58 protein-coding genes and 1 pseudogene (2 of these 59 only partly in view) are annotated in these 55,561 nt (G+C 67.3%); 32 read left to right on the top strand and 27 right to left on the bottom strand.

Features of this window, described 5'->3' with window-relative positions:
* On the bottom strand, positions 1-595 hold the 5' portion of the coding sequence (gene lexA / locus ACRY_RS16925; RefSeq protein WP_007424091.1) for a transcriptional repressor LexA. 101 nt of this gene lie to the left of the window's left edge; 595 of the gene's 696 nt are visible here — the first part of the coding sequence; the start codon lies at positions 593-595; the stop codon falls past the left edge of the window.
* Positions 596-744: 149 nt separating this feature from the next.
* Entirely contained in the window at positions 745-1,827 is a 1,083-nt protein-coding gene (locus ACRY_RS16920) for an NADH:flavin oxidoreductase/NADH oxidase (RefSeq protein WP_012040384.1), read from the bottom strand.
* Positions 1,828-1,890: 63 nt separating this feature from the next.
* On the opposite strand from ACRY_RS16920, the gene pdxY reads away from it, so the two are divergent.
* A complete protein-coding gene (gene pdxY / locus ACRY_RS16915) occupies positions 1,891-2,787 on the top strand; it encodes a pyridoxal kinase (RefSeq protein ID WP_012040383.1) in 897 nt (298 codons plus the stop codon).
* Positions 2,788-2,889: 102 nt separating this feature from the next.
* Positions 2,890-3,327: a CBS domain-containing protein gene (locus tag ACRY_RS16910; protein WP_012040382.1), complete on the top strand. Its 438-nt coding sequence runs from the start codon at positions 2,890-2,892 to the stop codon at positions 3,325-3,327.
* Positions 3,328-3,345: 18 nt separating this feature from the next.
* On the opposite strand, the gene ACRY_RS16905 is transcribed toward ACRY_RS16910, so the two are convergent.
* Positions 3,346-3,792 (bottom strand): hypothetical protein, encoded by a 447-nt coding sequence (locus ACRY_RS16905; protein WP_012040381.1) that lies wholly within the window; start codon positions 3,790-3,792, stop codon positions 3,346-3,348.
* A 308-nt stretch (positions 3,793-4,100) separates the two neighbouring features.
* Here ACRY_RS16905 and ACRY_RS16900 point away from each other — a divergent pair, with 308 nt between their 5' ends.
* The 3 genes from ACRY_RS16900 (at position 4,101) to ACRY_RS16890 (ending at position 6,893) form a co-directional block, all read left to right on the top strand.
* A complete protein-coding gene (locus ACRY_RS16900) occupies positions 4,101-5,420 on the top strand; it encodes an ammonium transporter (protein ID WP_007424096.1) in 1,320 nt (439 codons plus the stop codon).
* A gap of 128 nt (positions 5,421-5,548) precedes the next feature.
* Positions 5,549-6,451: a ribokinase gene (locus tag ACRY_RS16895; protein ID WP_012040380.1), complete on the top strand. Its 903-nt coding sequence runs from the start codon at positions 5,549-5,551 to the stop codon at positions 6,449-6,451.
* 10 nt (positions 6,452-6,461) lie between these two features.
* Entirely contained in the window at positions 6,462-6,893 is a 432-nt protein-coding gene (locus ACRY_RS16890) for an RbsD/FucU family protein (RefSeq protein ID WP_007424098.1), read from the top strand.
* Here ACRY_RS16890 and ACRY_RS16885 read toward each other — a convergent pair.
* A complete protein-coding gene (locus tag ACRY_RS16885; protein WP_007424099.1) occupies positions 6,883-7,326 on the bottom strand; it encodes a DUF1810 domain-containing protein in 444 nt (147 codons plus the stop codon). The two genes, ACRY_RS16890 and ACRY_RS16885, sit on opposite strands and share 11 nt — an antisense overlap.
* A gap of 80 nt (positions 7,327-7,406) precedes the next feature.
* Positions 7,407-8,009 carry a hypothetical protein gene (locus tag ACRY_RS16880; RefSeq protein WP_013641085.1) on the bottom strand — a complete coding sequence of 201 codons (603 nt, stop codon included), beginning with the start codon at positions 8,007-8,009 and terminating at the stop codon, positions 7,407-7,409.
* 493 nt (positions 8,010-8,502) lie between these two features.
* On the opposite strand from ACRY_RS16880, the gene ACRY_RS16875 reads away from it, so the two are divergent.
* Genes ACRY_RS16875 through ACRY_RS16855 form a run of 5 tightly spaced genes read left to right on the top strand, consistent with a single transcriptional unit; the run spans position 8,503 to position 13,469 of the window.
* Positions 8,503-9,987 carry a replicative DNA helicase gene (locus tag ACRY_RS16875; RefSeq protein WP_007424101.1) on the top strand — a complete coding sequence of 495 codons (1,485 nt, stop codon included), beginning with the start codon at positions 8,503-8,505 and terminating at the stop codon, positions 9,985-9,987.
* 29 nt (positions 9,988-10,016) lie between these two features.
* A complete protein-coding gene (locus tag ACRY_RS16870; protein WP_007424102.1) occupies positions 10,017-10,826 on the top strand; it encodes an EcsC family protein in 810 nt (269 codons plus the stop codon).
* Positions 10,823-11,896, top strand: coding sequence for an alanine racemase (gene alr / locus ACRY_RS16865; protein WP_012040378.1), 1,074 nt, complete (start codon positions 10,823-10,825; stop codon positions 11,894-11,896). The genes ACRY_RS16870 and alr overlap by 4 nt, the downstream gene beginning before the upstream one ends.
* 8 nt (positions 11,897-11,904) lie before the next feature.
* Positions 11,905-12,687, top strand: coding sequence for an MlaE family ABC transporter permease (locus ACRY_RS16860; RefSeq protein ID WP_007424104.1), 783 nt, complete (start codon positions 11,905-11,907; stop codon positions 12,685-12,687).
* On the top strand, positions 12,684-13,469 hold the full coding sequence (locus ACRY_RS16855) for an ABC transporter ATP-binding protein (protein ID WP_012040377.1): 786 nt from the start codon (positions 12,684-12,686) through the stop codon (positions 13,467-13,469). Before ACRY_RS16860 ends, ACRY_RS16855 begins: the two co-directional genes overlap by 4 nt.
* 142 nt (positions 13,470-13,611) lie before the next feature.
* On the opposite strand, the gene ACRY_RS16850 is transcribed toward ACRY_RS16855, so the two are convergent.
* Both ACRY_RS16850 and ACRY_RS16845 read right to left on the bottom strand, forming a co-directional pair.
* On the bottom strand, positions 13,612-14,856 hold the full coding sequence (locus ACRY_RS16850; RefSeq protein ID WP_231295302.1) for a hypothetical protein: 1,245 nt from the start codon (positions 14,854-14,856) through the stop codon (positions 13,612-13,614).
* A 318-nt stretch (positions 14,857-15,174) separates the two neighbouring features.
* A complete protein-coding gene (locus ACRY_RS16845; RefSeq protein ID WP_012040375.1) occupies positions 15,175-16,176 on the bottom strand; it encodes an NAD(P)H-quinone oxidoreductase in 1,002 nt (333 codons plus the stop codon).
* A 126-nt stretch (positions 16,177-16,302) separates the two neighbouring features.
* Here ACRY_RS16845 and ACRY_RS16840 point away from each other — a divergent pair, with 126 nt between their 5' ends.
* The gene (locus tag ACRY_RS16840; protein ID WP_231295301.1) at positions 16,303-17,505 is read left to right on the top strand and encodes an ABC transporter substrate-binding protein; all 1,203 of its coding nucleotides are present in this window, start codon (positions 16,303-16,305) and stop codon (positions 17,503-17,505) included.
* Positions 17,506-17,526: 21 nt separating this feature from the next.
* Here the strand turns inward: ACRY_RS16840 and ACRY_RS16835 are convergent, their stop codons facing one another.
* From ACRY_RS16835 to ACRY_RS16825, 3 genes are read right to left on the bottom strand one after another with little or no spacing between them, the layout of a single operon-like run.
* On the bottom strand, positions 17,527-18,153 hold the full coding sequence (locus ACRY_RS16835) for a c-type cytochrome (protein WP_231295300.1): 627 nt from the start codon (positions 18,151-18,153) through the stop codon (positions 17,527-17,529).
* A gap of 36 nt (positions 18,154-18,189) precedes the next feature.
* Positions 18,190-18,687: a hypothetical protein gene (locus ACRY_RS16830; protein ID WP_043509257.1), complete on the bottom strand. Its 498-nt coding sequence runs from the start codon at positions 18,685-18,687 to the stop codon at positions 18,190-18,192.
* The gene (locus ACRY_RS16825) at positions 18,684-20,711 is read right to left on the bottom strand and encodes a protein-disulfide reductase DsbD family protein (RefSeq protein ID WP_012040372.1); all 2,028 of its coding nucleotides are present in this window, start codon (positions 20,709-20,711) and stop codon (positions 18,684-18,686) included. The genes ACRY_RS16830 and ACRY_RS16825 overlap by 4 nt, the downstream gene beginning before the upstream one ends.
* Before the next feature lie 47 nt (positions 20,712-20,758).
* Between ACRY_RS16825 and hrpB the strand changes: the two genes are divergently transcribed.
* The 5 genes from hrpB to ACRY_RS16800 all read left to right on the top strand — a co-directional run bounded on the left by hrpB (position 20,759) and on the right by ACRY_RS16800 (position 28,531).
* On the top strand, positions 20,759-23,188 hold the full coding sequence (hrpB, locus tag ACRY_RS16820) for an ATP-dependent helicase HrpB (RefSeq protein WP_012040371.1): 2,430 nt from the start codon (positions 20,759-20,761) through the stop codon (positions 23,186-23,188).
* A gap of 115 nt (positions 23,189-23,303) precedes the next feature.
* Positions 23,304-23,915: an OmpA family protein gene (locus ACRY_RS16815; RefSeq protein WP_012040370.1), complete on the top strand. Its 612-nt coding sequence runs from the start codon at positions 23,304-23,306 to the stop codon at positions 23,913-23,915.
* 28 nt (positions 23,916-23,943) lie between these two features.
* Positions 23,944-24,927, top strand: coding sequence for a hypothetical protein (locus ACRY_RS16810; protein WP_012040369.1), 984 nt, complete (start codon positions 23,944-23,946; stop codon positions 24,925-24,927).
* 81 nt (positions 24,928-25,008) lie between these two features.
* Entirely contained in the window at positions 25,009-26,535 is a 1,527-nt protein-coding gene (locus tag ACRY_RS16805) for an acetolactate synthase large subunit (protein ID WP_012040368.1), read from the top strand.
* Between the two features lie 265 nt (positions 26,536-26,800).
* Positions 26,801-28,531 (top strand): chloride channel protein, encoded by a 1,731-nt coding sequence (locus tag ACRY_RS16800; RefSeq protein WP_231295299.1) that lies wholly within the window; start codon positions 26,801-26,803, stop codon positions 28,529-28,531.
* 35 nt (positions 28,532-28,566) lie between these two features.
* Here the strand turns inward: ACRY_RS16800 and ACRY_RS19270 are convergent, their stop codons facing one another.
* The 8 genes from ACRY_RS19270 to ACRY_RS16770 are packed head-to-tail and all read right to left on the bottom strand — an operon-like array spanning position 28,567 to position 34,059.
* Entirely contained in the window at positions 28,567-28,743 is a 177-nt protein-coding gene (locus ACRY_RS19270; protein ID WP_012040367.1) for a DUF1674 domain-containing protein, read from the bottom strand.
* Positions 28,740-29,501 carry a c-type cytochrome biogenesis protein CcmI gene (ccmI, locus tag ACRY_RS16795; protein ID WP_231295298.1) on the bottom strand — a complete coding sequence of 254 codons (762 nt, stop codon included), beginning with the start codon at positions 29,499-29,501 and terminating at the stop codon, positions 28,740-28,742. The genes ACRY_RS19270 and ccmI overlap by 4 nt, the downstream gene beginning before the upstream one ends.
* A gap of 11 nt (positions 29,502-29,512) precedes the next feature.
* Positions 29,513-30,004, bottom strand: a complete 492-nt coding sequence (locus tag ACRY_RS16790) for a cytochrome c-type biogenesis protein (RefSeq protein WP_007422088.1) — start codon at positions 30,002-30,004, stop codon at positions 29,513-29,515.
* A complete protein-coding gene (locus ACRY_RS16785) occupies positions 30,001-30,555 on the bottom strand; it encodes a DsbE family thiol:disulfide interchange protein (protein ID WP_007422087.1) in 555 nt (184 codons plus the stop codon). Before ACRY_RS16785 ends, ACRY_RS16790 begins: the two co-directional genes overlap by 4 nt.
* Before the next feature lie 9 nt (positions 30,556-30,564).
* Positions 30,565-32,538 (bottom strand): heme lyase CcmF/NrfE family subunit, encoded by a 1,974-nt coding sequence (locus ACRY_RS16780; RefSeq protein WP_007422086.1) that lies wholly within the window; start codon positions 32,536-32,538, stop codon positions 30,565-30,567.
* 21 nt (positions 32,539-32,559) lie between these two features.
* Entirely contained in the window at positions 32,560-33,081 is a 522-nt protein-coding gene (ccmE, locus tag ACRY_RS16775; RefSeq protein ID WP_007422085.1) for a cytochrome c maturation protein CcmE, read from the bottom strand.
* The gene (gene ccmD / locus ACRY_RS19265; protein ID WP_013641075.1) at positions 33,081-33,242 is read right to left on the bottom strand and encodes a heme exporter protein CcmD; all 162 of its coding nucleotides are present in this window, start codon (positions 33,240-33,242) and stop codon (positions 33,081-33,083) included. The genes ccmE and ccmD overlap by 1 nt, the downstream gene beginning before the upstream one ends.
* Before the next feature lie 4 nt (positions 33,243-33,246).
* Complete coding sequence (locus ACRY_RS16770; RefSeq protein WP_012040365.1) at positions 33,247-34,059, bottom strand: heme ABC transporter permease; 813 nt, start codon at positions 34,057-34,059, stop codon at positions 33,247-33,249.
* 139 nt (positions 34,060-34,198) lie between these two features.
* On the opposite strand from ACRY_RS16770, the gene ACRY_RS16765 reads away from it, so the two are divergent.
* Positions 34,199-34,492 carry a YciI family protein gene (locus ACRY_RS16765; RefSeq protein WP_012040364.1) on the top strand — a complete coding sequence of 98 codons (294 nt, stop codon included), beginning with the start codon at positions 34,199-34,201 and terminating at the stop codon, positions 34,490-34,492.
* Complete coding sequence (locus tag ACRY_RS16760) at positions 34,489-34,902, top strand: EVE domain-containing protein (RefSeq protein ID WP_012040363.1); 414 nt, start codon at positions 34,489-34,491, stop codon at positions 34,900-34,902. Before ACRY_RS16765 ends, ACRY_RS16760 begins: the two co-directional genes overlap by 4 nt.
* 12 nt (positions 34,903-34,914) lie before the next feature.
* Here ACRY_RS16760 and ACRY_RS16755 read toward each other — a convergent pair whose 3' ends face one another.
* A complete protein-coding gene (locus ACRY_RS16755) occupies positions 34,915-35,679 on the bottom strand; it encodes an alpha/beta fold hydrolase (protein WP_012040362.1) in 765 nt (254 codons plus the stop codon).
* Between the two features lie 40 nt (positions 35,680-35,719).
* Here ACRY_RS16755 and ACRY_RS16750 point away from each other — a divergent pair, with 40 nt between their 5' ends.
* The 6 genes from ACRY_RS16750 to ACRY_RS16725 all read left to right on the top strand — a co-directional run bounded on the left by ACRY_RS16750 (position 35,720) and on the right by ACRY_RS16725 (position 41,549).
* Positions 35,720-36,295: a class I SAM-dependent methyltransferase gene (locus ACRY_RS16750; RefSeq protein WP_012040361.1), complete on the top strand. Its 576-nt coding sequence runs from the start codon at positions 35,720-35,722 to the stop codon at positions 36,293-36,295.
* Positions 36,292-37,617 (top strand): O-antigen ligase family protein, encoded by a 1,326-nt coding sequence (locus tag ACRY_RS16745; RefSeq protein WP_013641071.1) that lies wholly within the window; start codon positions 36,292-36,294, stop codon positions 37,615-37,617. Before ACRY_RS16750 ends, ACRY_RS16745 begins: the two co-directional genes overlap by 4 nt.
* Positions 37,614-38,615 carry a beta-propeller fold lactonase family protein gene (locus ACRY_RS16740; protein ID WP_012040359.1) on the top strand — a complete coding sequence of 334 codons (1,002 nt, stop codon included), beginning with the start codon at positions 37,614-37,616 and terminating at the stop codon, positions 38,613-38,615. The genes ACRY_RS16745 and ACRY_RS16740 overlap by 4 nt, the downstream gene beginning before the upstream one ends.
* 2 nt (positions 38,616-38,617) lie before the next feature.
* Positions 38,618-39,544, top strand: a complete 927-nt coding sequence (locus tag ACRY_RS16735) for a sterol desaturase family protein (RefSeq protein ID WP_007422077.1) — start codon at positions 38,618-38,620, stop codon at positions 39,542-39,544.
* A gap of 51 nt (positions 39,545-39,595) precedes the next feature.
* Positions 39,596-40,831 (top strand): DNA polymerase IV, encoded by a 1,236-nt coding sequence (locus ACRY_RS16730; protein ID WP_012040358.1) that lies wholly within the window; start codon positions 39,596-39,598, stop codon positions 40,829-40,831.
* Positions 40,832-40,904: 73 nt separating this feature from the next.
* Entirely contained in the window at positions 40,905-41,549 is a 645-nt protein-coding gene (locus ACRY_RS16725) for a head GIN domain-containing protein (protein WP_012040357.1), read from the top strand.
* 58 nt (positions 41,550-41,607) lie between these two features.
* Here the strand turns inward: ACRY_RS16725 and ACRY_RS16720 are convergent, their stop codons facing one another.
* From ACRY_RS16720 to ACRY_RS16705, 4 genes are all read right to left on the bottom strand, one after another.
* Positions 41,608-41,814 carry a cold-shock protein gene (locus ACRY_RS16720; protein ID WP_007422074.1) on the bottom strand — a complete coding sequence of 69 codons (207 nt, stop codon included), beginning with the start codon at positions 41,812-41,814 and terminating at the stop codon, positions 41,608-41,610.
* A 163-nt stretch (positions 41,815-41,977) separates the two neighbouring features.
* Positions 41,978-42,445: a GNAT family N-acetyltransferase gene (locus ACRY_RS16715; RefSeq protein WP_043509382.1), complete on the bottom strand. Its 468-nt coding sequence runs from the start codon at positions 42,443-42,445 to the stop codon at positions 41,978-41,980.
* Positions 42,446-42,474: 29 nt separating this feature from the next.
* A complete protein-coding gene (gene clpS / locus ACRY_RS16710; protein ID WP_043509381.1) occupies positions 42,475-42,795 on the bottom strand; it encodes an ATP-dependent Clp protease adapter ClpS in 321 nt (106 codons plus the stop codon).
* A 156-nt stretch (positions 42,796-42,951) separates the two neighbouring features.
* Entirely contained in the window at positions 42,952-43,536 is a 585-nt protein-coding gene (locus ACRY_RS16705) for a phasin family protein (protein ID WP_231295297.1), read from the bottom strand.
* 310 nt (positions 43,537-43,846) lie between these two features.
* Here ACRY_RS16705 and ACRY_RS16700 point away from each other — a divergent pair, with 310 nt between their 5' ends.
* The gene (locus tag ACRY_RS16700) at positions 43,847-45,208 is read left to right on the top strand and encodes a D-alanyl-D-alanine carboxypeptidase family protein (protein WP_012040353.1); all 1,362 of its coding nucleotides are present in this window, start codon (positions 43,847-43,849) and stop codon (positions 45,206-45,208) included.
* A 14-nt stretch (positions 45,209-45,222) separates the two neighbouring features.
* On the opposite strand, the gene ACRY_RS16695 is transcribed toward ACRY_RS16700, so the two are convergent.
* Entirely contained in the window at positions 45,223-46,812 is a 1,590-nt protein-coding gene (locus ACRY_RS16695; protein WP_012040352.1) for a glycoside hydrolase, read from the bottom strand.
* A 47-nt stretch (positions 46,813-46,859) separates the two neighbouring features.
* Between ACRY_RS16695 and ACRY_RS16690 the strand changes: the two genes are divergently transcribed.
* Entirely contained in the window at positions 46,860-47,285 is a 426-nt protein-coding gene (locus tag ACRY_RS16690) for a CoA-binding protein (protein WP_013641063.1), read from the top strand.
* Here ACRY_RS16690 and serB read toward each other — a convergent pair.
* On the bottom strand, positions 47,275-48,147 hold the full coding sequence (serB, locus tag ACRY_RS16685; RefSeq protein ID WP_007422067.1) for a phosphoserine phosphatase SerB: 873 nt from the start codon (positions 48,145-48,147) through the stop codon (positions 47,275-47,277). The genes ACRY_RS16690 and serB overlap by 11 nt on opposite strands.
* On the opposite strand from serB, the gene miaA reads away from it, so the two are divergent.
* From miaA to ilvN, 3 genes are read left to right on the top strand one after another with little or no spacing between them, the layout of a single operon-like run.
* Entirely contained in the window at positions 48,146-49,123 is a 978-nt protein-coding gene (miaA, locus tag ACRY_RS16680; protein ID WP_043509255.1) for a tRNA (adenosine(37)-N6)-dimethylallyltransferase MiaA, read from the top strand. The genes serB and miaA overlap by 2 nt on opposite strands.
* A gap of 53 nt (positions 49,124-49,176) precedes the next feature.
* The gene (locus tag ACRY_RS16675; RefSeq protein WP_012040348.1) at positions 49,177-50,958 is read left to right on the top strand and encodes an acetolactate synthase 3 large subunit; all 1,782 of its coding nucleotides are present in this window, start codon (positions 49,177-49,179) and stop codon (positions 50,956-50,958) included.
* 50 nt (positions 50,959-51,008) lie between these two features.
* A complete protein-coding gene (gene ilvN / locus ACRY_RS16670) occupies positions 51,009-51,527 on the top strand; it encodes an acetolactate synthase small subunit (RefSeq protein WP_007423953.1) in 519 nt (172 codons plus the stop codon).
* A 125-nt stretch (positions 51,528-51,652) separates the two neighbouring features.
* On the opposite strand, the pseudogene ACRY_RS20295 reads toward ilvN, so the two are convergent.
* Together ACRY_RS20295 and ACRY_RS16665 are read right to left on the bottom strand one after the other, a co-directional pair.
* Positions 51,653-51,825: pseudogene (locus tag ACRY_RS20295) on the bottom strand (IS5/IS1182 family transposase); the annotation flags it as partial.
* 35 nt (positions 51,826-51,860) lie between these two features.
* Positions 51,861-52,772 carry a LysR substrate-binding domain-containing protein gene (locus tag ACRY_RS16665; protein ID WP_012040345.1) on the bottom strand — a complete coding sequence of 304 codons (912 nt, stop codon included), beginning with the start codon at positions 52,770-52,772 and terminating at the stop codon, positions 51,861-51,863.
* A 104-nt stretch (positions 52,773-52,876) separates the two neighbouring features.
* Here ACRY_RS16665 and ACRY_RS16660 point away from each other — a divergent pair, with 104 nt between their 5' ends.
* The 3 genes from ACRY_RS16660 to ACRY_RS16650 form a co-directional block, all read left to right on the top strand.
* Positions 52,877-53,902, top strand: coding sequence for an aldo/keto reductase (locus tag ACRY_RS16660; RefSeq protein ID WP_012040344.1), 1,026 nt, complete (start codon positions 52,877-52,879; stop codon positions 53,900-53,902).
* 7 nt (positions 53,903-53,909) lie between these two features.
* On the top strand, positions 53,910-54,494 hold the full coding sequence (locus ACRY_RS16655) for an NADPH-dependent FMN reductase (protein ID WP_012040343.1): 585 nt from the start codon (positions 53,910-53,912) through the stop codon (positions 54,492-54,494).
* A gap of 205 nt (positions 54,495-54,699) precedes the next feature.
* Positions 54,700-55,561, top strand: partial view of a cytochrome-c peroxidase gene (locus ACRY_RS16650; protein WP_043509254.1) — the 5' portion only. It continues 230 nt past the right edge of the window; the window shows 862 of its 1,092 coding nt (coding positions 1-862); it begins with the start codon at positions 54,700-54,702; its stop codon lies beyond the right edge, outside the window.

Here is a 55,561-nt window from a genome sequence, read left to right as displayed (position 1 = left end):
TCGAGTTGCCGCGCCGGCGCAGCCGCTTGAGCGTCACCTCGACATCGTCGATCAGCGCCACGACGATCTGCCCCGTCTCGGCGGTCTCGCCCCGGCGGATGATGGCGGTGTCGCCATCGAGGATCCCGGCATCAACCATCGAATCGCCGGCCACCTCGAGCGCGTAGTGCTCGCCCGGACCCACGAGCGAGGCGGGAATCTCGATTTCGGCCTGGTGCTCGCGCAGCGCCTCGATCGGCTGGCCGGCGGCGATCCGCCCGTAGAGCGGCAGGGTGATGGCCGCCGCCGGATCGGCCGCGCGCGCGCCCTGCAGGCGGGCGGTGAAATCGCCCCGGATCACATTGGGCGCGAAGCCCGTATCCGGCCGGTCCGCCGCGGCATCCGAGGGCAGGCGCAGCACTTCCAGCGCCCGCGCGCGGTGTTTGTGCCGGCGCAGGAACCCGCGTTCCTCCAGCGCGCCGATCAGCCGGTGAATGCCCGATTTCGACTTGAGGTCGAGCGCCTCCTTCATCTCCTCGAAACTCGGGGAGCAGCCCGTCCGGCGCAGATGCTGATCGATATAGACCAGCAGTTCGTGTTGCTTGCGGGTGAGCATCGGGCATTCTCCGGCTTCTTGCCCCGAATGCGCCGCAATGGCCGGGGCCGACAGGACGCTTTTGGGAACAAAACGCTAACATCTGTTCTTAAAGGGCCGATTCGCGCCGCGTCAAGACCTTCGTGACGCTGGCGCGACCCGGCCGAAGGTCAGACGAGAGCCCGCTGATATTGCGGCACGAGATCAACCGGCAGGCCGAAATGCTGCGCCGCGCGGATCGGCCATGCCGGGTCGGCCAGCAGGGCACGGGCGAGGAAGACGAGATCCGCCCGCTCGTTGGCGACGATCTCGGCCGCAAGCTCGGGCTCGCGGATCATGCCGACCGCGCCGGTCGCGATCCCGGCCTCGCGGCGGATGCGCTCGGCGAACGGCACCTGGTAGCCGGGGTGGATCGAGGGAATCCTCTGCTGCGGCGAAATTCCGCCGGTCGAACTGTCGATCAGGTCGACATCGCCGCGGGCGGCGAGCCAGCGGCACAGCGTCACCGCCTGGTCGGCGTCGAAACCGCCCTCGATCCAGTCGGTGCAGGACAGGCGCACGAAGAAGGGCAGGTCGTCCGGCCATTCCGCCCGCATCGCGTCGATCGCCTCCATCACGATCCGCGCGCGGTTGGCGAGATCGCCGCCATAGGCGTCGGTGCGATGGTTGCTGACCGGCGAGAGGAACTGGTGCAGCAGATAGCCATGCGCCGCGTGAAGCTCGACGATGCGGAACCCGGCGCGGCGGGCGCGGGCCGTGGTCGCGGCGAAATCGCCCACGATGGCGGCGATCTCGCCGGCGGTGAGTTCGTGCGGAGCGGGGCGATCAGGCGCGAAGGGCAGCGGACTCGGCGCCACCGGCAGCCAGCCATCCGCCGCATCGGGCGCCACGAACCCGTCGCCCTTCCAGGGCTGGGTCTGGCTTGCCTTGCGGCCGGCATGGGCGATCTGGATCGCCGGCACCGCGCCGCCGTATTCGATCAGCGCGACGAGGCGCTTCATGAAAGCCTCGTGCCCGTCATTCCAGAGGCCGAGGCAATGGGCGGTGATCCGCGCCGCGGGCGAGACATGCGTCGCCTCGGTGAAGACGATGCCGGCGCCGCCCATCGCCTTGGCGCCGAGATTCTGGATGTGCCAGTCCTGCCCGAGGCCGTCGATCGCGCTGTACTGGCACATCGGCGAGACAACGATGCGGTTGCGCGCCTCGACGCTGCGGAAGCTGACCGGCTGAAAAAGCTTGGGAATGCGCGCCACGGCAAGACCTTTCGACAATGAATGAAGACGTTTGCCCGGTGAGATGGCGCAGGGAAGGCGGGCATGCAACCGCCGGCCCTTGCCAGGCCGCGCGCCCTGCCGCCAAACCGGGCCATGGCGATTCTCTCGATCCAGTCACAGGTGCTCAACGGCGCGGTCGGCAATGCCGGCGCGGCCTTCATCCTGGCGCGGCATGGCCACGAGGTCTGGCCGCTGCCGACGGTCCTGCTGTCGCATCATCCCGGCCATGGCGGCGCCGAGGGTGGCCCGGTGAAGCCGGCGCGGCTTGCCGCCCTGCTGGATGGGCTCGCCGCGCGCGGCGCCTTCGCGCGGTGCGAGGCGGTGCTGTCCGGATATCTCGGCGCCGCGGCCGCGGTTCCCGTGGTGGGCGAGGCCGTCAGCCGGGCGCGGGCGGCGAATCCGGCGGCGCTCTATGTCTGCGATCCGGTCATCGGCGATGACGGGCGCGCCTACGTGCCGCCGCCGCTGATCGCCGCGATCCGCGAAACCCTGGTGCCGCGCGCCGATATCGCGCTGCCGAACGCCTTCGAGCTCGGCATTCTTGCCGGCACCACCCCCACGGACCGGTCCAGCGCCTTCGCCGCCATGGAGGCGCTTGGCACGAGGCTGGTCGTCCTGACCGGTTTCGCCGGCGCGGATACGGCGCCCGGCATGCTCGACATCCTCGCCATCGACCCGGATGGGCGCCGGCAGATCTCCGTGCCCCGCCTCGCCGGGCGGTTCTCCGGCGCGGGCGATGCCTTCGCCGCCCTGTTCATGGCCCATTACCTGCCGTCGCGTCGGCTTGACGCGGCCCTGACCGCCGCTGCGGCAGCAACGACGGAACTGCTCCGCATCACCGCCGCCCTCGGAACGGACGAACTCGCCATCGTCGCGGCTCAGGAGGCGTGGGTTGCGGCCGGACGCGCCGCACGGGATGATGAAAATCCGGCGAGATGAACCATTTGTGTTGATCTGGGCGAAACCGCCGACATAGTCTGGTCTGGAATGAGCCTGTCCGCCGCGCCGTCGTGCGGCGAGGGCGTCCTCGGGAGGTTTGCGATGACAACGATGGCTGCGATACTGAAACGGAAACCCACCGCGCTGATCTCGGTGCCGCCTGAGGCGCGTATCCGCGAGGTGGTCGTCGTGCTGGCGGAGAAGCGCATCGGCGCTGTGGTCGTGCAGTCGCCGAACAGCGACCTGCTCGGGATTCTCTCGGAGCGCGACGTGGTCAGAAGCCTGGCGGCGAACGGCGCCGCGACGCTGGAGATGGAGGCGAGCCAGCTGATGACCCGCGCCCCCACCACGGCGACGCCGTCGACCACGGTTTTCGAGGCGGAAAACCTGATGACCGACGGGCGTTTCCGCCATCTGCCCATCGTCGACGGGGGCAAGCTGGTCGGTGTCGTCAGTATCGGCGACGTGGTGAAGTCGCTGATCGAGACGCAGACGCACGAAGTGCGCAGCCTGCGGGAATACGTCAACGGCAGCGCCTGACCGCGCTGCCGCGCGAGGTCAGCCCGGCGGGGCGAGCGGCTGCGCCTGAACGCTGCTGTTCCCGCCATAGCCGGTATCGCTTCCCGTACCGCTCGTGTAGCCACGAGAGGAAGACATCGGCGCCGGCGCCAGTTGCTGCGGTGCCGCATTGGCCGGCCCTGGCCCGGCTTCGTTCGTGGCCGGCGCCGCCGCGCCGCCGGCCCAGGGCGGATTGCCGAGATTCACCTGCTTCGGCGTCGTGTTCGCGGCGGTGAGAGCGCCAATGCCGCCTCCAACGGCACCGCCGACGAGAACGCCGATCGGCCCGCCGATCAGGCCGAAGGTCGCGCCCGTGGCGGCCCCGCCGGCAGCCCCGCCGCTCATGCGATTGCCGGCATCCGCGCCGCACCCGGCCAGCGTCACCGTCATTGCCGCAATCAGCCCCAGCGTGGTCGCTTGCCGCCGCCTGCGCTTCCAATCCGTCATTGAATGCTCCTTCCCGCGCCGGAGCGTTTCCGGCTGTCGGACCCTACAGCGCGGAATCGTGGCGAAACAAGGTTCGGGCCGAGTCCGGACGATGATTTCGGCGTAATCCAGGACAGGCTGCAACGAGGTCACGAAGGGCGATCGCCACCGGCCATGTGCCGGAATGACGTGCTTATGGAAGTTCATCCCCGATCCTGCCTGACGGCCCGGCCAGCGCCCGAGGTTTTGGCACAATTCCTGCTAACTGCCCGATGTCACACGGATCAGCCGCATCGGATAACGGGCGGAACAAGAAGGAGCGGGTCGCCATGACGCGACGTTTATGGACGGTGGGAGCCCTCTCGCTCCCGCTTGCCGGCATCTGTTTGCCTGCAAAAGCGGCAGAATCGGGTTTGAGCGCGGGCGATACTGCCTGGATGTTGGTCAGTTCGGTCCTGGTGCTGCTGATGACCATTCCCGGCCTCGTTCTGTTCTACGGCGGCATGGTCCGCAAGAAGAACGTGCTTTCGATCATGATGCAGAGCGTCGTCATCTGCGCGGTCGTTTCCGTCCTGTGGCTCGTGGTCGGCTACAGCCTGGCCTTTTCCAACGGCAACGGCTTCGTCGGCGGGCTGGGCGATGTCCTGCTGGAAAACCTGGCGCGCGACTGGAACCTGCCCTTCACCCTCGGCACGGGGCTGCCCGACGCGGTGCATCTGCGGGTGCCGGAGAGCGTGTTCGTCATGTTCCAGCTCACCTTCGCGATCATCACCCCGGCCGTGATCACCGGCAGCTTCGCCGAGCGGATGAAGTTTTCCGCCCTGCTGATCGTGATGGCCGCATGGTCGCTGCTGGTTTACGCGCCAATCGCCCACTGGGTCTGGAGTCCCGCAGGCTGGCTCTACCGGCTCGGCATCGCCGACTACGCGGGCGGCACGGTCGTCGAGGTGAATTCCGGCATTGCCGGCCTCGTCTGCGCGCTCTATCTCGGCCGCCGCCTCGGTTTCGGACAGGACAACATGATGCCCTGGAACCTGTCCTATGCGGTGATGGGCGCCTCGCTGTTGTGGGTCGGCTGGCTGGGCTTCAATTCCGGCGGCGCCGGCGGCGCCAATCCGAATGCCGGCATGGCAGTGCTGGTCACCCAGATGGCCGCGGCGGGAGCGACCCTGTCCTGGACCGCGGTCGAATGGGCGCATCTCGGCCGTCCCACGGTGCTGGGCGCGATTTCCGGTGCCGTGGCCGGCCTTGTGGCCATCACCCCGGCGGCGGGCTTCCTGCTTCCCGGCCCGGCATTGCTGCTCGGGCTTGCGGCTGGCGTGGTCTGTTTCTGGGCCGTCACCGTCGTGAAAATCCGCCTTCGCTACGATGATTCGCTCGATGCTTTCGGTGTGCATGGTGTCGCGGGCATTCTCGGCACGCTGGCCACTGGCGTGCTCGCCTTCGGCCCGCTTTCGGGCGGCGCGGTCGAACCCGGACTGCACCAGCTGGCGATCCAGGCGCTCGGCGTGGCGGCGACGATGATCTATTGCGGCGTCGTCACCGCCGGCATCCTGTTCGCCACGCAGCGCCTGGTCGGCCTGCGTGTGACCCGTGACGAGGAACGGCAGGGCCTGGATGAGGTGCTGCACGGAGAATCGATCGCCTGACACCCCGCCCGCCGGGAAGGCGGCGCCGCGCCGGCATCCGGCATTTTGACTTGCGGCGCCGAAGCCCGCAGAAGTCGGGTCGAACCCGCCGCCGCGGGATTCCGGTGCGATACGGAGGAACGGAGCCCATGCTCGTCGTCGGCAGCGCGAATATGGATCTCGTGGTGCGGACACGGCGCGCCCCGGATGCGGGCGAAACCGTCATGGGCCTCGATTACGCGACTTATCCGGGCGGCAAGGGGGCGAACCAGGCAGTCGCCGCGCGGCGGGCGGGCGCAACGGTCGCCTTCGCCACCTGCCTCGGCCGCGACGCCCATGGCGATGCCCTCCACGCGACGCTCGCCGCGGAAGGCATCGATCTCTCCCTTCTGCGCCGCGTCGACGCGGCGAGCGGGGTCGCGCTCATCACCGTGGAGCACGGCGGGCAGAACCGCATCGTCGTCGTTCCGGGCGCGAACCAGGATCTGCGGCCGGAGCGCCTGCCCGATCCGGTGCCGGCAGGGCTGCTGCTGGCCCAGCTGGAGGTGCCCGTGGAAACCGTTCTGGCGGCGGCGCGACGAATGAGGGCCGCTGGCGGGCGGACGGTGCTCAACGCCTCGCCGGTGGACCGGCTCGATCCGGCCACGCGGGCCGATCTCCTGGCTGAAACCGACATTCTCGTGGTCAACGAAACCGAAGCGGCCGCCCTCCTGGGCGCCGATTCTCCGGATGCCGCACCGGCCGAGATGGCCCACCGCCTTGCCGCCGGACGGCAGGCGGCCATTGTCACCCTCGGCGCCGCTGGCGTGGTATGGCACGCGGGCAAGGCGGGTAGCCGGGTTGAGCCGCATCGGGTTCCGGTGGTCGATACCACCGCCTGCGGCGACGCCTTCGCCGGCGCGCTGGCTGCCTCGCTCGAGGCGGGCGGCTCGATCGAGGAGGCTGTCCGTTTCGGCAATGCGGCCGGCGCGCTGGCCGCGACACGGACCGGCGCGCAGCCCTCCCTGCCGACCCGCCAGGCCATTCTCGACCTGCTGACCCGCGACACATGAAGGAGCGCCCATGCTGCACGGTATCGATCCCATCCTCACCGCCGATCTTCTGCATGCGTTGCGGGCGATGGGCCATGGCGACACGATCGCCATCGTCGACGCGAATTTTCCCGCCGCCACCTGTGCGAGGCGCCTGGTCGCCATGCCGGGCCTCGAGGCCGGGACGGTGTTCCGGGCGGTGCTGAGCGTCCTGCCGGTCGATGATTTCATCCCCTTGCCGCTGCTGACCATGCAGGTCGTCGGCGACGCGGCGGCCGTGCCTCCGGCGGTGGCGGAGTTCCGGCAGATCGCGGCCGGGGCCGGGGTGGGCGCCGAACGCATGGGCACACTGGATCGCCATGGCTTCTACGCCGCCGCGCGGGACAGTTTCGTGATCGTCCAGACCGGCGACCGGCGGCTCTATGCCAACGTGATTGCGACCAAGGGCGTGATCAGGACCTGAACGGCGCCGCTCCAAGCCGCCGAACCGTCTCGGGATCGGGCTGTCCGTCGTACCAGCGGTCGAGATTCGCCTGGCAGATTTCGTCGCCGCACGCCAGCGCGAACAGGCTCATCGAAGAGCGGAACTTCAGCGCATCGATCGGGCCGAAGATCGCCTCCGGCGAATCGGCTTTGGCCGCCAGCACGAGCGCGGCGGCCTCGCGCAGGCGGGCGCCAAGCAGCGGATGCGCCATGTAGGCGCGGGCTTCCGCCATCGAGCCGATGCCGTAATGCGCCGCCGCCAGCGAGCGGCCGAGCCCGCGCAACTGGGGAAAGACGAACCACATCCAGTGCGTTCGTTTCCGCCCGGCCGCGAGTTCGGCGAAAACCTGCCCGATCACCGGTGCCTGGGCATCGACGAAGCGGGCGAGATCATGGGGATCGTCACCGGGCATCGAGCCGACCCTGCCGCAGGACGGACGGCTCGCGCCCGGCCGAAATCCGGCGCCGCAGCCGCGCGCGGCGCCCGCGGGTATCAGGCATTGCCGCCGCCGAGCTCCGCGCCTTCGCCGTGGGACAGCCCCGGAAGTGCGTGAACATGCGCGTCTCGGGCGCCATGCCGGGTCAGAATGTCCAGGGCGCGGCGCTCTTGCTCGGGCGTCCATGTCCGGACCCAGAGCAGAAGGCCGCCTTGTTCCAGCTGGTCCTGCAGCCGCCTGGCTCGGCTGTCGCCGACGAATTTGGCGAGCACACCGCCGATCAGCCCGCCGGTTCCGCCACCGATCGCGGAGGCGATGACCGCCGCTGCCAGCTCGCCGCCCGCGGCAACGATCGGCACCGCGGCAACGACCGCGCCGACATAGAGCAGCCCGCCGATCAGCGCGCCTTCCGCATCTCCGACGGATTCCGGCGAGACGTAGTCTCCGCGCGGTGTTTTGGGATCATCCTCCAGACCGGCAATATTCCGCCGTTCGGTCCGGGGTGTTTCGAATACCGAGGCCTCGGAGGCCAGAAGGCTGATATCGGCTCGGTCGAAGCCTGCCATCAGCAGATCGTCCACGGCGGCCTGGAACGCATCTCGTTCAGTGAAGACGCCAACCGCTTCGCGGATCGTGATGGCCGGCTCAATGGCAGACATGGTCTTTCCTTTCTGAACGATCGATGGACAAACTGGCCCGCCCCGCCGACCGTCGCTGCCGGTTCGCCCCCGACATGCGCCGCCGGGTTGCCTCAAGATCGACTTCGCGACCAGGGACGTTCATCTGTCCTCTGAAATGCTGCGGGTTTCGGTAAGAGGAGACTAGGTCAGCAGAACGGGGAACGGCCAGCCCCCTTGGAGGTGATGGCCAATCGGGTCATGTGTGGACCGTCATCTCGCCCGGCGATGGCGAACTCGGTTCGCATGCGGACGGACCGGGGACGTACATGCCTTGTCGCTGCATTGAACCAGCCGCTGCCAGGCTCGTGGTGGTGACGCCGCCGGGCTGATTTCCAGCCAGGCCCACGTCCACCGGCGATACGGCCTCACGCCGTGCATGCCCGCGACTTATCCACCTTATCCACCTTATCCACAGCCCCGTCGCGCGGCGGGCGCGCTGTCCTGCATCCATCGGCCGCGCTAGTAGCGTGTCATGGATATGACCGAGTCCGCGCTTCTCACCGTCTCCCCAAGACTGCCGCCCGCCAATCTCGAGGCCGAACAGGCCCTGCTCGGCGCCCTGCTGGCCAACAACAAGGCCTATGAGCGGGTTTCGGAGTTCCTCGCCCCCGAGCATTTCGCCGATGCGGTGCATGGGCGGATCTACGAGGCGATTGCCCGGCGGATCGAGGCCGGGCAGGTCGCCGACCCAGTCACGCTGCGCGCGACCTTCGAACATTCCGGCCTGCTCGACGATGTCGGCGGCGCGGCCTATCTCGGCCAGCTGCTCACCGCGATGGTCGGGATCATCAATGCCGGTGATTACGGCCGGATCATCTACGATGCCTGGATCCGCCGGCAGCTGATCGAGCTGGGCGAGCTCACGGTCAATCGCGGCTTCGGCTCGGATCCCGAGCTCGACGGCACCGCGCAGATCGAGGCGGCGGAGCAGGCGCTGTTCGATCTCGCCACCAAGGGCGGCAGCGAGGGCGCCGCGATGACCTTCGAGACCGCGCTGGCGATGGCGATCGACACCGCCGCCAAGGCCTTCGAGCGCGATGGCAAGGTCTCGGGCCTGACCACGGGCCTCACCGATCTCGACGCCCGGACCGGCGGGTTGCACCCGTCGGACCTGCTGATCCTCGCCGGCCGCCCCGGCATGGGCAAGACGGCGCTCGCGACGAAGATCGCCTTCGGCGCCGCCCAGGCCCTGCTCAACGAGGCCCGCGCCGAGAACCCGAACGCCGAGGCAAAGCAGTGCGTCGCGGTCTTCTCGCTTGAAATGAGCGCCGAGCAGCTCGCCACCCGCCTTCTCGCCGAGGAGGCGCGCGTCTCCTCCGACCGCATCCGCCGCGGCGAGATCGGGCAGAAGGATTTCGACAATTTCGTCGCGGTGTCGCGCCGCATCGCCCGGCTGCCGCTGATCATCGACGACACGCCGGCGATCACCCTCTCCGCGCTGCGCACCCGCTGCCGCCGGCTGCGGCGAACGCGCGGCCTCGCGCTCATCGTGGTCGACTATCTCCAGCTCATGCGCCCCGCCGCCGGCACAAGGCCGGACAACCGCGTGCTGGAAATCAGCCAGATCACCCAGGGGCTGAAGGCCATCGCCAAGGAACTCTCGGTCCCGGTCATCGCACTCTCGCAGCTCTCCCGCGCCGTGGAATCCCGCGAGGACAAGCGCCCGCAGCTCTCCGACCTTCGCGAGTCCGGCACGATCGAGCAGGACGCCGACGCGGTGATGTTCGTCTATCGCGACGAATACTACCTCCAGGCCCGGATGCCCAAGCAGATGGCGTATGATTCGGAGGACAAGTTCCAGGACGCGCTGGCCAAATGGCAGCAGGACATGGAGCATGTGCACAACCGCGCCGAGCTGATCCTCGCCAAGCAGCGCCACGGCCCGACCGGCAAGATCGACCTGTTCTTCGAGGCCGAATTCACTCGATTTGCCGACCTCGACACCCAACATGAATGACCGGTGAGCGAACGGAAGGAGTGCGCGCGATGGCGACATCAGGCGGCAATGCCTGCGCCGGCCTGCCCGAGGCCGACCTTGCGCGGATCGCGCAGGCGGCGGAGCGCTATGTCGCGGCGCACGGGCTGTTCGCCCGCCTGCTGAGCCGGATCGGCCGCGGCACCGTGGGCGCGGCGGAACGCGCGCTGAACCTGTTCCTGCCGAACAGCCGCCGGGCGATCGAGGACTACGCCTCCGAAGCTCTGTGGTCGCTGCTCGACGTCTCGCGCGCCGGACTTGCGCCGCGCCGCGCGGGGCCGGCCTCCGAACGGGTCTATCGCGGCGCCGTCGCGGCGAGCGGGGCGATCTCGGGCCTCGCCGGCGGCCCGCTCTCGCTGGCCGACATTCCGTTCACCATGGCGATGATGTTCCGCGCCATCGCCGAGATCGCCCGCAGCCATGGCGAGGACATCGACGCGTTCGAAACCCGGCGCGCCTGCCTCGAAGTGTTCGGCTTCGGCACGATCCGCGACGAGGAAGGCGAGGTCGAGGCGAGCTACTGGGCGGTGCGCGGCGCGCTGACCCATGCGCCGCTTTCGCTGTTCCTGCGCACGGTCGCCGCGCGCTTTTCCGTCATGCTGTCCGAACAGGCGATGGCGGCCCTCGTGCCGCTGGTCGGCGCCTTGTCGGGGGCAGGCGCCAATTACCTGTTCATGAGCCATTTCCAGACCATGGCCCAGGTTCACTTCACCATTCGCGACCTTGAGCGCCGGCACGATCCCGAGCGGGTGCGCGCCTGTTTCGATGCGCATGTCGCCCGCCTGCGGGAGCGCCGGCAACTGTTCCGCAACGCCGCATGAACCACCCGACCCTGACCATCGACCCCGGCGCCGTCGCCGCCAACTGGCAGGCGCTGGCCGCCCGCCACACGGGAGAGGTCGCCGGCGTGGTGAAGGCGGATGCCTACGGACTCGGCGCGGCGCTGATCGCCCCTGCCCTCGCCGCTGCCGGCTGCCGCAGCTTTTTCGTCGCCACGCTGGATGAGGCCCTTTCCCTGCGCGCCCTGTTGCCGGCGGCGCGGATCGGCGTGCTCAATGGCTGCCCGCCCGGCGAGGAGGGAACGATGCGCGCGCGGGAGCTGAGGCCGGTTCTGGGCTCGCTCGCGGCCTGCGCGCGCTGGCGCGGCGCCGCTGGCGATGACAAGGCGCCGCCTTCGTTCCTGCATCTCGATACCGGGATGAACCGGCTCGGCCTCGATCGTGACGAGGCGGCCCATCTCATCGCCCATCCGACTCTTCTCGACGGGCTGGGCCTGACGCATGTGATGACGCATCTGGTCGCCGCGGAGGAGCCGGATGCGTCGGCGAATGCCGCGCAGCGCGAGCGTTTCGCCGCTTTCGCCGCGCGGTTCCCCTGGCTGCGGACCAGCCTTGCCAACTCCTCCGGCCTGTTTCTCGGCCCTGGGTTCGGCTCCGACCTCGCGCGGCCGGGCTATGCGCTCTATGGCGGCAACCCGACACCGACGGCGGCGAATCCGATGCGCCCGGCCATCGCCCTCGCCGCCCCCATCCTGCAGATCCGCGCGATCGCTTCGGGCGAGACCGTCGGCTACAACGGCACCTGGCGGGCGGCGCGGCCCTCGCGTATCGCGACGATCGGCGTCGGCTATGCCGATGGGTTGCCGCGGTCGCTGTCGAACCGGCTGACGGCGCGCTGGCAGGGGAAGATCATCCCGGTCGCGGGCAGGCTGTCGATGGACCTGACGACGTTCGACGTCACCGATCATCCCGACATCGCGCCCGGCGACGTCATCGAGCTGATCGGCCCGGGCCATGACATCGATGCCTTCGCCGCCGAGGCCGGCACGATCGGTTACGAGATTCTGACCTCGCTCGGCCCGCGCTATCGGCGGGTCGTGAAATCGGTATAATCCGGCGCATGAATCTCGTGCTCGACCCGATTGCCGCTCTCGGCCGCCTTGCGCTCGGCTTCGTGATCATGCTCGGCGAACTTGCGCTCTTCGCCGCCGCCGGCCTGTCCGGCCTGGTGCGCCCGCCCTTCCATCTGCGCAATTTCGGCCGCGCGCTGATGGAAATCGGCTATTCGAGCCTGCCGGTCGTCGCCCTCACCGCCGTGTTCACCGGCATGGTGCTGGCGCTGCAGAGCTATGTCGGCTTTTCCCGGTTCGACAGTTCGAGCGTGATCGCGAGCGTGGTGGTGCTGTCGCTCACCCGCGAGCTCGGTCCGGTGCTGGCCGGCCTGATGGTCGCGGGGCGGGCGGGCTCGGCGATTGCCGCGGAAATGGGCACGATGCGGGTGACCGACCAGATCGACGCGCTGACCACACTCGCCACCGATCCGATGCGCTATCTCGTCACCCCGCGCCTGCTCGCCGGGGTGATCGCCCTGCCGCTGCTGGTGGTGATCGCCGACATTCTCGGCGTGGCCGGCGGCTTCCTGGTCTCCACCGTCAGGCTCGGCTTCGAGCCCAACGCCTATCTGCGCGACACCGTGAACTACCTGCACAGCAACGATGTCGTCTCCGGGCTTGTGAAGGCGGCGGTGTTCGGCTTCGTGATCGCGTTGATGGGGTGCTTTCACGGCTACCGCTCGCGCGGCGGCGCGCAGGGCGTTGGCGGTGCGACCACGGCGGCGGTGGTCTCCGCCTCGGTGCTGATCCTGGCACTGGACTATCTGATGACCCAGGCGTTCTTCTCGTGAGCGGCGGCGGGACCATCGAGCCGAAGATCCGCATCCGCGGGTTGCGCAAGAGCTTCGGCGCGAAGCGGGTGCTCGACGGTGTCGATCTCGACGTGATGCCGAAGACGAGCACCGTCGTCATCGGCGGGTCGGGCACCGGCAAGTCTGTGCTGCTGAAATGCATTCTCGGCCTGATCCCGCCGGATGAGGGCGAAATCTGGATCGATGGGGAAAACCTGCTCACCGCGCGGCCGGCGCGCGCCCGCGCGCTGCGCGACCAGATCGGGATGCTGTTCCAGAACGGCGCGCTGTTCGACAGCCGGCCAGTCTGGGAAAACGTCGCGTTCGGGCTGCTGGCACGCGGCCGCGTTACCCGCGCCGAGGCGCGCACGGTCGCAGCCCGTGTGCTCGCTCAGGTCGGCCTTGATGCCAGCGTCGGCGAGTTGTCGCCGGCCGAGCTCTCCGGTGGCATGCAGAAACGCGTTGGCCTGGCGCGGGCGATTGCCGCCGAACCGTCGATCATGTTCTTCGACGAACCGACGACGGGGCTCGACCCCATCATGGGTGCCGTGATCGATGGGTTGATCGTCGATTGCGTGAAGCGCCTCGGTTCGACATCCATCACCATCACGCACGACATGGCGAGTGCCCAGCGTATCGGCGACCGGATCGCCATGTTGCAGGACGGCAAGATCGTGTGGGAAGGCGATGCCGCCACGGTCATGAACAGCGGCAACGACATGGTGGATCAGTTCACCCACGGCCGCCGCGAAGGGCCGATCCGGATGGCCCTGCGCCGCTGACATCAATCGGCGTACCCTGCCAGCGGCGTCGCGACATGACATTGCCAGGTGATATCGCCGTTATTGAACTTGCCGCTCGGCAACTAAAAAGCCCCGGGCACAAGGCCCGGGGCTGGCTCAAATGTCCCGTCCAAAATAGACGTCAGGTGATAATCGAGCCTCCAACAAATTTCTGCAGGTTGCTGGCATTGTAGCCAACCATGGTGATCTGCGTATTGTCCGAGAGGGTGACGAGCGCGGCACCGGTGGGGTAGTTGCCGTTGTTCGCACCAGTGACACTTACAATGTTGACACCGCTGAGAATGACAATGTTGTCGGTCTTCGAATTGAAGTTCTCAAGCACGTCGTTGCCGCCGCCGCCCTGCAGCGAGGACGAGAAGAAGTAGGTGTTGGTGGCGCCAGAAACGGTCGAACCATACATCGTCGCCGAGCCGGTTGCCGCGAAGAACGCCTGACTGCCGGAACCGGCGGACGAAATGATGTCGGTCCCCGAACCCGCAGCGAAAAGGTTGTTTTGCGTGACGGAGCTCGCCATCAGGGTTTCGTTGCCCGGTCCAGCAAACAGATCGTTATTGAGCGCGGAAGTAGTAGCTCCCCCACCACCGGCGAGGAGGTAATCGTTGTTGCCCGCACCCACCAGCGAAACGCCGCCATTGCCGCCGATCAACGAGTTGTTGCCGCCTGTGCCGCCGTAGAGCAGGCCACCGGCATTGCCGCCGAACGCGGTCACCGAACCGTGGCCGCCAAGCACCGTTGCCTGCGCCGAACTGGAGTTGATAAAATCCAGCGTGCCGGCGTAGCCGGTGGGAACGCCCGCCTGAACCGAGGCTGATCCGGTGGCCAGAACCGTATCGTTTCCGGTCAGCACCTTGAAGCGGTCAAGGCCACCGCTCAGCGTGGCCTGATTATCGCCACCCGCGTAAATGGTCGTGTTGCCCCCCAGATCGTAAATCTGATTGGGGTTCGAACCCGAATTGCCGGATGGCGCCGCGCTACCATTGGTCGAGATGACGGCATTGCTCTGTGAACCGATCAGATAGGTTGACGTATACCCGTTACCGGCAACCGAAACAGTGCCCGGAACCTGAACGACAACCTCATTGGCGCTCGACGGAACTGTGACGCTGATATTGTTCGCGGTGCCGGCAGCCGACGCGCCAGTGCTGTCCGTGTTGGTGATCTCATAGATCCCACCAGAAGAACTGGAACCAGCAAACGTTGCAGTTTTCCCGGCAATCGCATCGAAGTTGACCAAAGACGACTGGCCGTTAGCAACGGCCGCGTTGACCACATCAACGATCGACTGAAGGGACGCCAAGCTCGTGCCGCTCAATCCGCTTGCGGGAACCTGAACAATTCCGCTGACATGAGTGGCGGAATTGTTCACGCCACCTATGACTGTAATATATGAACTCATACCGTAAACTCCTGAAAAACCCTTACATGAATGATTCTCAATTATCCTGAACTGGCGTGGCAGGCAAGAGAAACTTTGCCTTTTCAAAACAATTGTTTTTAGATTTAACTAACATATTAGACGGAAATTTTAGGCAATTTCTAAAAATTTGAGTTTAAAATAAAAACTTTCCGTTATCATTTCTGGAAAGTTCGATTTCGTATCATATGGAGAATTTTAGATCTCTACGCGTGTCATAATTTCATATTAGACACGTTCGTTATGGACCGTAGGAGCATGGGAGTATCTTTATTCGAAAGAAAGAATAATTTTCCCGATATGTCCGCTCTCTTCCATCAAGCGATGTGCGCGGACAACATCTCCCCAGGGCATGGCTTCGGCAATCACCGGGCGAATTTTCCCCGATTCGAGCCAAGGCCATGCGCGTTCCCGCAATGCCGCAGCAATGCCCCCCTTCTCGGCAGTGCTGCGAGGCCGCATCGTCGATCCGGTGACGGTCAGCCGGTTTATCATGATCGGCAAGAGATCGAGATTGCTGGCGATACTGCCTCCCATGAAGGCAATCTGGATCAGCCGCCCGCCACGCCTCAAGGCACGCAGATTCTGCTGGGTGTAGGGCGCTCCAACCATGTCGAGCACCACGTCGACCCCGTTGCCCGCCGTCAGTGCCTTGATCTCATGAAGGAAATCCTGCTCACGGTAATTGATTGCAGCGGTCGCGCCAAGTTCGAGGCAAGCGTTGCACTTCGCAGCCGAGCCCGCGGTGGCGTAGACGCTCGCGCCATGAGCATGGGCCATCTGGAGCGCGGCGACGCCGATTCCGGACGTCCCGCCATGAACGAGAACGGAGTCGCCGGGCGCCAGGCGACCAAGATCAAACAGATTGGCCCAGACGGTAAAATACGTCTCCGGCAACGAAGCTGCCTCGATCGCGCCGAAGCCGGCAGGCCACGGCAGGCACTGCGCCGCCGGCACCGCGACATACTCGGCGTAGGCACCGCCATTGCAGAGTGCAGTCACGCGGTCACCCATCCGCCAATTGTGAACCGCGGCGCCGCATGCCACCACGGTTCCCGCCGCCTCCAGGCCAAGAATCGGGCTTGCACCCGGCGGCGGCGGATACGCCCCCTTGCGCTGCTGCACGTCAGGCCGGTTTACGCCGGCAGCCTCCACCCGGATCAGCACCTCATCATCACGAGGCTCCGGAACCGGACCGGTCACGACATGCATCACTTCCGGCCCACCGGGGCGGTCGAACGTCACATGCTTCATGCTGTCTGGCAGGCTCATCTGCGTCTCCTCATCTCGTCCGCGCGGCCATGGACCCGTGGCGCGACAATTCCGGCGCCTATCCGCACACTTCCTTCACCTATATATATGATCCATGAACGAGCAACCGCCACGCTCCGCCCGTCCGTGAAGAGATTGCTGCCCCGTCGCGCCTTCATCGGGGGCCTCGGCGCTGCCGGACTATCGATCCGCGGCGCCCGGCCTGCGTCGATTCACGCCGCGGAAAAGCAACGCAAGCGCCTGCTGATCGGGACGCTGTTTCCCGAGACCGGTGCCCAGACGCTTCTCGGCGACGAAGCCTGGCGCGGCGTCGAACTCGCGATCGATGCGGCGCGAGCCGGGATCGACGCCGACATTGAAGTCCTCCGCGCCGATGCGGCAAACCCCGACGCGGCCATCCGCGGCATGATCCGCAAGGCCGGCAAGGCGTCCGATATCGCCATGATTCTCGGCAGCCAGTCATCGACAGCCGCCTTCGCCGCGACCGCAGCCGCCGAACTCGCCGGCATTCCCTATGTCGAGCTCGACGCGCCGGCCGACGGCATCACCCGCCGCGATTTCAAGATCCTGAGCCGCATCTGCACGACAACGACGGATTTCGCCAGTGCCGCCGAATCGGCCATCACCACGCTGCTGATCCCTGGCTGGAAGACCGGCGCCGAACGCCTGCGCCTTGCCCTCCTGTTCGATATCGGCGCCACGGACGGCTCCTTCGCCGGCGCGATGCTCGCGGCCTGCCGGCGAGCCGGGCTACCGGTCGTGCTCAGCATGGCCTACGCCACCGAAGCGGCGGATTTCGACGAGGAAGTCGCGCGGATGCGGCGCGCCGGCATCGAACTGCTGATCCATGCCGGGCGCACCGCGCATGTGCTGCTGCTCTACCAGGCCATGCAGGAGGCCGGCTGGCGGCCCCGGATGATCATCGGGGCCGGGCCTGGCTATGGCCTCGCCGAGACGGGCGCGGCGCTGGGCCCCGCGCTCGACAATACGATGGTGATCGGCAACCCGCTTTACGGAGAGGACTCGGCACCGATCGCGGCAGCCTATCAGCGGCGCTATGCCGCCCCACCGCGCGGCGGGGCGAGCCTTACCACCCATGTCGGCACCACGCTGGCGCTGGACGCGCTGCGCACCGGCAAGCCGCTGCCGGCATCGCTCACCGCCATCAGCCGCCCGCGCGGCAGCCTGGCGAATGGCTGGGGCGTCCGCTTCGACACCACGGGTCAGAACCGGGAAAGTTTCGTCACCCTCCAGCAATGGCGGGACGGCGCCCTCATCACCATCGACCCGAAAATCCCCGGCGCCGCGAAACCCGCCCTCACCCTCTGAAGGCCGCGCGGCGCCCGGCGATCACTGCCCCGGCGCGGCGGGCGGCTGGGCCGCGAAATAGGCGGCCACCGCCTTGATCTGCGACGGACTCAGCATGTCGGCAATCTTCTGCATCAGGTGCAGGTTGCTCTCGTTGCGCGCGCCTTTCTGCCAGGCCAGCAGCTGCGCCTCGAGATAGTTCGCCGGCTGGCCGGCGAGCCGCGGGAATTCCGGCTCCATGCCGCGCCCGCCGGCGCCGTGGCACGAGTCGCAGGCCGGAATCGCGTGGTCGGTGCCCGCACCGACACCGTGGATCGCCAGCGTCTCGCCGACATTGTCCTTCGGGGCGGCGGGCAGCGAGGCCGGAGCGACCACCGGCAGGCCGTGGTAATATTCGGCGATCGCCTTGCGCTCAGACGCGTTCAGCCCGCCGGCGAAGCTGCTCATCATGCCGTTGCGCCGCGTGCCATGCTTGAAGGCGTAAAGCTGCTGCTCGAGATACTTCACCGGCTGGCCGGCGAGCGCCGGAAACCCGGCGGCCGGATTGCCCATGCCGTTGTGGCCATGGCACCCCGCGCATTGCGCTGCCTGCGGCGGCGGGGCCGCCTGCGCCACGCCGATCCCGGCCAAAATCGCCACAACCGCCAGCACGCCACTGTTTCGCATCATGTCCACCCCGTCCTGAAATACCGATATAGAACGCTCTTAGACCGTCGGCGCGCCGCGTTCCATACGGCAGGCGGCCGGGACGCGGGCACTCACCGTCCTGTCAACGCGGACCAGGGAGAAATCCGTGCAGCCCGGCCCGTCGATCCGGCCGGCCATGGACCCGCCCGCGCCGCCGAGCGTGCCACGCAGCCCGACCCAGACGAAATGCGCCGGGCGCAGCAGCCATATCGTCGGCTTCAACGCGATGCTGCGGGCGGCGGCGTCGTAGCGTCCGGCCATCGTGAAGCAGCCCGGCGGGACATGCGGATTGCCCGCCAGCGCGTGGAAGAAGAACAGCGCCCGGACCCGGCCGCGCCCGGCCGGGGTGATGGTGAGATCGAGCGCCGTGGCGCCCTGCGCGCAATGATACTGCCCGGCCCAGGCGCCGGACGGCGAGACGCGGGCAGGCCGGACGTCCGCAACGGCCCCCATCGCGACCCCGACCAGCGTTGCCGCCAGCATCGCCCCCTGCGCGACACGGCGCAGGCGGATCACGAGCGCGCGCCCGCGATCGTGGCCCGGACGATCGACGGCGTGAGCACCTGCGGCAGAACCACCGGTGCGGCGTGTCCGGGCGGGTAATAGACATAGATCGGCACGCCATCCCGCCCATGCGCGGCAAGGAAGCGGGTGATCGCGGGATCGCGCCGGGTCCAGTCGCCGACCATGAGCGTCACGTGCCGTGCCGCGAAAAGGCGCTGCATCGCGCGCGGCGCCAGTGCCACCCGCTCGTTCACCTGGCAGGTGATGCACCAGGCGGCCGTCATGTCGACGAACACGGCATGGCCGTCCTTGCGCAGCGCCGCGAGCTTCGACGGGGAATAGGGCACCGCGCTGCGGGGCAGTGCGCCGGGGAGCGCGGCGGGACCTGTTGCATCGGCGGGGACGACCCGGGGCAGGAGCAGCACCGCCCCGATCACTGCGAGAACCGCGAGCCCACGGAGGAGAATGCCCGGAAAGCGTAGCAGCCAGAGAGCGAAGCCGATGAGCAGCGCGCCGGCGCCGACGATCAGCACGCCCGACGATCCGGCCTCGACCGACATCACCCAGAGCAGCCAGACGGCGGTGCCGAACATCGGGAACGCAAGGATCTGCCGCAGGATCACCATCCACGGTCCGGGCCGCGGGAGAATGCGGCCAACCGCGGGGACCGCGGCCAGCGCCACGAAGGGCAGGCCGATGCCGAGGCCGAGGGAAGCGAATATGCTCAGCCCGAGCGTGACGGGGGCGGCAAGTGCCGCCGCGAGCGCACCGCCCATGAACGGCGCCGTGCACGGCGTGGCCACCGCGACGGCGAGCAGCCCGGTTGCGAAACTGCCGAGCACGCCGCCATGGCGGGCCAGGCCGGCACCGAGATTCTCGAGTCCGGAGATCTCGAACAGGCCGGCGAAATTGAGCCCGATGGCGAAGACGAGCCAGGCCATCACGGCGATGAAGACCGGCGACTGGAACTGGAAGCCCCAGCCCAGCGCCGCGCCGCCCGCGCGCAGGGCGAGCAGCCCGCCGCCGAGCAGCAGCATCGCGGCGACGGTGCCGGCCGCATAGGCAAGCGCCTCGCGCCGGGCGAGCGGACGGTCGTCATGGCCGAGCCGGGCCAGCGCCAGCGCCTTGATCGCCAGCACCGGAAACACGCAGGGCATCAGGTTGAGGATCAGGCCCGCCAGCAGCGCGGCGCCGAGCCAGACGATCAGGGGCGTGCCGGCAAGCGGCGGCGGCGCGGCGCCCGGCGCGGCATGCAGCGTCAGCGCCTGCATCCGGCCCGAGGGATCGGTGATCTCGATCACGCCGGCGGCCGCGGTCATCGGCGGGTGCGCCGGCTTGAGCCGGAGGGTGAAGCCATCGCGCACGAAGCCAAGACGCTGCGGCGCCGCGTTGACGATCGCCGCCGGGTCATCGGGATAGAAATGCGCGCTCTTCACCACGCTCCGGCCGAGGCCGGCGCCGGTGATGGCGAGCGTGCCGTCCGGCGCGATGGTCGCGCGATAGGGCGAGGGACGCGGCAAGGCCGCGCGGGCGGCGCGGAACAGGCCTGCCTCGGCCGACGCACCACCTGCAAGGGCGAGATGGAAACGGCCGTGTTCGGGAACGCAGAGCTTGGGGTTGCAGACCAGCCATTCGGCCTTCGCGTCGATCGCCGTCACACCGGATTGAGGCAGTGTCACGGTGAAGGGCAGTAGCACCGTGCCGCTCTCGATATAGTCGCCCACGCCGCCGCCGGCGACCAGCCAGTGCGGCGGCGGAAAGGCGAATGGGCCGGCCTTCGCCCCTGCCGGCGCGACGATCGACACGGTGGGAGCCTGCCCGGCATCGCCCGGATCGGACCAGTAGATGTGCCAGTCCGGCTTCAGGTGGAACAGCAGGCCAAGCGTGATTGTCCCGGCCTTCGGCGCGTTCGCGGCGGAGACGAGCGAGACCTGCGCGCGCGGCGAGGTGACCTCGTTGCTGCGCGCCGCCCGCGCCGGGCCGGTGGCGGCAAGAGCCAGAAGGAAGGCGGCAAGAGCGGGCAGAAGGCGTTTCATCGGCTCAATATCGCATATCGGGCGGTTCGGTGCTAACCGCCCGCCTCATGGACGAACTGCCGGTTGCCGCCATCCTGCCCGATCTTCGCGCAAGCCTCGCGCGGTCGGCCAATGCCGTTCTCGTCGCCCCGCCCGGCGCGGGCAAGACCAGCCTGGTGCCGCAGGCACTATTGGGTGCGGACTGGCTGGGCGGACAAAAGATCGTGATGCTCGAACCAAGGCGGCTTGCCGCCCGCGCCGCGGCGGAGCGGATCGCGCAGCTGATCGGCGAGGCGCCAGGCGGCACGGTGGGCTATCGCACGCGGCTGGAGTCCGTGATCGGCCCGGCGACGCGGATCGAGGTGATCACCGAGGGGCTGCTGACCCGCCGGCTGCTGGCCGATCCCGGGCTCGATGGCATCGGCTGCGTGATCTTCGACGAGATTCATGAGCGCAGCCTCGAGGCCGATCTCGCCCTGGCGCTGACGCTCGACCTGCAGCGCGGCCTGAGGCCGGAGCTGCGGATCCTCGCGATGTCGGCCACCGCCGACATCGCGACCCTGACCACGCTGCTGGAGGCGCCGGTGATCGAGAGCGCGGGGCGGGTCCATCCGGTGACGATCGAATTCGCCGCGCGCGATCTTGCCGATGCGCGGGACCTGCCGGCGGCGCTGGCCCGCGCGGTGCGCGGCGCGCTGGCGGCGCATCGGGGCGACGTTCTCGCCTTCCTGCCCGGTGTTGGGGAAATCCGCCGCGCCGCCGAGGCGCTGGAGGGCGCGCCGGCCACGATCATGCCGCTCTACGGCGACCTGCCGCCGGCGGAACAGGCGCGGGTGCTGGCCCCATCGAGCCAGCGGCGCGTCATTCTCGCGACCAGCATCGCGGAAACCTCGCTCACCGTGCCGGGGGTGCGGGTGGTGGTGGATGGCGGGTTTCGCAGGGCGCCGGAATTCGATACCGGCCGGGCGCTGACCCGCCTCGTGACGCGGCGGATCAGCCGGGCGGCGTCCACCCAGCGCGCCGGCCGCGCCGGGCGCGAGGCGCCGGGGGTGGCGATCCGGCTGTGGACGGAGGCGCTGCATCGCGGTCTGCCGGAGTTCGACGCACCGGAAATCGCCGCCGCCGAGCTTTCCGGGCTGGTATTGACCTGCGCCGCCTGGGGCGCGGACGCGGCGGCGCTGCCCTTTCCCGAGCCGCCGCCGCCCGGCGCGCTGGCGCAGGCGCGCGCCCTGCTCACCGATCTCGGCGCGATCGACGCCACCGGGCGGATCAGCCAGGCCGGACGGCGGATGGCCGAACTCGGCGCCGCCCCGCGCCTCGCGGCGATGATGCTGGCCGCCGACAGCGCGGCGGAGGCGGCGCTGGCCGCCGATCTCGCAGCACTGCTCGAGGAACGCGACCCGCTGCGCGAGGCGGGCAGCGCCGATATCGCGCTGCGGCTCGACGCGATCGCCGGGCGCGGCGGCGGCGATCGCGGGGTGATCGCGCGGATCCGCCAGGCGGCGGGCACCTATCGCGGGCGGCTCGGGCTGCGGCGGGATACGCAAGCGGGCGGCGACCCCGCCGTGCTGATCGCCGCCGGCTTTCCCGACCGGATCGGCGTGCGCCGCGGCGAGCCTGGCAGTTTCCGGCTCAGCGAGGGGGGCGGCGCGAAACTCGACCCGGCCGATCCGCTGGCGCGCGCGCCGATGCTCGCCGTCGCCGCGCTGGGCGGCCGGGGCGCGCCGAAGATCGGGCTCGCGGCACCGATCAGCGCCGCGACGATCGAGGAGCGCCTCGCCGCCCGCATCGTCACCACGCGGGAGATCGGGCTCGATGGCACCGGCGGCACGGTGATGGCGCGGGAGCGGCGGCGCTTCGGCGCGCTGGTGCTCGCCGAACGCAGCACGCCGGCATCGCCCCCGGAGATCGAGGCGGCGCTGCGCGAGGCGATTCGCGAGAAGCCGGGCCTGCTCGGCTGGAGCGACGAGGCGCGGCAGTTGCAGGCCCGCGTGGCGCTGATGCGGGAGATCGAGCCGGAGGGATGGCCCGACCTGTCCGACGAGGCGTTACGGGCGGATTTCGAGACCTGGCTGTTTCCCTATCTCGCCGGGATGAGCCGGTTGAAGGAGGCGGCGGCGCTCGACCTGCTCGCCATCCTGCGCGACCATCTCGGCCATGAGCGCGTCCGCGCGCTCGACGCGGCGCTGCCCGCGCGGATCGAGGCGCCGGGCGGTGCCGTGCCGATCGACTATACCGGACCGGTGCCGGTGGCGGCAGCGCGGGCGCAGGCCTTCTATGGCAGCGACGCGACACCACGCCTCGCCGGCGGGGCGGTGAGGTTGCAGATCGCGCTGCTCTCGCCGGCCGGGCGGCCGATCGCGGTGACCGGGGATCTCGCCGATTTCTGGCGGCGGGGCTGGGCCGACGCGCGCAAGGACATGCGCGGCCGCTATCCCAAGCACGAGTGGCCGGAAGAGCCGTGGCGCGCGCCGGCCCGGCCGCGCGGGCGGCGCTGATCGGCAGGTGTGACCCGCGTCGCAGCCGTGAGTGGAACAGCATGCCATAACGGATGCGAACTGGCATTCCGACCGTCAACCGGATAGAATGTCGCCAAGATCGAGGGAGTTGATCATGCGTTTCACGGGCGTCTCCGCCGCCGCCGTCGTTGCACTGCTTGGCATGGGTGCCGCCCATGCGCAGTCCAGCGGCCCGTCGGCTCAGCAGATCATCCAGGCTCTGAAGCCGACGGGCAATGTGTCGAGCACCACGCGCGGCATCGTCCCGCTCGCGCAGGGGGCGGCGCAGGCAGCACCCGCGCCGTCGGTGGCGAAGCCGGCGGCGATGCGGATGAAGACCACCGCGCCGGCGGCGGTTTCCCATGCCGCGGCACAGACCCTGTCGATCAACCTGAACATCGATTTCGCGACGGGCTCGGCCAAGCTGACACCGCAAGCCGTCACCGAACTCGACCGTCTCGGCCGGGCGCTGACCGACAAGACGCTCGCCGCCTATCATTTCAGGGTCGTCGGCCATACCGACACGACCGGCGCGGCATCGACCAACCTCGCCCTCTCCCAGGCACGGGCGGCCGCGGTAAAGACCTATCTGATGTCGAAATTCGACATCCCGGCCACCCGCCTGCAGGCGACCGGCGTCGGCGAGGCGGACCTGTTGGTGCCGACCGGACCGAACGTGGCGAACCGGGCGAACCGCCGGGTTCAGATCATCAACACCGGCAAGTAGGCCCCTCCTGCATGGCCGGCGGCGTCTGATGGCGCGGCGGGGGTGGGATGTGCGCGCGGCGGCGTCCGGCGATCCGGACGACACCGTGCCGATGGGACAGATTCCCTCACGCGCCGCCGGCGCTCGGACCCGCCCGCCGGCGACGCGCCTTGCCGTTGCGCTGGTCGTCGCAATCGCCGCCGTAACGGGTGTCGGGATCGGTGGATGGATGGCGCTGCGCCGTCCGGATTATCCGAAGGCGGGCGAGACCGGGATTTTCAATCATGTCGGCCGGCATTTCACGATTTTCCGCTTCCGTGACGATCCGCTGATCCTCGTGATCGATTGCCCGGACCTGCGGGCCCAGGGCATGATGTTCGACCGGATCGCGGCGCTGATCGAGAAGGCCTCGACGCCGCGGAACCGCGTGCTGGGCGAGGCCGCCTTCAGGAAGGTTCTCGCGAAGGCGAACGCGACCGAGGCGACCTATTATTACGGCAATGACTATCCGGCCTGGGCCCTGCGGAAATTCTTCCGCCTCGCCCATGCCGAGGGCATCCGGCTCACCGCGGATGAGCGCCGGCTGCGGGAGATCGCGCGGCGGGAAGGGTTTCTGCGGCCCGGCGCGAACGGCGCGGTCATCTCGATTCCGCAGGCCCAGGGCAGCCGGCGCATCAGCTGGGTATCGCGGGCGGTCATCCTGCGCCACGAGCTTTCACACGGCGCCTATTTCACCATTCCCTCATACCGTCGCTTCGTGCACCGGTTCTACGACACGCAGATGACGCCGTCGGAACAGGCCGCCTTTCGCAGCTTCCTGATCCGCGATGGCTACGATCCGCACGATCGCGACCTCATCGTGAACGAGACGATCGCCTACATGGTGTTCACCCGCGACCCTGACTATTTCAACGCTCAGGCGGTCGGGCTCACCGATGCGCAACTGGCCTCGCTGCGGCAGCGATTCGTGGCGCAGATGCCTCATTTCTGGCTGCGCCCGATGGCGGACGCGCCGCTACCCGCGCATCGCTGACCCCCCTTGCCCGACCCGTCCGGAACGGGCAGTTTCCGTGTCCGAAAATCGACCGGCCAACGGGGAAGGAAAGACGGGTCCATGAACGGCGCTGAAAGTCTGGTGCATACGCTGATCGCGTGCGGCATCGATACGGTTTTTGCCAATCCCGGCACCAGCGAGATGCATTTCGTTGCGGCGCTCGACCGGATTCCCGGGATCAACTGCGTTCTCTGCCTCGACGAGACGGTGGCCTCGGGTGCCGCCGACATGTACTGGCGGACCAAGGGGCGCCCGGCGGCGACGCTGCTGCATTGCGGCCCCGGGCTCGCCAACGCGCTCGCCAACCTGCACAACGCGCGGCGCGGCCGGTCGGGCATCGTCAATATCGTTGGCGATCAGGCGACCTATCACCGCCCGCTGGACGCGCCGCTGACCGCCGACACCGAAGGCTGGGCACGGCCGGTTTCCGGGTGGGTCCGGACCGCAATGACCGCCGACGCGGTCGGACACGATGCCGCCGAGGCGGTGGCCGCTGCCCGGACCGGCACGATCGCCACGCTGATCCTGCCGGCGGACACGGCCTGGACCGAGGGCGGGGTGATCGGCACGCCGCAACCGGTGCCGCCGCGCCCCACGGCAGACGCCTCCGCCATCGACGCGGCCGCCGAGGTGCTGCGCTCGGGCGAACCTGCCCTGTTGCTGCTCGGCGGGCGGACGCTGACCGACGCGACGCTGCGGATCGCCACCGCCATCGTGCAGACGACCGGTGCCAAAATGCTGGCCGAGATGTTCAACGCGCGGATGGAACGCGGACAGGGGCGGCCGCCGATCGAGCGCATCCCGTACCAGATCGACGCCGCGGTGCACTCGCTGGAGGGAATCCGCCACCTGATCCTGGTCGAGGCCAAGCCGCCGGTCGGGTTCTTCGCCTATCCGGGCAAGAAGGGCCGGCTCTGGCCGGATGACTGCACGGTGCACACGCTGGCGGATATCGGCCAGGACGGCGTGGCCGCCTTGCAGGCGCTGGCCGAACGCATCGGCGCCGGCACGCCGGAGATCGCGGTGACGCCGCGCCCTGCGCCGGCGAAGGAGGCGATCGCGCCGGAGACGGTGGCCACCTCGATCGCCGCCCTGCTGCCGGATGACAGTGTCGTGATCGACGAGGGGATTTCCTTCGGCCGCGGCTTCTCGCGCTTCACCCATGGGGCGGCGCCGCATCTGTGGCTGCAGGTGCCGGGCGGGGCGATCGGCGGCGGCCTGCCGGGCGCCGTGGGTGCTGCGATCGGCTCCGGGCGGCGGGTGCTCGCGATCCAGGCCGACGGCTCGGCGATGTACAGCATCACCGCGCTCTGGACGATGGCGCGCTGCAATCTCGACGTGACGGTGGTGATCCTCGCCAACCGGAAATACGCGATCCTGCTGCATGAATACGCCAATGTCGGCGCCAATCCGGGACGGACGGCGATGGACATGCTCGATCTCGGCCATCCGGACATCGATTTCGTGCGCCTTGCCGAGGGGATGGGCGTCGCCGCCGCGCAAGCCGGCAGCATGGAGAAGCTCAACGAACTGATGGCGGCGAGTTTCGAGCGCAAGGGGCCGTTCCTGATCGAACTCCTGACCTGATCCGTTGATCGGCGAAACGGATCGGAATCATCGGCCTTTTCCATCGAATCGGAGGTTGACCGTTAACTTTCCTGTTGTAACTGTGGCTGCGGCCATGATGCTGCCGGAAATTTGCGGCATCTGACCGCCGGGCGGGCGGTCCGTCCTGACACAAGAAGACTTCACAGGGCGCAGCATGGCGAGTTCCACTGTTCAGCATCGGTCCAATTCCCGCTGGTGGTCGGCGCTGCGACGACGGATCGCGGCAATCACGGTGGATGCGCCGATGCATGTGCGCGCTCTGGTGCGCACCGACGAGATCTGGCTCGCGATGCTCGCGGCCGTGGTCGGCGTGCTGTCGGGGTTTTGCGTCTATCTGATGGATTTTCTCAGCCATCATTTTCATTTCTGGTTCTTCGCGCTGCCGAATCTCGACGAGGGACTGTCTCAGCAGACACATATCGACCCGCTGCGCGCCATCTTCGTGCCGATCCTCGGCGGCGCCGTGCTTGGGTCGGTCGCGTGGCTTCTCGGCAGGTACCGGATGACCAATTTCGTCGACCCGGTCGAGGCCAACGCGCTCTATGGCGGCAAGATGTCGCTCAGGGACTCGATCATCGTGGCGATGCAGACCTCGTTTTCCAACGGCGTCGGCGGCTCGGTGGGGCAGGAGGCCGGTTACGCGCAGTTCGGTGGCGGCCTGGCTTCCTGGGTAGGCCAGCATCTTCGGCTAAGGCGGAACGACCTGCGGGTGCTGGTCGGTTGCGGGGCGGGGGCTGCAATCGGCGGCGCGTTCAACGCTCCTCTCTGCGGTGCCTTCTATGGCATCGAGCTCGTCATCGGCACCTATTCGCTGCCAACGCTGACGATGGTGGTGATCTCCTCGCTGAGCGGCACGCTCGCAGTCGAACTGCTGATGAATGGCGGCGTACGGCCGCTGAACGTCGTATTGCCCACCCATACGCCGGGCTACGCCTATCCGCTGGCGGTGTTGCTCGGCATCATCGCCGGCTTTGTCGGTATCGCAATCATGCGGGCGGTCACCTCGCTGGAGGCGGTGTTCCGGCGCACCGGCGTTCCGATCTGGCTGCGTCCGATCATTGGCGGTGTCGTGGTCGGACTGCTCGGCAGCATCACGCCGAAGGTGATGGCCTCGGGCAATTCCTCCCTGCATACCCAACTCGCCGTGGTCTACCCGTTCATGCTGGCGGTGGCCCTGCTCGTGATGAAATCGACGGCCTCGGCCTTCTCCATTGCCACCGGCTTTCGCGGCGGCCTGTTCTTCGCCGCGCTGTTCATGGGGTCGCTGCTCGGCCGCGCCTATGGCGACGTCGCGGTCATGCTCCCCTTCGCGCATGGCGTGCCGATCGGCTTCTATGCCGTTGTCGGCATGGCTGCGCTCGCCACATCGATCGTCAGCGGCACGATGACCATGACCTTCCTGACGCTCGAGAGTACGAACAATTTCAGCATCACCATTGCGGTGCTGATGGCGGCAATCGCCGCATCCCTTACCGTTCGCCGGTTCTTCGGCTACTCGTTCACCACATGGCGCTTCCATTTGCGCGGCGAGACAATCCGCAGCGCGGTCGACATCGGCTGGATCCATAATCTCACCGTCGGGCGGATGATGCGCCGCAACCAGTACATCACCCAGGAGACAACCGCGATCGCGGATTTCAAGACCGAATTCCCCCTCGGTCGAACCCAGTACGTGGTCGTGCTCGACGAAAACCAGCATTATGCCGGCCTCGCCTACCCGTCCGAAGTTCATGCGCCGGACGCAGCAGCCGAGGACTCGATCCAGCATCTGGTGCGCCATCGCGACGATTTCCTGGTGCCGCAGGCAACGGTGAAGGAGGCGATCCGGGCGTTTGAGAAGGCGGAATGCGATGTCCTGGCCGTCATCGACGGCGAGGAAACACGCCAGGTCCTGGGTGTTCTCACCGAGCAATACGCCCTGCGGCGCTACAGTGAAGAACTGGACCAGCGGCGGCGGGAACTGTCCGGCGAATAAACCCGGGACTCAGGAACCGAGCATCCGCAAGACCATCAGAAGTCGGTGCAACGACCGTTGCGTTCCCAGTCGCCGTAGCGCGTGGGTTCAGGGCCTTTGGGGCCGCCGATCTCCTTGGGCCAGGGCTTTGACGCCCCAGCATCCGTGGTGACGGACGGCTTCCCGTCACCGCCCTCCTTGGGGAGACTGCCTGGTTCGACCGACTTGCTCATGGCCTGGACGTGGCCCCGGTCGCCTTGCCCGACAAGGGGGGGCTGCCATTGCTGGACTGCAGCACCGCAGCTTCGCGCAACCTTTGCTCGGCCAGGGAACGCCAGGGCGCTTGCGCCGGCGCCTCGGCTAGCGCCTTCCGGAACAGCGCGGCCGCATCCGGTGTCACATGGCCGGCGGCTTCGCTTTCGGCCTCTGCCGTTTCAGCGGCAAGTGTCGGATCGAATTTGATTGTCAATGCCACGTGCCAGGCACGCGCGGCCTGGTGGAGCTTGTTCTGGCTGACCAGCGCCTGACCGAGCAGCAGATAGCCCTGCCGAGCGTCCGGGCTACCCGGCGGCAGTTCCGCCAGCTTCTGCTTAAGCCTGTCGATCAGCGCGTTGTCCTGCCGCTCTGCCGCCGCGCGCTGGCGCATCACGCTTGCATGCGGCTCGGATGGCACCAGCGGCAGGCCGGATGGAACGAACACGACCACGGCGGCCACAGGAATGGCGGCAAGAGTGGCAATCATCAGACCGCGCGCGGCGCGGTTTGCCTCCGGTTCGGGGATCTGGTCGGCGGCGAGCAGCCGCCGCTGCACCTCCAGCCTTGCGGCCTGGTATTCCTCTTCTGGCAGCCGGCCTTCCTCGCGGTCCCGTTCGATTTCCTCAAGCTGCGCACGGTGCAGCGCCATGGCGGTCTCCCGCCGGTAGCGGATTGTGCCGCGGCGCAACCAGACCAGCACGACAGGCGCGAGCGCAACGGCGGCCAGCACCGCCATCCAGAGCCAGATCAAGACAGGAGTTCCTTCAGCCGGTCGGTCTCTTCCGGCGACAATGGGGGGGGAGCTGCCCGCCGGCGGCGGCGCGCGAAGAGCAGAACGGCCAGCCCGATCAGGGCGGCCAGGGCCGGCGAGAGCCAGAGCAGCCAGGTCTCCGGCCGGAAGGGCGGCTTGAGCAGAACGTAGATTCCATAGCGCTTGACCATGAAATCGATGATCTGGCGGTTGCTGTCTCCGGCGACGACGCGGCGGCGGATAATGGTGCGGAACTGTTTGGCCAGCCCGGCCTGCGAATTCTCGACCGTCTCGTTCTGGCAAACCAGGCAGCGCAGCTTGTTGCCGATTGCCTCCGCGCGGGCTTCCTGGGCGAAGGTGAGCTTCACGCCATCGCGCGTGATGCTGGTCGGATGGGCGCTCGCCGACGAGGACGAAGCCGGCGCAGCCAGCGCCGTGCCACAGGCGAGCACGAGTCCCGCGAACAGCAGAACGAGCCAACGCCTCATGTGAGCCTCTGCATGGCGGGCCGGAGCTGGTCATCGATGATCTCAGGCACCAGAGGCGCCGCGATATGCCACACCACCTTGCCGCCCGGCGCGATCAGGAAACTCTCCGGCACACCGTAGACGCCCCAGTTGATGGCAGTCCGCCCCGAGGGATCGGTGGCGAGACGCGCATAGGGATTGCCGTATTTTGCGAGGTAGAGGGCGATCGCCTCCGGCTTGTCCTGATAGGCGATCCCCCAGATATCGACGCCGGCCTTCGCCAGCCGGTCGAGATAGGGCGCCTCACCCGCGCAGGGCACGCACCAGGACGCGAAGAAATTCACCAGAACCGGCCGCTTCTGGGCGGCGAGCACCGGCTTGTCGAAGCCCTTCCGGCCGTTCACGCCCGGCAGGGTGAAATCCGGCACATCATGGCCAACCAGAGGATTGTCGAAGGCTTGCGGATTGTAACTGCCGGTCCTCATCCGGCGGAGCAGTTCATAGAAGCCGACGCCGCCTGCACCCACGACGAGCAGCGGCAGACCGAACAGCATGCGGCGCGAGACGCTCATCGGACAGGATCACACCGTGGCCGAGCCGGACGGCCGGCGCAGCCTGTTGCGCACCGGGGCGCCGACGCGGAAACGACGGTCGGTCAGGGAGATCGCGCCGCCAAGCGCCATGATGAGGCCTCCGAGCCAGATCTCCGGCGCCAGCGGATGGATGTTGAACCGGAACTCGCCACCACCGCTGTCGTTGTCACCGGCGAAGGTGGCAAAGAGGTTGCGCACACCGTTGGTGCTGATCGCTGCGGCCACCGTTTTCACCTTCTGGTTCGTGAAAAAGCGGGTTTCGGGATGCATCATCTCGACGAAATGGCCGTTCCGCGTCACCTCGATGGTGGCTTCCCGCGCCGCGTAGTTCGCCCCCTTGGCCGGCGCGATCGAAATCAGCTTCCAGTTGTAGCCGCCGAGATCGATCGACTGGCCGGGGTTGAGTACCCGGATCGTATGCACCTGCAGCGACATGCCAGCGATGCCAAGCACCGCGATGCCGAAGCCTAGATGCCCGAGCGAGGCGCCGATCGCGGCACGGGGAATGGTGAACAGCCGCGCGAAGGACTGGCGGAGCGGCACGCGGAACAGCCTGACCCGCTCGGCGAGATCGATCAGCGCGCCGATCATCACCCAGACCGCGCCGGCGAGGCCGAGAGCCGCCACGAAATGGCCTCGAAGGATGAACGCGCCGAAAACGATCAGCGCGACCACAGCGCCGAACCACAGCTTGGTCAGAGCCGGCAGAAGGACTGCGCGCTTCCAGGACATCATCGGCCCTACCGCCATCGCGAGGATCAGCGGTGCGGTGAGCGGCAGAACCGTCTGATCATAGAACGGCGCGCCGACCGAGATCTGCCGGTTGAAGAGCAGGTCGAGGAACGGAGGATACATCGTTCCGGTGAACACCACCGCGGCGATGATGCAGAGGAAGATGTTGTTGAGGATCAGCGCGCCCTCACGCGAGACCGGCGCAAAAACCCCGCTCGCCGCAAGCGCAGGAGCGCGGAAGGCGAAGAGCAGCAGCGAGCCGCCGATGGTCAGTGCCAGCAGTACGAGGATGAACAGGCCCTGAGCCGGCGAGGCCGAGAAGGCATGCACCGAGTTCAGCAGGCCGGAGCGGACGAGGAAGGTGCCGCAGAGGCTGAGCGAGAAGGTCGCGATCGCAAGCAGGACCGACCATGTCTTCAGCGCTTCGCGCTTCTCGACCACGATGGCCGAATGGATCAGCGCCGTGCCGGTAAGCCAGGGCAGCAGCGCGACGTTCTCGACCGGGTCCCAGAACCAGTACCCGCCCCAGCCCAGCGTGTAATAGGACCACAGCGAGCCGAAACAGATGCCGCAGGTGAGGAACAGCCAGGAAACCAGCGCCCAGGGCCGCACCCAGCGCCCCCAGGCGGCGTCCACCCGCCCCTCGATGAGGGCGGCGACGGCGAAGGCGAAGGCGATCGAGAAGCCGACATAGCCGGTGTAGAGAATCGGCGGATGAACGGCGAGGCCAGGATCCTGCAGGATCGGGTTGACGCCCGCGCCATGCAGCGGCGGCGGCCAGATCCGCGCGAACGGGTTGGAGACGGCGATGACGAACGCCATGAAGCCTGCCGAGATCAGGCCGAGCACGCCGAGCACGCGCGAGCGCAGGCTGGTCGGGATGCTGTTGCCGAACGCGCCGACGGTCGCGCCGCAGAGCGACAGGATCAGGCACCAGAGCAGGATCGACCCGTCATGGTTCCCCCAGGTGCCGGTGATCCGGTAAAGGAGCGGCGTTGTCGACGACGAGTATTCGGCAACGTTGCGAACCGTGAAATCCGACACGACCCCGGCCCACACCAGGGCGAGGAAGGAGAGGCCGAGCATCACGAACTGGCTGATCGCCAGTGCGGGCGCGGTGCGGAGGATCAATCGGTCGCGCAGCATTGGACCGGCGATACCGATGACCGATTGTGCGACGGCAATGGCCAGTGCCAGCGCGAGCGCGAAATTGCCCAGGGTGGGAATCATTCTCCGGTCTCTCCCGTCCGCTCAGCCATTGTTGGATGCCTCGATCTGCGCCGGCGACTTGTCATCCCAGGCGCCGGCATTGGGCGGCGGCCCGAATTTCGGATTCCACTTGCCGGCCTTGCGCAGCGCCATCTCGACATCGCGCGGCATGTAGTCGGCGCCATGTTTGGCCAGCACGGTAGAGGCCATGAACTCGCTGTCACCCTTGGCCATCGCGCCAATCGTGACCACGCCCTGCCCCTGACGGAACAGGCCCGGCAATACGCCGGTATAGACCACAGGGATCGAAGCGCGGCCATCGGTGATGCGGAATGTGGTGTAGGGCGCGCCGTTGCGCGTGCCCATCACCACGGTATTCGCCTGCACGATGCCGCCAAGGCGGAAGACACGGCCCGGAGGCGGATGGCGGGCGGCGACCTGCTCGGGCGACATGAAGAAGGACAGGCTGGAGCGGAAGGCGAACAGCATCAGCGCCACCGCGGTGGACAGGCCGATGCCGCAGGCGATCACGATCCAGAGGCGGCGCTTCTTGCGGCTCATCATCACACGGCACTCCCGGATTTCTCGTGCCGACGCGGCTCGACCGCGGCGAGCCTGCGCCGCGCCGAGCGATAGCGGAAGAACGAGGAGATCGAGAGAAACCCGATGATGAGGAGGGCGACGCCGTAGCTGCCGACCACGTAGGGCATCGTATGCTTGACCATGTCTTCAGTTCCCGGAGCGCTCCGCGCGTGCGAGCAGCAGGGCCCGCGTGCGGTTCTCCATGATTCCGCTCGAAATCCGCGCGAGCGACATCGCGATGAAGGCCAGATAGAAGCCGACCGTGCAGATCAGCAGCGGATAGAGCATGGTGATGTAGATCTTGGAGGGGCCGGTCAGGGTGATCGAGTTGCCCTGGTGGAGCGAATTCCACCAATAGACGCTGAACACGATGATCGGCAGGTTGATCGCGCCGACCAGGCCGAGGATCGCGGCCGCACGATAGCCGTGCTGCGGATTGTCGAACGCGCGGATCAGCGCCATGTGGCCGAGATAGAGGAAAAACAGGATCAGCACCGAGGTCAGCCGTGCATCCCACACCCAGTACGTGCCCCATTCAGGCTCGCCCCAGAGCGACCCGCTGATCAGGCAGAGCGCGGTGAAGCCGGCGCCGACCGGGCCCATCTCCTTCGCCGCGATATCGGCGAGCGGATGCCGCCATACGATCGAGAGCAGCGAGCAGATCGCCAGCGCGGCGTAACCGTTCATCGCGACCCAGGCCGCCGGGACGTGAACATACATGATGCGCGAGGCTATACCCTGCTGCCAGTCGGCCGGGGCGAAGAAGAAGCCCCAGACGAGTCCGATCGTGCAGGTCAGCAGCGCCGTCCAGCCGATCCAGGGGATGATGGGCTGCACCAGGCGCTGGAAACGGCCGGGATTGGCGAAACGATGCAGCCAGGCCCCGGTTTTCGACGTCGGAACGGCGATCGCGCCGCCTGGCACGTCTCCCGCGTATTCCGTAATTGCTGAACGGTCCATTGATAGATTGTCTAATACGAATTTGAATTTTTGACACCCCCCGCCCTCGCACGCACCCGGTTCCCGCGATCACATCTTGGCGCAGAGCGATCCGCCGCTATGCTGGGAGGCAGAGAAAACGCCAGAATGGAGCCATCCCATGCAGTTCCTCCTGATCGCCCATGACCGGGAAGACGGTCTTGCCCTGCGCAAGCAGGTGCGCCCGGAGCATCTTGCCTACCTCGAAAGCATAAAGTCGAGCATCGTCTTCGGCGGCCCGATGCTGGGGGCGGACGGCAATCCTTGCGGCTCGATGATCGTCTACGAGGCGGCGGACCGCGCGGCGGCCGAGGCGCTGGTCGCGAACGACCCCTATAGCAAGGCCGGGCTGTTCGGCGCGGTCGAGATCCAGGGCTTCCGCACGGTGGTGCGCGACGGCACGCTGACGCCGTGAACTACTGGCTGGTCAAGTCCGAGCCGGACGCGTTCTCCTGGGACCAGCAGGTGGCCAACGGCGTCGAACCCTGGACCGGCGTGCGCAACCACGCCGCCAGGAACAACCTGAAGGCGATGCGCGTGGGCGACCGCGCCTTCTTCTACCACTCCAATATCGGTCGCGAGATCGTCGGCGTGGTCGAGGTGGTGCGGGAGGCCTATCCGGACCCGACCGCCGAGTCGGGCGACTGGGTGGCCGTGGATATGAAGGCCATCGCGCCGATGCCGCATCCGGTCGGCCTTGCCGCGATCAAGGCCGATCCGGCGCTGGCGGACCTCGCACTGGTGCGCCTGTCGCGCCTGTCGGTCGGCCCGGTCAGCCCGGAGCACTGGGCGCATCTCTGCGCCATGGGCGGGTTGCGGATCTAGCGCAGCGCCCCCCTAGCCGCGCAGGAAGGGCTCGATCGCCGCGAGTACCTCGCGCGGCTTCTCGGCGTGGAGCCAGTGGCCGGCATCGGCGATCGTCTCGATGCGGGCCTGCGGGAAGCGGGCACGGATCGCCCCATGCGCTTCCAGCGGCACGTAGGACGATGTCGCCCCCGCGACGAACAGCGCCGGGCCATCGTAGCGCGCACCGGGCGCCGGATCCGCCCAGCCGACCAGATCGGTCATCGCGCCGGCGATTTCCTCAAGGCCGAGGCGCCAGCGCGGCGCCGCGCCGAGCACGAGATTGTGCAGCAGGAATCCGCGCAAGGCCGGCTCCGGCACGCTGGCGGCGAGGGCAGCGTCCGCCTCCTGCCGCGTCAGCCCCGGATGCAGCGCGAGGCCGCGCATCGCCCGGACATAGCCCAGATGCTCGTGACCATAGGCGATCGGCGCGATATCGAGCACGGCGAGGCGGGTGACGCGGCCGGGATGGGTGAGCGCCAGCGTCATCGCCGTCTTGCCGCCCATCGAGTGCCCGACCACGCCGGCCGAGGCGATGCCGAGCGACTCCATCGTCTCGGCGACATCCTCCGCCATGACCCGGTAGCGCATGTCCGCATCGTGCGGGCTGTCGCCATGGTTGCGGGCATCGAGCGTGGTGACGCGGAACTGCGCCGCGAGCCCACGGGCGATGACGCCGAGATTGCGCCCGGCGCCGAACAGCCCGTGCAGCAGAATGACATCCGGGCCTGTGCCGGTCGTTGAGGCGTGGAGAATCATTTCGGTTTGTCGATCCCTTGGCTTGGGCTAGGGTTGGCCGATGCAGGCGGAAAATCAACCCGGGGCGGATGCGGCACGGCTCGAACGGCTCGTCGCGCGGCAGGCGGAGAAGCGGCATCTCGCCGCAATCTGGGCGGCGCGGGTTGGCCTTGCCGCCGGCATGACCGTGCTCGATATCGGCGCGGGCACCGGTGCGCTCGCCCTCGAATACGCGGCTCTCGGCGCGCGCGTGCTGGCGATGGACCCGGATTCCGCATCCCTTGCCTATGCCGCCGCCGAGGCGGCGCGGCGCGGCCTTGCCCTGGAGACGATCGTGGGGCGGGCCGAGGCGCTGGCAGCGCTGCCCGCGGCGCCGGACCGGGTGATGCTGACCGATGCGCTGCATCATATGCAGGAGAAGGATGCGGCGTTGCGCGCGATCCGCACCGCGATGAAGCCCGGCGGCGCGCTGTTCATCGCCGAATACGACCCGGCGGGGCCCGGGGCGGTCGGCGCGCCGATGGCGCGGCGGATGGCAGCGGCGGAGGCGCTGACTCTCCTCGCCGCCGCCGGGTTTGCCGCCTCTGCCGCCGAGGCCGGGCCGGACGAGCACTACACGATCATCGCCGTGCCGTGACCGGCGGCATCGCGCGCGGAGGGGCGATGCTCGCCGTGGCCGCCGCCCTTGTGGCGGGATCGGCGCTTTTGCTCCTCGTGCCGCAGGCAATCGGCCCCTTGCAGGGCCTTCTGGCGCTCGGCCTGGCCGGGGCCGCGGCGCTCGCCTGGCCGGAAGGGGCGATGGCCGCCTGGCTGATCCTGGTCGCGACCACGCCCGAGATGTGGCTATCGGACATGATCGGCCATCACGAGACGATCATCGCCCTGCTCAAGGTTACGGGGCTGGCGATCATCGGGCTGGCCGCGCTGCGCCGCGGGAGCCGGTTCGACCGCTACAATCCCGGCTTCGCCTTCCTCGTCATGTTTGTCGGCGGCTTCGTGCACGGCCTTTGGCCGGGGCTGACGCCGCTCGCCTCGCTGCGCTCGCTGGTCGGCTCTGCGGCGCCGTTCGCCGCCGGCTTCATGCGGGCGGAGGCGCGGATGCGCGCGGCGATCATCCGCTGCACCATCATCGGCCCGGCGGTGACCGTGGCCTTCGGCCTGCTGCTGCACGCGGCCGGCCTGCGGGCGCTCTATGGCGTTCAGCTCGGCGCGATCCGACTGCAGGCCTCGAGCTCGCCCGCCTTTCTCGGCGGGTTCGCGATGATCGCCATCTATGCCGGGCTGGTCGCCTTCGCCGGCAGCGGCCGACGGCGGGAATGGGCGTGGATTGGCGCGAATTTCCTGATCCTGCTGGCCAGCGGCGCGCGCGCGCCGCTGGCGCTCGCCACCTTCGCCACGCTCGCCACCCTGCTTTCGGTCGAGGCGCCGGATTTCGGCATGCGAGCGCGGCTGGGCCTGCTGACGACGGGCGGCGCGGCGTTCGGCGCCGTGCTTCTTGCCGGGCCGGCGCTGCATTTCGTCCGCGTGATCGACCTTATCCATCTGGGCGATGCCGCCAGCCTGTCCAACCGCAACCTGATCTGGCCCTATTTCGAGGCGGCGCTGGCGCGCTCGCCCTGGCTCGGCTGGGGGGTGGGCGCGGGCAAGGTGATCGTGCCGCTGCATTCGCCGATCGGCCGCTTCCTCGGCACCAACGCGGCGCATGACGAATATCTGCGCATCGCCTGCGAGGGCGGCGTGCCCGGTGCGCTGCTGCTGTTCGGCCTGCTCGGCCTGTGGCTGTTTCGGGGCAGCGCTGCGCTGCCGGTGGGGCAGCGACGGCTGATCCGCCTTGTGTTTCTCGCCTTCGCAGTGCAATCTCTGACAGATAATACTTTGATCGCAACGACCAGCCTGACGTTCTTCACATGGGCGCGGGCGGTGTTCATCAATCCCGACGAAGGATCGGCCCCGGCATGACCATGCTTCCGCTTTCCCGCCGCGCGCTGCTGGCCGCGCCGGCGTTTCTCGGCCTGGCGCCTTCCTTTGCCCGCGCCGCCGGCCCGACGCCGCCGATCTGCATCGTGCTCGATTCGGGCGGCTCGCGCGTCTCGGTCATCGACATGACGACGCGCAAGGTGATCCACACCGAGCCGACGCTGCGCGAACCCGGCCACTGGGCGCTGACGCCGGACCGCAAGACGCTGCTGATCGCCGATGCTTCGGGCAATGCACTGTTCTTCTTCGACCCCGTAACCGGGCGCGAACGCGGCCACAAGCTGATCCCCGATCCCTACCAGCTCTGGTTCAGCCCGGACGGCAAATTCCTCACCGTGAACTGCCTCCGGCTCAACCATGTCGACATCTACCATGCCGACGCGCTGACCCTCGCCCACCGCTTCCGCGCCGGATCGATGCCGAGCCATCTGAGCTACACGCCGGATTCGCGCACCGTCTTCGTCTCGATGCAGGATTCCGGCACGCTGGTCGCGATCGATCTCGCCACCATGCGCGTCCGCTGGACGGCGCCGGTCGGCAAGACGCCGGCCGGGGTGATGTGGCATGACGGCGTCGTGCTGGTCGCGATCATGGGGAGCGATCATCTCGCCGTGGTCGATCCGGCGAACGGCAAGCTGCTGCGCACCGTGCTGACCGACAAGGGCGCGCACAACATCTTCCTCACGCCGGACCGCAGCGAACTCTACGTCACCAACCGCGTCGCCGGCTCGCTCACCGTGCTGGACGCGAAGAGCCTCGGCTTCAAGCGGCGGATTCCGATGCCGGGCGGGCCGGACGATCTATGCTTCGCACCGGACGGACGGCTGTGGATCGCGCTGCGCTTCGCCTCCCGCGTCGCCGTGCTCGACCCGACGAGCGGTGCTGTGGACCACATCACGGTCGGCCGCTCGCCGCACGGGATCTATCTCTCGACCCTGCTGACCGACACCGCCGCCCGCACGGCGATGCGCCTGGCCTGAGCATGCTGCCGGCCCATCCGTTCAACGATCTGGCCGGCTGGGTGGAGCAGGTGGCGGTGCTGCCGCTGCTCTACCGGTTCGGGCTGATGCAGTGGAGCGAACTCTCATTCGGCTGGACGCTGGTCGCGATCTATGGCGTGACGCAGATGCTGCTGGCCTATGCGGTCTGCGTGCCGCTGGAGCGGGCAATGCCGATCGAGCGGTGGGACAGCCGGCGGGTGGTGCTGGTCGATGTGTTCTACACCTTTCTCGCCCGCGTCGGCGTGCTGCCGGTGATGACCTTCGTGCTGTTCTACGCGGCACAGGTGCGGCTCGACGGGTTTCTCGCCGATCATGGCTATGTGCCGCCGATGCTGGAGACGATCTTCCCGCCGCTGTTCGGCCATCCGGTGATCACCTTCGCGCTCTACGCGCTGATCCTCGACTTCGCCGATTACTGGCGGCATCGGCTCTCGCACCGTTTCCGTGTCTGGTATGCGCTGCATGCGGTGCATCACGCACAGCGGCAGATGACCTTCTGGTCCGACGACCGCAACCATGTGCTCGACGAGATGATCGGCTTTCTCTGGTTCATGGCGGTCGGGCTGCTGATCGGGATTCCGCCGCTGCAATTCCCGCTGCTCGTGCTGATCCTGCGCTTTGTCGAGAGCTTCAGCCACGCCAATATCCGCCTCTCCTTCGGCCGGATCGGCGAGCGGCTGCTGGTCTCGCCGCGGTTTCACCGCGCGCATCACGGCATTCTCGCCGCCGGCGAACGCTCGATCAATTACGGGGCGGTGTTTCCGTTCTGGGACATGCTGTTCGGCACCGCCGATTTCTCGAAGGATTTCGCACCGACCGGCGACCCCGAAGCACCCGAGGCGATGGCGAGCGGCGGATGGGTTGCCCAGCAATGGTCGGGGCTGGTGCATCTGGTCCGCTCGATCTGACGCGATTTTTCGCTTCCGCCCGGCGCCGATAAGGCGTTTCCTGCGCTCGCCATGCCGACCCTGTGCCGCGACTGCGATACCATCTTCGAGGCCGCCGGCGCCTGCCCGCAATGCGAGGGGCGGCGCCTCGTCGCGCATGACGAGATCGCGACCCTCGCCATCGCCCATGTCGACTGCGACGCCTTCTATGCGAGCGTGGAGAAGCGTGACCGGCCGGAGTTGACCGACAAGCCGGTCATCGTCGGCGGCGGGACGCGCGGCGTGGTGGCGGCCTGCTGCTACATCGCCCGCCTCTCGGGCGTGCGCTCGGCGATGCCGATGTTCAAGGCCAGAAAACTCTGCCCGGACGCGGTGGTGATCGCTCCGGAGATGCGGAAATACGCGGCGGCGGCGGCCGAGATCCGCGCCCTGATGGCGACGCTGACGCCGCTGGTGCAGCCGCTCTCGATCGACGAGGCGGCGCTCGACCTCTCCGGCACCGCGGCGCTGCACAGGGCGCCGCCCGCGGTCGTGCTGAGCCGCTTCGCCCGGCAGGTCGAGGCGGAGGTGGGGGTGACGGTGTCGATCGGCCTTGCCGCCAACCGGCTGCTGGCGAAACTCGCCGCCGAGCGGGACAAGCCGCGCGGCTTCGCCGTGCTGGGAGCGGAGGCAGCGGCGGTGCTGGCGCCGGAGCCGGTCGGCATTCTCCCCGGCGTCGGCCCGGCACTGGCGCGCAAACTCGCCGGCATGGGGATCACGCGGGTCGGCCAGCTCGCCGCCCTCAACGATCGCGCCGCCCGCGCCCGGCTCGGGGAGGACGGGCCGATGCTGGCCGCGCGCGCCCGCGGCATCGATCCCCGCCCGATCGACCCCGCGCGGGCGACGAAGTCGATCAGTGCAGAGACGACCTTCGCCGAGGATATCGACGATGCGGCATCCCTCGCCCGCGTCCTGTTTCCGCTCTGCGAGAAACTCGCCCGGCGGCTGCGCGCCGAGGGCTTCGCCGCCGCCGGGCTCGTGCTCAAGCTCAAGACCGCCCGTTTCGAGACGCATACCCATGCGGTGCGGCTGACCGCTCCCACACAGCTGGCCGAAACGATCTTCGAGGCGGCGAAACCGGTCCTGATGCGCGCCGCCGGCCCGCGCTACCGGCTGATCGGGATCGGCGCCGCACGGCTCACCGATGCCGCCGAGGCCGACCGCGGAGATCTGGTCGATCAGGAAACGCCGCGCCGCGCCGCCCGCGAGGATGCCGTCGAGCGGTTGCGCGCGAAATTCGGCACCGGGATCATCCGCCGGGGCGGATGATCCGCCGGGCGCCCACGCCATGCTTGCCCGACGGCGCGAAAAGCCGATAGGCTTGCTCCGGGAGGATCGGCGGATGAAGCTGCGCGGATTCCTGGCTGGCGTTTTCGTGGCAGCGCCGCTGATTGCGGCGAGCGGGAACGCTGCGATGCCGACGCGGACGGTGAGCGAGCATGTCGGCCGGTTCGATGCGATCGTCCTGCACGGCCGTTTTCGTCTCAACTTCACCCGAGGGGAAACACGCTCGGTGAAGCTGAGCGGCGATCCCTATCTCGTGGAAAATCTGAGCGTGTCTGTGAAACGGGGCGTGCTGGACATCGATCGCCCCAGCGCGCTCGACTTGCCGAAGAACGAGACCGTGGATGTCATCATCACCGCCCCCTCGCTCGCCGCGCTTACGACGAAAGGACTCGTGCGGGCGGACGTGCGGAACCTGTCCGGCCAAACGTTCGACTTCATCAATGACGGCGCCACTGCGGCCACCCTCTCGGGCGAAGTGGGCAAATTCCGGATGATTTCACGCGGAGTCGCGTCGATCGATGCCAGCCAGCTGCGGGCGGCCAACGTGACGGTCTTGGTGCGGGGGCAGGGCAACATGAGGGTGTTCGCGCGCGAAAGCGCCAACATCACGCTGTACGGCGAGGGGAAGATCGAGGTTCTCGGTCACCCGAAAGACCATACGTTCAAGACGCTGGCTTACGGAACCGTGACGCTGCGCTGAGCAGCAGACATGAAAAAAGGCGCCGCTTTCACGGCGCCTTTTCCGAGACAGGCTGGGTTCAAGCCGCCTTCAGGTTCTCGGCGGACATCTTGCCCTCGCGGCCCTTGCGGACCTCGAATTCAAGGCGCTGGCCCTCATCGATGCGGCCCAGGCCGGCACGCTCGACGGCAGAAATATGCACGAACACGTCCTTCGACCCGTCATCCGGCTGGATGAAGCCATAGCCCTTGGTTGCGTTGAACCACTTAACAGTACCTGTCGACATCGCGACTCTCCAAACAAACGGCAGCCCACGAAATGAGGGCCAGCAAACTCTTCAACTTGGGGAGGTGTCGAAGGCGGTAACGCCGTAACGCACGCAGCAACCAGAACCGAAAAGCGCCGTGATTCTCTTATACCGGCTTTTGCGGCCGAGGGCCAGCATGTATTCATGCCGGCGGCACGTAGGAGAGTCTCTCCCTGCCCTCGCGCTTTCCGGCGCGGCCGGTGGGCTCGAAGCCCACTGCACGCAACAACGACCAGGACGGGATGTTGGCCGGATGGCATTCGGCGAAGACGATCTCTCCGTGCAATGCCCGCAGCATCGCCGTCAAAGCCTCGCGCGCATAGCCACAGCGCTGGAACGCAGGACCAATCCAGTAGCCGATCTCGATCGCGGAACCGCCGCCATCCGTCGGCCCGCGGTGCGCGCCGAGCAGGCCGATCAGCTGCCCGTCGGCGGCAAGGCGGATGCCATGAAATCCCGGGGCGGATTCGATCAACGCCCGCGCTTGCGCGGGGCCGAAGGGCGAGGAGAGAAAATCGATGCGTCCGGTAATGATCGGATGGTCGGTAACGGCCGCGAGTTCCGCAGCATCGGCGATGGCGAGCGGCGCGAGACGAAGCCGCGCGGTCACCAATCGTACAGCGACAGGCGGCGTCCCTGTCAGGCCGGTTCGATCATGCATTGCAGCGGGTGTTGGTTCTCGCGGGCGAGTTCCAGAACCTGGATCATCTTGGTTTCCGCGATCTCGTAGGTGAAAATGCCGCAAACGCCGACACCGCGGCGATGGATCCGCAACGCGATCCGTCCCGCCTCATCGGTCGTCTTGCCAAACAGCCCGACCAGCGTTGCGACCACGAATTCCATCGGCGTGTAGTCATCGTTGAACATCATCACGCGGTAAAGCGGTGGTCTCTTCGCACGAGCGCGCGCCTGCGTGGCGAAAACCGGATCCATACCGTCCTGGCCGTCAAAATCGTCCATGCCGATGGCCCCATAAATGCGATTGCGGTCGCTGTCATGCAGAACCGTCGACTTGCACCCGACCCGCGTGCAAATCTGCAAATGGCGACGGACGGACCGGAATCCGACCCGTCCGCTTATCATTCATCCGTCAGGCGGTGAAACCGCCCTTCCGCTTCAGATCGCCGCGCCGAACTTCTCGACGGCGAGAGTGACACGCGCAGTGAGCGGCGCGATGGTCTGCTCGGTGAGCTTGAGCGACGCATCGGTGATCCGGCCGGTCTCGGCGACCGCCTTTTCCATCATCGCACGGGCATAACCGGTCTGGAGATCGACGGCTTCCTTCACCGACTTCACGCCGCCGAGCGCCTTCGTCATTGCCACGGTCTCCTCGACAGAGGCCTGGGTGGTGCTGGCAATCTGCTTCGAAATGCCCTGCAGACCCGCAGTGAAGATCTGGCCGGCCTTTACCATCGCCTCGAAATTGCCCTGGCTGAACGCCATCATCTCTTCTGTCGTCTTCATCGCCTTCGCCATCTGCTCCTTGACCTTCGCCTGCTGGGCCTCGAAACCCTTCGCGGCGTTTTCCATGCCTTCCTTCATCGACGTCAGGGTCTTTTCGAACCCGGCGGCAACCTGGGCCTTGGTGGCCTCAACAGTGGCTTCGGCCGCCTGCTGCACCGTCTCGGTCGCTTTGATCTTTGTGCTCATCCTAGTTACTCCTCGTGTGTCCGTTGCAACGATGCCGATGCGCCCGCGCACCAGCCTTGGCCGTCGTTGCTTTCGTCGCAAGGGAGAAAAACGACCGCCAAATTCCTTGCACCCACGTTTTATAGTGCAGTGCAACATGGCCGATTTAAGCCTGCCGCGAGGGTAAGTCAATGCTTTTTGTGCAACGCACAATGACACTGCGGTTAAGCCTCACGGCGCCGACCGCTCCCACAAACACGGAGCGCAGGAGGATATCCCATTAACCCTTTGGCTTTTTTGTTAATTTCTATTTTTGAACTGGACAGCGCCGACATTTCATCCTATCCGTCTTATGAGGCTTCGTTCATGTTTGGGGGACCGTATGCGTTTGGCCGAATTGCAAGGCTGGATTGTGAACATCCTGCGGCGCGGCTCGGTACTCGCGGCAGGCGGCTTGATGGGCGCGGCGCTGGCCGCACCTCAAGCTGCGCAGGCTAATCTGCATCAACAGTATCGACATGTCGTGCGCATACATGAACGCCTTGGGGGCATTGCCTCTCCGGCCGCCTCGGGGCCGCTTGCGCCCGGGATTGACTGGATCGTGATGGACGCGGCAACCGGCCGCATCCTCTCCGAGCACAACGCATATAACGAGCGTTTCCCGGCCAGCCTGACCAAGTTGATGACGCTGGATCTCGCTTTCCACGCACTCAGCCACGGCCGCCTGAACGCCAATACCCCGCTTCCGGTGAGTCCAGCGGCAGCGTCAGTGCAGCCTGTGAAGCTGAATCTTGTGGCGGGGCAGACCGTAACGGTCATGCAGGCAATGCTGGGCATGACGACCCTCTCCGCCAATGACGCGGCAACGGCGCTCGGACAGTACCTCGGCGGCGGCAGCATCCGGCGCGTTGCCGCCGAGATGACAGCGCGCGCCCACGCTCTCGGCATGGAGCGGAGCGAGTTCCGCAACCCATCCGGCCTACCCAATCCGAACCAGGTGACCGACGCCTACGACATGGCGATTCTCGCCCGTCACCTGCTGCTGGACTATCCGCAATATCGCTATCTTTTCTCCGTGCCGAGCTTCCGCTTCGAAGGCCGCACGATCCCCAATATCGATGGCATGCTCAAGCGCTACAACGGCGCCATCGGCATGAAGACGGGCTATACGGACCTCGCGCGGTTCAACCTCGTCACCGCCGCGGTGCGCAACGGTCACATGCTGATTGGCGTGGAGATGCACGCCCCGTCCTGGATCGTTGCTTACAATCGCATGACCCAGCTGCTTGATGCCGGCTTCGCAGCCGAAAGCGGTGCGCCGACGACCGTCATCGCAACTGCCACGTCACCACAGCCTCGCGCCGCAATGCCTCCGCCCCCGGTGCGCCAGCCGGCCGCGGCGCCCGTGCTCGTGGCGAGCCGAAGCAGAACCGCTCCTGTTCACATGATCGTTGCGCGTTCGGTCGGCCATGTCACGCGCGACATGATCCCGGGGTGGACCGCCCAGGTTGGCGCCTATGACAGCTACATCCTCGCCAAGAGGCAGGCCCTGACCATACGCGGCGAGCGCAAGGTCGGCATCGCTAGGGTTGGCAGCGCCGTGGTGCACCGGCACCGGATCTGGCGCGCTCAGATTGCCGGCCTCGACCATAACGATGCGAATCTGGTCTGCAGCGCGATGAGACGCGCTCATCAGTCCTGCTTCATCATTCCACCGAGCAACGAAAGCCTGGCGATGCGCTGACGGAACGGGCCTGATCAGCCGGCCCGTTGCCTTTTGACAAGCGCCAGAACGGCAGGCGCCGCCAGCACCAGCACCAGCGCATTCCACAGCATGAATTCGAGGTTGAGCGGGCCGGAAATCACGGCGCTTGCCACGGCGCCGGCGACCAGCAGGACGCTGGGCAGCCAGTCGCGCCAACTGCGCATGGCCGGCCGGTCGGCCACCGCCAGTCGCCAGACGGCGATTGCGATCGGCACGGCAAAGACAGGGAACGGCGCGTCACGATAACGCGGATCGAACACGAGCCCCGCCTGGACGATGACCGCGGTCACCACGAACAGGAACCAGAGATGTTCGAAGAGGCCTTTGCCCCAGTCGCGGGGGCTAGCCTTGCCGAACAGGCTCGCGCGCAGGAGCAACACCGTTGCTGCTCCATCCAGCGGCCGCCGCCCCTTGCCGCGTGAGGCAACGCGCAGAGCGGCAAGGGCGAGCAGACCCTGTGCCGGCAGATTGATCGCGGCGCAGATCATCAGGGACTCGTCGTACAGCACGTGATGGGTGATCGCCCAGGCGTAGACGAGCGCATTGCCAAGGCCGAAAGCGAGCGCCACGCCGGAGACACCCGCCATCCCGCCGATAAGCGCGAGGATCACCGACAGCGCGATCGCGGCACCGGCATAAAGCGGCCAATGCGGCATCTCCACCACCGGACCTTCAAGGGGGAATTTCGGCCGGCGTCCTGCGGACCAGATGCCCCAGTTGGCGCCGGCGATCCCCTCGTCGTGGTATTTCCAGTGCTGGTCGAACGCCTCGATCAGGTTGTAGTCGACATGCTCGCGATCGGCGAGGCTGACGAAGCGGCGCAGAAAGATCGCCTCGTTGACCCGCGAGGGCGCGGCATCCGCCCGCCAGCGCCCCCGGCTCGGCCAGCCGGTCTCCCCCACCGAGATCGTCTTGCCCGGAAAGACGCGCTCGGCCTTGCGGATGGTCCGGCCGATCCGCGCGATCGCGGCGTTCACCCCCACCGGGTGGTTCTGCCAGTAGGGCAGCAGATGGATCATCACGACGTCGACATGCTTCGCCACCTGCGGGAATTCGAACCAGAAGCTCGCGACATCGGCATAGGCGACCGGCTGCTTCACCCGGGCGCGCACATGGTCGATATCGCGGATCAGTTCGCCCACCGAGAGGTCGCGCCTGAGCAGCACCTCGTTGCCGACGACGACGCGGGTGATCGTGTGCGGATGCGCGTTCGCCGCGGCGATCCCGGCCGCCATCTCCCGCGCATTGTCCTTCGGGTTCGGCCCGAGCCAGATCCCGGCCCAGACCTTCAGCCCCGCCCGCTTCGCCAGCGCGCCGATGTCGAAATCGCCCTCGATCGAGGAATAGGTGCGGATGCCGCGCGCGTGCCGCGCGATCAGGCGCAGGTCCTGCTCCACCTCGGCGGCCGAGGAGAAGGTTTTCGTCAGCGGCGACTGGCCGTTGCGGAACGGCGCGTAGGACACCGAGTTGAACCGCGCATCCGGCATGACGACGCCGCCGGCACGCGGCCGGTTCGGCAGATACCATGCGGCAACGCTCAGCAGGCCGAGCAGAAAGATCAGATAGGGTCTTGCGGTGCGCATGGCCCATGCGCTTACAGGAGGCTCCACCGGCAGGCCAGAGGCGGCTCATGAACATCGACGGGCTCGACGACACGACGATCGCGCGCATACTGACCACCACGCGGCGGATCGCGCTGGTCGGCGCCTCGGCCAACCCGGCCCGCCCCTCGAACGAGGTGCTCGGCGCGCTGCTCCGCCTCGGCTACGACGTCACCCCGGTCAATCCCGGCCTTGCCGGCACCAGGCTGCACGGGCGGGAGGTCGCCGCCTCGCTCGACGATGCGACGCCGCTCGACATGGTCGAGCTGTTCCGCGCCTCAGAACGGGTGCTGCCGGCGGTGCGCGACGCGATCCGGCTGGGGGCGAAGACGATCTGGATGCAACTCGGCGTGGTGAACGAGGGCGCCGCCGCCCTCGCCCGCGCCGCCGGGCTCGTCGTGGTCATGAACCGCTGCCCGCTGATCGAGCGCCCGCGTCTCGGCCTCACTCCCTGAACGACGCGGCCGGATAGCCCTGGGCGAAGAGCAGTGCGCGCAGGTCGCCATGCTCGATGCGCACCGGCGCCGCCTCGGCGAGGATCGGCTTCGCGTGATACGCCACTCCCAGCCCGGCATCGGCGATCATCGCGAGATCGTTCGCCCCGTCGCCCACCGCCAGCGTCGCCGACAGCTTCACCCCGCGCGTCGCCGCCAGCTCGTGCAGCGCCGTGCGCTTGGCGTCGCGGTCCAGCACCGGCTCGGCAACGCGGCCGATCAGCCGGGTTCCGTCATCGAGCAACTCGTTGGCGCGATGCGTGTCGAACCCGACCTCCGCCGCCACCCGGCTGGTAAACCAGGTGAACCCGCCCGAGACCAGCGCCGTCACCGCGCCATGCGCGCGCATGGTGGCCACCAGCTCTCGCGCCCCCGGCATGATCGCGGTGCGCCGCCAGGTGCGCTCGAGTGCCGCGACATCGAGCCCCTCCAGCAGGGCGACGCGCTCGCGCAGCGCATCGGCGAAATCCAGCTCCCCCGCCATCGACCGTGCGGTGATCGCGGCGACGCGCTCGCCCACCCCCGCCTCGGCGGCCAGCTCGTCGAGCGTTTCCGAGGTCACGATCGTGCTGTCCATGTCCGCGACCAGCACGGCCTTGCGCCGCCCGCGATCCCTGACGCACATCACGTCCACCGGCGCATTGTCGATCGCCGCGCGCACCAGGGCGAAGTCTGGCGGATTCATGCAGGGAATTTCGGCGGCCTCGCCTGGCGAAAGCCACACCGGCGGGCCGCCGGCGGCCAGCTCGCGCACGCGGGCCACCATCGTGTCGGTCAACGTCACCTTGTCGCGCGCCGCGACCAGCACCAGAACGAATTTCATGACCCAGTCGCCTAGAGCATGTTCCGCCCCGCCGGCAAGGCCGCTGCTGATCGTCGCCGGGCCCACCGCCTCCGGCAAGTCGGCCCTCGCCCTCGCCGCCGCGCAACGCTTCGGCGGCACGATCATCAATGCCGACGCGATGCAATGCTATGCCGACTGGCGGATCATCACAGCCCGCCCCACGCCCGCGGACGAGGCGGCGGCGCCGCACCGCCTCTACGGCGTGCGCCGGCTGGAAGAGGCGGTCGATGCCGCCTGGTGGCGCGGCCGGGCGCTGGCCGAGTTGGCAGCGGCCGAGCTGCCGATCCTGTGCGGCGGCACCGGCATGTATCTCTCGTCGCTGGTCAACGGCATCGCGCCGATCCCCGATCCGGGGCCGAACGCACGGGCGGAAGCGCGGCGGATGCTCGCGGCGGATGGACCGGCCGCGCTGCACGCCTGGCTTGCGGCGCGCGACCCGGCAACCGCAACGAAGCTGCGGCCGAGCGATCCCCAGCGCCTCGCCCGCGCCGCCGAGGTGCTGCTCGGCACCGGGCGCGGCCTCGCCGCCTGGCATGCCGCGCCGCGCGCCGGGCTCGCCGGATATCGCGTCATGCTGCTGCTGCTCGACCCGCCGCGCCCCGCGCTGCGCGAGGCGATCGCGGCGCGCTTCGAAGCGATGCTCGCCGCCGGCGCGCTGGCGGAAGTGGCCGCCGTCGCAGCCCGCGCCCCCGATCCCGCGCTGCCCGGCCTGCGCGCCCACGGTGTGCCGGAATTGCTGGCGCATCTCGCCGGCGCGATCAGCCTCGACGAGGCGGCGTCCCGCGCCATCGCCGCCACCGCAGCCTATACGAAACGCCAAGCGACCTGGTTCCGCCATCAGAAACTGGCAGATCAGCGCAACACGCATACGATCAGATCAAGATTGACTGATTCTACGCAATTTTCCGAAAGCACAGTCCGTTCGATCATTTCATTTATTAATTTATCGAGTTGACGCACCGCAGCAGACCGGGGTAGGCCTGCGTCGCGATCTGACAGGATGGGGATATGAACGCCGTGAACACCACAGTCGCTTCCGGGGCCGAAACCCTTCTCCGCGCACTGAAGGCGCAGGGGGTCGAGGTCATTTTCGGCTATCCGGGTGGCGCCGTGCTGCCGATCTATGATGCGATCTTCCAGCAGAACGCGATCCGCCACATCCTTGTCCGCCATGAACAGGCGGCGGTTCACGCAGCGGAAGGCTATGCCCGCTCGACCGGCAAGGTCGGTGTGGTGCTCGTCACCTCCGGGCCGGGGGCGACCAACGCCGTCACCGGGCTGGTGGACGCACTGATGGACAGCATTCCCGTTGTCTGCCTGACCGGCCAGGTGCCGACCCATCTGATCGGCAACGACGCGTTCCAGGAAGCCGACACGACGGGTATCACCCGGCAGGCCACCAAGCACAACTATCTCGTCAAGCGCTCGGATGATCTCGCCCGCATCGTGCATGAGGCATTCCACGTTGCGCGGACGGGGCGGCCAGGCCCCGTGCTGATCGACTTGCCGAAAGACATCCTGATCAACCCGGCGCCATATACCGAGGCGCCCGAAGGCCCGCACCGCTCCTATCGCCCGCGCACCGCCCCCGATCTCACCCTGATCGCCGAAGCGGTGAGCGCGCTCAAGGGGGCAAAGCGGCCGATCATCTATACCGGCGGCGGGCTGATCAATTCCGGTCCGGAATCGGCCGAACTGATCGTTCAACTCGCAAAGCTCACCGGCGCGCCGGTTACCTCGACGCTGATGGGGCTCGGCGCCTTCCCGGCCTCGAACCCGGCCTTTCTCGGCATGCTCGGCATGCATGGCACCTACGAGGCCAACCTCGCCATGCATGGCTGCGACGTGATGCTGAACATCGGCGCCCGGTTCGACGACCGCGTGACCGGGCGGCTCAACGCCTTCGCGCCGCACTCGAAGAAAATCCATATCGATATCGATCCGTCGAACATCAACAAGAACGTGGTGGTCGACATCGCCATCGCCGCCGACGCGACCGAGGCGCTGCGCGCCCTCATCGCCGCCTGGAAGCAGGACAATTCCCGGCAGGACACGGCAGCGCTGGCCGAATGGTGGCGCATGATCGAAACGTGGCGCGAGAAGGACTCGCTGCGCTTCACCCAGAGCTTCGAGAAAGGCGCGATCATCAAGCCGCAGCATGCCATCCGCCGGCTGTGGGAAAAGACCCAGGGCCGCGAAACCTATGTCACGACCGAGGTGGGCCAGCACCAGATGTGGGCGGCCCAGCATTTCCGCTTCGACAAGCCGAACCGCTGGATGACCTCGGGCGGCCTCGGCACGATGGGCTACGGCCTGCCGGCGGCGATGGGCGTGCAGATCGCCCATCCCGACGCGCTGGTGATCGACATCGCCGGCGAAGCCAGCATCCTGATGAACATCCAGGAGATGGGCACGCTCGCGCAATACCGCCTGCCGGTGAAGGTGTTCATCCTCAACAACGAATACATGGGCATGGTGCGCCAGTGGCAGGAGCTGCTGCATGGTGGCCGCTATTCCGAGAGTTATTCGGCGGCCCTGCCCGATTTCGTGCGCCTCGCCGAGAGCTTTCACGCCGTGGGCCTGCGCGCCGAGAGCATCGACGATCTGGACCGGGTGATCGACGAGATGCTGGCGACCGACCGGCCGGTGATCGCGGACATCCATGTCGACCGTGCGGAGAACTGCTTCCCGATGATTCCTTCGGGCGCTGCGCACAACGAGATGCTGCTCGGGCCGGAACACGAGTCCAGCGCAGCCGGCATCACCGATGAGGGGCTCGTGCTCGTCTGAGCCCCGCCATCATCGCCGAGACCCGAGATCCCGAACCTGAAAGAGCCGACATGAACGCCATCGTCCAGGAAACCATGCGCGCCGCCACGATTTCCGTGCTGGTGGAAAACGAATCAGGCGTTCTCGCGCGCGTCATCGGCCTGTTTTCCGGCCGCGGCTACAATATCGACAGCCTCACGGTCGCCCCCGTCGAGGACGACCGGCGCAAGAGCCGCATCACCATCGTCACCTCCGGCACCGAACTGGTGATCCAGCAGATCAAGGCGCAACTCGACCGGCTGGTGCCTGTCTACCGCGTGTCCGACTTGTCCGCCGAAGGGCCGCACATCGCCCGCGAACTCGCACTCATCAAGGTGATCGGCACTGGCGAGAAGCGGCTCGAAGCGCTGCGTCTTGCCGATGCATTCCGCGCAAGGGTGATCGACGCGACAACCGAAAGCTTCATCTTCGAACTCACCGGCGCCACCGACAAGCTCGATGCGTTTCTCGAGCTGATGCGCCCGCTCGGCCTCGCCGAGGTGTCGCGCACCGGCGTCGCCGCCATCGCCCGCGGCACCCGCACGATCTGACGGCATCCTGCCTCCGCGCCGGACTTCATGGCGCGGGATCCGGCGCAGGATTGTTGGCTGTGAACTATGCGATATTTGGCCGGCCGAGGCGGCGGCCTGGTGAACGACTTTCTATGGAGGCGACAGAGGTTGTGGCCGACGCCTGAGAGGATGGCGTTGATGGCATCCCCGTGACGCCGAGCAGGAAATTCCGTCCGAGATGGCCATCGGTCTTCATGTGGCCGATGACCGGCTCGATGGCAGCGTGCCTGCGCAATTCGTGGCGGATGGCGGGCGTGGTGCCGCGTTTCCGGCGGGCGACATCGCCTGACCGAACCGGAGGTCCATCTTTCATCAGGCTTCGGGCAACTGCGCCGTGTCGGTGATGACAAGGCTTTCGTGAAGCAGGGAAAGAAATGCGGCCACCGGGGTTCCCGGGCCGGCGACGGGCAGGTGGGCGACGACCAGTTCCCAGCAGAGTTCGGGTGATGAGAGACGCGCCATCCCGATGTCCGGATCACGCGCCACAACGACCGTCTCCGGCAGGAGGGCAATGCCTAGGCCGAGACTGACCAGTTTCAGCATCGTGTCGAGATCGCTGACTTCGAACGCGGTATGGCGGCCGATGCCGGCGTCACCAAAGCGGCCGTCGACCAGCCTGCGGGTACCCCAGCCCGTTTCGAAGTCGACAAACGGAAAATCCTTTATCGCCTCGAGGGTGACGCCGGTCAGTCCCTCCAGCGGATGACCGCGGGGACAGGCGAGCACAACCTCGTCACACGCGATCATCGTTGTGACGAGATCGGTCAAATGCGTACCCACCGGGAAGAACGCGGCATCGATGCCGCCGGCCCGTGTCCGGTCCGCAAGGGCTGACGAGCTGCCCTGAATGAGCCGGATTTCGATGCCGGGATGCCGCTGGTGAAACCGCGCCAGAAGCAATGGCAGGTCGAGAAATGCGGGCAGGCTCTGCACTGTGCCGATTTTCAGCGTTCCCCGCTTCAGGCCCTGCACTTCGGCAACGGCGCTACGCGCATCCCGCACCGCCTCGATCGCCAATCGCGCTTTTTCAAGGAAGATCTCGCCCGCACCGGTCAGCCGCACGTCACGGGTGCTGCGCACGAAAAGGGGCGCATCGAGTTCCCTCTCGAGTGCCCGGATCGACGTCGAGAGCGCCGATTGCACGATGTTCACGCGACGTGCGGCGCGCGTGAACTGCCGCTCCTCGGCTAGCGCGACAAAATGATGCAGCTGTCTGAGCTCCATGCGCCATCTCTCCATCTATCCGAGAGAAGATTCGGATCAATAAGTTTTATTTGAACGATATTCAACGCTCTCCATCTCCCGGGCGCCAGGATGGAGATTTGGAGATGGATGCATATACGACGCTGCCAAGGATCAGGCTCGGCCTGACCGATATGGAGATTACCCGCGTCGGCTTCGGCGCATGGGCCATCGGCGGGGCTGACTGGGCCGTAGGATGGGGGGCTCAGGATGACCGCGATTCGATCGCGGCAATCCGGCATGCCGTTTCGCGAGGCGTGAACTGGATCGATACCGCAGCGATCTACGGGCTCGGCCATTCCGAAGAGGTCGTCTCGCGTGCGCTGGCGGAGATGCCACAAGCCGAACGCCCCTATGTGTTCACCAAATGCGGCCTGGTATGGGACGAGACCGATCGCCACGCCATGCCGCGGCAGGTCGGCTCGCCGCAAAGCATCCGGCGCGAAGTCGATGCATCGCTGCGGCGCCTCGGCATCGAACGAATTGACCTTTATCAGGTGCACTGGCCAGCGAAAGACGGCACACCACTGGCAGATTACTGGCAGACGATGCTGGACCTCAAGGCTGAAGGGAAAGTCAGGGCCGTTGGCCTGTCAAATCACAGTGCCGAGCAACTTGCGGTGGCTGAGCGGCTTGGCCATGTCGACACGTTGCAGCCCCCCTTCTCGGCAATCCGGCGCGATGCCGCGGAGCGCGAGTTGCCCTGGTGTCACGCGCACGGCACCGGCGTCATCGTCTATAGCCCGATGCAGGCAGGGCTGCTGACCGGGCGGTTCTCGGTCGAACGCGCAAAATCGCTTCCGGCGGATGACTGGCGCTCGCGCAATGACGAATTCATTGGCGACAAGCTGGCCCGCAACCTCCGTCTCGTCGACGCGCTGCGTCCTGTTGCAGAACGGCACGGTGTCTCGGTCCCGGCCGCCGCCGTTGCGTGGACGCTCGCCTGGCCGGGCGTATCCGGCGCCATTGTCGGCGCGCGCAATGCGTCGCAGGTAGACGGCTGGATTGCCGCCGCCAGCCTGCGGCTCGACAACGATGACATGACGGCCATCGCGACCGCGATAGAGACGAGCGGCGCGGGAACCGGACCCGCCCGGCCGGCGGGAGCGTGAGGTGGAGATGGCCTTGCATCCACCGCTGCGGCTGCTCGGCATTGTCGGCAGCCTGCGGCGCAACGCCCATTCGCGCGCCGTCCTCCTTGGAGTGAGGAGTGTCCTTGACGCTCGTGTCAGCCTGTCGCTCGTCGGGGTCGACCTCCCGCTCTACAACCAGGACCTGGACGACGACAAACCGCCCCGCGCCGTTCATGACTTCCGGAAGCAAATCGCGGAGAGCGACGCTCTTGTCGTTTCGACCCCGGAGTACAATCACGGCATGCCGGGCGCATTGAAAAACGCCCTTGACTGGGCATCACGACCGCATGGCAATTCTGTGCTGAAGGGCAAGCCCTTTATTGTGGTGTCATCATCACCTGCATTTACGGGCGGGGTCAGGGCACAGGCCCAGGTGAACGAAACGATGCTTGCGGTGCAGGCCCTGCCGGTTCCGGGACCGCAGATCGTCATCGGTGCGGTCGACGGTAAAGTATCCAATGGCCTCCTGGTCGACGGCACCAGCCTCGGCTTCATCACCGCCGCAATCGAAAACCTCCTAGCACCACGCGCGACAGATAACCTGGCCGAGAACATGGTTTCACTTGCGTGACGAAGCCGCTATCAGATCCAGCCTGCACTCATCAATATCAACGAAGAACGACCAATCCAACCTCACAAAAAGCGACAAAATCGACAATATACATTCATGATTTATAAAATATTTGAGGACGATATGAACAAAAACATCCCCTGAACAAGCAAAAGAGACTCCGATGAGACGACAATATCTTGTCCATGCGCCGATCAGGCGCAAAATGATCGCGCTCTACGCCGTTCTGATCACCGGCGCGATTATGGCGGGACTGCAAGCGGCCTCGGCCGCTCCCCCCGGCGGCGAGTTTCCATCGAAGGTGCCGGTTCCCGCCGACAACCCGATGACCCCCCGGAAGATCCATCTTGGCAAGCAGTTGTATTTCGATCCGCGGCTGTCATTGTCGGGCGACGTGTCCTGCGACACCTGCCACAACGTCGCGGGAAATGGCAGCGATGGACTGCCGCTCTCCTTCGGTGTTCTGGGCCGCGTCGACCGGCCAAGACACGCGCCGACCGTGTTCAATTCCGCGTTCAATACGGTCCAGTTCTGGGACGGACGCGCAAAGAGCCTTGAAGATCAGGCGAAGGGGCCATTGCTCAATCCGATCGAGATGGGCATGCCGAGTTCCGGAGCCATCGTGAAGCGCCTGGCTGGGATTCCCGGTTACAGGCGGGAATTTGCCCGTGTTTTCGGCGGCAAGACGCCGATCACCTTCGAACACGTCGTTCAGGCGATCGCCACATACGAACGGACCCTGGTGACGCCCGACAGCCCATACGATCGGTATCTGAAGGGCGACAAGAACGCGCTCGACAAGTCGGCGAAGCAGGGAATGCACGAGGTCTCCGATCTCGGCTGTGCGAGCTGCCACGCCGGCGCGATGTTCGATAATCCGGGCCTGCCCATGGGAACCGGTTGGTTCAGGAAATTCCCCATGATCCCGACAAACCCGACCTGCGCCACCTATGTGCGGGAGTACCATCTCGCCGACGATCCCGGACGGTTTGACGTCACGCACAAGCAAAGCGACGAGCACGTCTTCAAGGTTCCGAGCCTGCGCAACGTCGCCGTCCTTGCGCCAT

The sequence above is a fragment of the Acidiphilium cryptum JF-5 genome (genome assembly GCF_000016725.1).
Lineage (GTDB): Bacteria > Pseudomonadota > Alphaproteobacteria > Acetobacterales > Acetobacteraceae > Acidiphilium > Acidiphilium multivorum.
Note: the sequence above shows the minus strand (reverse complement) of the source record. Positions and strands in the feature narration are given on the sequence as shown.

Bases quoted from the DNA above. Each gene is read 5' to 3' on its own strand.
- pdxY (WP_012040383.1), top strand. From the start codon at position 1,891: ATGCAACCGCCGGCCCTTGCCAGGCCGCGCGCCCTGCCGCCAAACCGG.
- ACRY_RS16910 (WP_012040382.1), top strand. From the start codon at position 2,890: ATGACAACGATGGCTGCGATACTGAAACGGAAACCCACCGCGCTGATC.
- ACRY_RS16905 (WP_012040381.1), bottom strand. From the start codon at position 3,792: ATGACGGATTGGAAGCGCAGGCGGCGGCAAGCGACCACGCTGGGGCTG.
- ACRY_RS16900 (WP_007424096.1), top strand. From the start codon at position 4,101: ATGACGCGACGTTTATGGACGGTGGGAGCCCTCTCGCTCCCGCTTGCC.
- ACRY_RS16895 (WP_012040380.1), top strand. From the start codon at position 5,549: ATGCTCGTCGTCGGCAGCGCGAATATGGATCTCGTGGTGCGGACACGG.
- ACRY_RS16890 (WP_007424098.1), top strand. From the start codon at position 6,462: ATGCTGCACGGTATCGATCCCATCCTCACCGCCGATCTTCTGCATGCG.
- ACRY_RS16885 (WP_007424099.1), bottom strand. From the start codon at position 7,326: ATGCCCGGTGACGATCCCCATGATCTCGCCCGCTTCGTCGATGCCCAG.
- ACRY_RS16880 (WP_013641085.1), bottom strand. From the start codon at position 8,009: ATGTCTGCCATTGAGCCGGCCATCACGATCCGCGAAGCGGTTGGCGTC.
- ACRY_RS16875 (WP_007424101.1), top strand. From the start codon at position 8,503: ATGGATATGACCGAGTCCGCGCTTCTCACCGTCTCCCCAAGACTGCCG.
- ACRY_RS16870 (WP_007424102.1), top strand. From the start codon at position 10,017: ATGGCGACATCAGGCGGCAATGCCTGCGCCGGCCTGCCCGAGGCCGAC.
- alr (WP_012040378.1), top strand. From the start codon at position 10,823: ATGAACCACCCGACCCTGACCATCGACCCCGGCGCCGTCGCCGCCAAC.
- ACRY_RS16860 (WP_007424104.1), top strand. From the start codon at position 11,905: ATGAATCTCGTGCTCGACCCGATTGCCGCTCTCGGCCGCCTTGCGCTC.
- ACRY_RS16845 (WP_012040375.1), bottom strand. From the start codon at position 16,176: ATGAGCCTGCCAGACAGCATGAAGCATGTGACGTTCGACCGCCCCGGT.
- ACRY_RS16835 (WP_231295300.1), bottom strand. From the start codon at position 18,153: ATGATGCGAAACAGTGGCGTGCTGGCGGTTGTGGCGATTTTGGCCGGG.
- ACRY_RS16825 (WP_012040372.1), bottom strand. From the start codon at position 20,711: ATGAAACGCCTTCTGCCCGCTCTTGCCGCCTTCCTTCTGGCTCTTGCC.
- hrpB (WP_012040371.1), top strand. From the start codon at position 20,759: ATGGACGAACTGCCGGTTGCCGCCATCCTGCCCGATCTTCGCGCAAGC.
- ACRY_RS16815 (WP_012040370.1), top strand. From the start codon at position 23,304: ATGCGTTTCACGGGCGTCTCCGCCGCCGCCGTCGTTGCACTGCTTGGC.
- ACRY_RS16810 (WP_012040369.1), top strand. From the start codon at position 23,944: ATGGCGCGGCGGGGGTGGGATGTGCGCGCGGCGGCGTCCGGCGATCCG.
- ACRY_RS16805 (WP_012040368.1), top strand. From the start codon at position 25,009: ATGAACGGCGCTGAAAGTCTGGTGCATACGCTGATCGCGTGCGGCATC.
- ACRY_RS16800 (WP_231295299.1), top strand. From the start codon at position 26,801: ATGCATGTGCGCGCTCTGGTGCGCACCGACGAGATCTGGCTCGCGATG.
- ACRY_RS19270 (WP_012040367.1), bottom strand. From the start codon at position 28,743: ATGAGCAAGTCGGTCGAACCAGGCAGTCTCCCCAAGGAGGGCGGTGAC.
- ccmI (WP_231295298.1), bottom strand. From the start codon at position 29,501: ATGGCGGTGCTGGCCGCCGTTGCGCTCGCGCCTGTCGTGCTGGTCTGG.
- ACRY_RS16790 (WP_007422088.1), bottom strand. From the start codon at position 30,004: ATGAGGCGTTGGCTCGTTCTGCTGTTCGCGGGACTCGTGCTCGCCTGT.
- ACRY_RS16785 (WP_007422087.1), bottom strand. From the start codon at position 30,555: ATGAGCGTCTCGCGCCGCATGCTGTTCGGTCTGCCGCTGCTCGTCGTG.
- ACRY_RS16780 (WP_007422086.1), bottom strand. From the start codon at position 32,538: ATGATTCCCACCCTGGGCAATTTCGCGCTCGCGCTGGCACTGGCCATT.
- ccmE (WP_007422085.1), bottom strand. From the start codon at position 33,081: ATGATGAGCCGCAAGAAGCGCCGCCTCTGGATCGTGATCGCCTGCGGC.
- ccmD (WP_013641075.1), bottom strand. From the start codon at position 33,242: ATGGTCAAGCATACGATGCCCTACGTGGTCGGCAGCTACGGCGTCGCC.
- ACRY_RS16770 (WP_012040365.1), bottom strand. From the start codon at position 34,059: ATGGACCGTTCAGCAATTACGGAATACGCGGGAGACGTGCCAGGCGGC.
- ACRY_RS16765 (WP_012040364.1), top strand. From the start codon at position 34,199: ATGCAGTTCCTCCTGATCGCCCATGACCGGGAAGACGGTCTTGCCCTG.
- ACRY_RS16755 (WP_012040362.1), bottom strand. From the start codon at position 35,679: ATGATTCTCCACGCCTCAACGACCGGCACAGGCCCGGATGTCATTCTG.
- ACRY_RS16750 (WP_012040361.1), top strand. From the start codon at position 35,720: ATGCAGGCGGAAAATCAACCCGGGGCGGATGCGGCACGGCTCGAACGG.
- ACRY_RS16740 (WP_012040359.1), top strand. From the start codon at position 37,614: ATGACCATGCTTCCGCTTTCCCGCCGCGCGCTGCTGGCCGCGCCGGCG.
- ACRY_RS16735 (WP_007422077.1), top strand. From the start codon at position 38,618: ATGCTGCCGGCCCATCCGTTCAACGATCTGGCCGGCTGGGTGGAGCAG.
- ACRY_RS16730 (WP_012040358.1), top strand. From the start codon at position 39,596: ATGCCGACCCTGTGCCGCGACTGCGATACCATCTTCGAGGCCGCCGGC.
- ACRY_RS16725 (WP_012040357.1), top strand. From the start codon at position 40,905: ATGAAGCTGCGCGGATTCCTGGCTGGCGTTTTCGTGGCAGCGCCGCTG.
- ACRY_RS16720 (WP_007422074.1), bottom strand. From the start codon at position 41,814: ATGTCGACAGGTACTGTTAAGTGGTTCAACGCAACCAAGGGCTATGGC.
- clpS (WP_043509381.1), bottom strand. From the start codon at position 42,795: ATGGACGATTTTGACGGCCAGGACGGTATGGATCCGGTTTTCGCCACG.
- ACRY_RS16700 (WP_012040353.1), top strand. From the start codon at position 43,847: ATGCGTTTGGCCGAATTGCAAGGCTGGATTGTGAACATCCTGCGGCGC.
- ACRY_RS16695 (WP_012040352.1), bottom strand. From the start codon at position 46,812: ATGCGCACCGCAAGACCCTATCTGATCTTTCTGCTCGGCCTGCTGAGC.
- ACRY_RS16690 (WP_013641063.1), top strand. From the start codon at position 46,860: ATGAACATCGACGGGCTCGACGACACGACGATCGCGCGCATACTGACC.
- miaA (WP_043509255.1), top strand. From the start codon at position 48,146: ATGACCCAGTCGCCTAGAGCATGTTCCGCCCCGCCGGCAAGGCCGCTG.
- serB (WP_007422067.1), bottom strand. From the start codon at position 48,147: ATGAAATTCGTTCTGGTGCTGGTCGCGGCGCGCGACAAGGTGACGTTG.
- ACRY_RS16675 (WP_012040348.1), top strand. From the start codon at position 49,177: ATGAACGCCGTGAACACCACAGTCGCTTCCGGGGCCGAAACCCTTCTC.
- ilvN (WP_007423953.1), top strand. From the start codon at position 51,009: ATGAACGCCATCGTCCAGGAAACCATGCGCGCCGCCACGATTTCCGTG.
- ACRY_RS16665 (WP_012040345.1), bottom strand. From the start codon at position 52,772: ATGGAGCTCAGACAGCTGCATCATTTTGTCGCGCTAGCCGAGGAGCGG.
- ACRY_RS16660 (WP_012040344.1), top strand. From the start codon at position 52,877: ATGGATGCATATACGACGCTGCCAAGGATCAGGCTCGGCCTGACCGAT.
- ACRY_RS16655 (WP_012040343.1), top strand. From the start codon at position 53,910: ATGGCCTTGCATCCACCGCTGCGGCTGCTCGGCATTGTCGGCAGCCTG.